The organism is Micromonospora jinlongensis, assembly GCF_013410645.1.
Lineage (GTDB): Bacteria > Actinomycetota > Actinomycetes > Mycobacteriales > Micromonosporaceae > Micromonospora > Micromonospora zamorensis.
In genome coordinates this window covers 6,502,453-6,560,123 of sequence record NZ_JACCHK010000001.1, presented here as the reverse complement: position 1 = coordinate 6,560,123, position 57,671 = coordinate 6,502,453, and the positions used below count along the sequence as shown (strand labels likewise).

Here is a 57,671-nt window from a genome sequence, read left to right as displayed (position 1 = left end):
GCGCTCTGCGCCAGGAAGCTGAGCCAGGTGCGCAGCGCGTGGTGCTGGGACTCGCCGATCAGCTGGTCGAGCACGGTGTGCGCCAGCGCGTCAGCCGGCGGGCGGCGGTCGATGACGGTGACCCGGCCGTCGGAGACGGTGATGTGTCCATAGAGGAGCAACTCACCGAGCAGCCCGGCGGCCAGTCCGAGCCCGGTCGCCGCCGGATGCAGCTTGGCCTTGCCACGACTGTCGTTGTGTGCGATCAGGAAGAACTCGTCGGCGATGAGCAACGGTCCTCCCGCACAGATATGTCCACAGTGATCGCGACCGGGAAAGGATGCACCCAGCGCTACTGCAACGCAACTCCCAGATTTGAAAGTTGCACTCCGTGCATGCGCGACCTGCGGATCTTGTCTGTCAGACTCGGACGGTGACCGCCGCTCCCCCCACCCGATCCGCCACCAGCCCGACCGTGCGCCGCCGACGCATCGCCAGAGAGCTTCGCCAGCTCCGGGAACGCGCGGGTATGACCCTCGACGTGGCAGCCCGTCAGCTCGACATGTCGAAGAGCAACCTCTCCCGCATCGAGACCGCCCAGATCGGCATCAAACCGCGCGACGTCCGGGCGGCACTCGCGCTGTACCAGGTGACCGGCTCCGACGCTGAGGCGCTGATCGAGATCGCCCGAGGCGCGCAGCAACGCGGCTGGTGGCAGAACTACAGCGACGTGCTGCCCGAGTGGTTCGAGTTCTACGTCGGGCTGGAGGCCGAGGCGGCGACGCTGCGCACGTACGAGGCCGAGTCGGTGCCCGGGCTGCTGCAGACCGAGGCGTACGCGCGGGAGATCTTCCGGCGCACCGCCGGCGAGGACGGCCTGGAACGCAAGATCGCCGCCCGGCTGCGCCGACAGGAGGTGCTGCGTCACGAGGACCCGGTCCACCTCTCGGTGGTGCTCAACGAGGCGGTGCTGCTGCGCCCGGTCGGCGGCGCCGCGGTGATGGCCGAACAACTGGTCCACATGACACGCATCGCGCAGTTACCCAACGTGACAATTCAGGTACTTCCATTCGCGGCCGGCGGCCATCCCGCGATGAGCACCCCGTACGTGATCCTCAACTTCGCCGATGCCGCCGACGCCTCCGTGGTTTACCTGGATAACCTCACGATGGGACTGGCTCTGGAGGATGGCGATCATGTGCTCGGGTATAGCCTTCTGCACGAGGAGCTGTGCCGGATGGCGCTCGATCCGACGGCGTCGCTGACCCGTCTTGAGCATGCTTCTCGTAACTTTGCGTGACCGCTTCTGCGGCACGCCGACGCAGACGAGAGGTATCCCGGATGACGGCGCACGACCTGACCCGAGCGGACTGGCGCACCAGCACGCGCAGCAGTGGCAACGGCAACTGCGTGGAGGTCGCGACAGCCGACGGTCAGGTCGCCGTACGCGACAGCAAGGACCGCTCCGGCCCGGTGCTCGCCTTCGGCCCGTCGGCCTGGCGGGCCTTCCTGGTGGGCGTCGGCGAGGTCCGTCGCCGTTGAGGCACCCACGCCGGTGCGAGACTGGGCCGTGCTCTCCGACGTAACAGTGGACCTGCCGGTACGCCCGGTGCTGCCGGCGATGGTCGCGGCGCTCGACGCGGCCGGCGCCGGCGTGCTGGTGGCCCCGCCGGGCACCGGCAAGACCACCCTGGCGCCGCTGGCGGTGGCTGACCGGGTGACCGGCCGGGTGGTGATCGCCCAACCTCGTCGGGTGGCGGCCCGCGCCGCCGCCCGACGCATGGCCGAGCTGCTCGGCGAGCGGGTGGGCGAGCGCGTCGGCTACGCGGTCCGCGGTGAGCGCAAGGTGGGACCGGCCACCCGGATCGAGGTGGTCACCACCGGCCTGCTGGTCCGGCGGCTGCACCACGACCCGGAACTGCCCGGTACGGGCGCCGTGCTGCTCGACGAGTGCCACGAACGACAACTCGACGCCGACCTCGCGCTGGCCTTCACCGTGGAGGCGCGGGCCACCCTCCGGCCGGACCTGTGGCTGCTGGCGATATCCGCCACCCCGGACACCGACCGCTTCGCCGCGCTGCTCGGCGGATCCGCCCCGGCCCCGGTGGTACGGGCCGATTCCGCGCTGTACCCGGTGCAGCGCATCTGGGCGCCGCCGGCGCGCCCGATCGCCCCGTCCGGGGCCGGGCCGGTGGACCGGGCTCTGCTCGACCACGTGGCCGCCACCGTCCGGCGGGCGCTGTCCGAGCGCGACGGCGACGTCCTGGTCTTCCTGCCCGGGGCCGGTGAGATCGCGGGGGTCACCGGCCGCTTGGCCGACCTGCGGGACACCGTGGCACTGCTGCCGTTGCACGGGCGCCAACGCGGCGCCGAGCAGGACGCCGCCCTGCGTCCCGCCGACCGACGCCGGGTCGTGCTGGCCACCGCGCTGGCCGAGACCAGCCTGACCGTCCCGGGCGTACGGGTCGTGGTGGACGCGGGGCTGTCCCGGGTGCCGCGCATCGACCTGGCGCGCGGGCTGGGCGCTCTGGTCACCGTGCCGGTCTCCCGAGCCGCCGCCACCCAGCGGGCGGGCCGGGCCGGCCGGGAGGCCCCCGGGTACGTCTACCGGTGCTGGTCGGTGGCGACCCACGAACGGCTGCCCGCCCGGGCCGAGCCGGAGATCGCCACCGCCGACCTGACCGGCTTCGCGTTGGAGCTGGCCGCCTGGGGTCGGCCCGACGGCGTCGGGCTCGCGCTGCCCGACGCGCCACCGGCCGCCGCGATGACGGTGGCCCGGGAAACGCTGCACACCCTGGGCGCTGTCGACGTCGATGGCCGGATCACCGCGCGAGGGCGGGCGATCGCCGCTGCCGGCGCGCACCCCCGGCTGGCCCGGGCGCTGCTCGACGGCGCCGGGCGGGTCGGCACCGACCGGGCGGCCGAGGTCGTCGCCCTGCTCGCCGAGGAGAGCGCAGCGGGCCCCGGTGACGACCTGGTCGCCGGTTGGCGTCGACTGCGAACCGGTGTCGACGCGGGCGCGACAGCCCGGTGGCGCACCGAGGTACGACGGCTACGCGCCGCCCTGCCCGCCGGCCCCGCACCCGACGGCCGCGCCGACTCCGCGGGCCGGGGCGGCTCGGGTGGGCTGAGCGACGATCTCGCCGCCGGGCTGCTCGTCGGTCTGGCGTACCCGGAACGGTTGGCCCGGGTGCGGCGACCGGGCGGTTCGGCGTACCTGATGACCGGCGGGACCGCCGCGGAGCTGGCGGTCGGTTCGGGGCTGGCCGGTGCCGACTGGCTGGCGGTGGCCGTCGCGGACCGCACCCCCGGCGCGCCGTCGGCGCGGATCCGCCGGGCCTCGCCGGTGGACGAGGCGACGGCGCGGGAGGCGGCCGGCCCGCTGCTGCGTACGAGTCGGGAGGTCGGCTGGTCCGACGGCGACGTGGTGGCCCGGGAGGTGACCCGGCTCGGCGCGATCGAGCTGGTCCAGCGGCGGCTGGACCGACCGGACCGCGCGGAGGTGGCCGCGGCGTTGCTGACCGGCCTGCGTCAGGAGGGTCCGGGGTTGCTGCCCTGGACCCCGGCGGCCCGTGCGCTGCGGGAGCGGCTCGCGTTCCTCCGACACCATCTGGGCGCCCCGTGGCCGGACGTCAGCGACGAGGCGCTGCTCGACGCCGCCCCCACCTGGCTGGGGCCGGAGCTGGCCGCCGCCCGGCGCCGCGCCGACCTGGCGCGGGCGGACGTGACGTCGGCGCTGCGCCGGCTGCTGCCCTGGGCTCAGGCCGCCCGGTTGGACGAGCTGGCCCCGGAGCGGATCGAGGTGCCGAGCGGTTCGCGGATCCGGGTGGACTACACCGACCCGACCGCGCCCGTGCTCGCGGTGAAACTCCAGGAGACGTTCGGCTGGTCGGTGGCGCCGCGCGTCGGCGACGGGCGGGTGCCGGTGCTGCTGCACCTGCTCTCCCCCGCCGGCCGGCCGGTGGCGGTCACCGCCGACCTGCCGTCGTTCTGGCGTACCGGCTATCCGCAGGTCCGTTCCGAGTTGCGCGGGCGATATCCCCGGCACCCGTGGCCGGAGGATCCGGGAACGGCGACGCCCACCCGGCGCGCCACACCACGGCGGCGCTGAGCGCGCGCCTATTCCTCCACGACGTCGGCCACCACGACGGTGACGTTGTCCGGTGCGCCCGCGTGCAGCGCCAGGTCGATCAGCTTGCCGACGCACTCCGAGCGCTCCGGGTAACCGGTGAGCACCTCGGTGAGGGTGTCCGGCCGGACGACGTTGGACAGGCCGTCGCTGCACAGCAACCAGCGGTCGCCGGCACGGGGCACCATCGTCGCGTACGACGGGGAGACCTCGTCGCCCTGCAACGCCTGGGTGACCACCGCCCGTCGCGGGTGGCTGCTGGCCTGGTCCGCGGTGATCACGCCCTGGTCCACCAGCATCTGGACGAACGTGTCGTCCCGGGTGACCTGCTTGAGCACGCCCTCGCGGAACAGGTATGCCCGGGAGTCGCCGACGTGTGCGAGGGCCAGGCAGCTGCCGGTACGGGCGAAGAGCAGGGCGGTCAGCGTGGTGCCCATGCCCTGCCGCTCGGAATCCTCGGCGACCGCCTGCCGGATCCGGGAGGTGGCCAGCGCGATGCCACCCTCCAGCGCGGCCACCAGCGCGTCCTCGGGAGTCTCGACATCCAGCGGGGCGACCGCGTCGATGGTGAGGGCGCTGGCCAGGTCACCGGCGGCCATCCCGCCCATGCCGTCGGCGACGGCGACGAGCCAGGTGCCGGCGTGCAGGGCGTCCTGGTTCCCGCTGCGGATCAGCCCACGGTCGCTCGTTCCCACGGAACGCAGCTTCAGGGTCATGGGAGGCAGCCTGCCAGGCGAAGGGCGCAGTTGTCTCTAGGAGATCAGGACGACGGCGCGTGGCGCGGCCAATCTCACGTCCGGGTGGCGGCGCGTCGGGGATGCCAGTCGGGCTGACCGCCCTCGTCGGATGCCGAAACCCATCCAACCAGATCAATTGACATGACGTACCGGCACTGGAAACATCGAGCCGACACCTGGGAGCGCTCCCAGGTTCTCTCCGCACCACCGTGCCACCACCAATGTCCCACTTTCCGTCCCGGAAGGACTCCCCGTGACGCCATCCCGACGCCGCCTCCTGCTGGCCGCGGCGACCACCCTGGCCCTCACCGGCGCGGGCGCCGGCGCGGCCCACGCCGACCCACCACCGGACGCCCCCGAGCAGATCGACAACGGCGACTTCAGCGCCGGAGTGAGCCCCTGGTTCTCGTTCGGCACCGGCCCCCTCGCGGTCACCGACGGCCGGCTCTGCACCACCGTCGCGGGCGGGCTGGCCAACCCCTGGGACGCCGGCATCGGCCAGGACGGGGTGCCGCTGATCGCGGGCGCCGAATACACCCTCGGCTTCGCCGTCTCCGCCACCCCCGGCGCCGCGGTCAAGGCCGTGCTGCAACTCGGCAGTGCCCCCTACACCACGTACGCGGCCGTGGACGCCAGCGCGACAGGCACCGCCCAGCGGGTCGAGCAGACCTTCACCGTCCCGGACGACAACCCGAACGCACAACTGATCTTCCAGGTCGGCGGCTCCCCCGAGACGCAGACCATCTGCCTGGACGACGTCTCGCTGCGCGGCGGTGAGCCACCCGAGCCGTACGAGCCGGACACCGGGCCACGGGTACGGGTCAACCAGGTCGGCTACCTGCCGGGCGGCCCGAAGAACGCCACAGTCGTCACCGAGGCAACCGAGGCGCTGCCCTGGCAGCTTCGCTCGGCCGCCGGCGCCGTCGTGGCCAGCGGCAGCACCACCGCGCGTGGCGTCGACGCCGCCTCCGGGCAGAACGTGCAGACCGTCGACTTCTCCAGCTACCGCACCCCCGGCACCGGGCTGACCCTCACCGTCGACGGCGAGACCAGCCACCCGTTCGACATCTCCGGAACCCTCTACGACCAACTGCGCTCCGACTCGCTGCAGTTCTTCTACGCCCAGCGCAGCGGCATCGCCATCGACGGCGACCTGATCGGCGACGAGTACGCCCGCCCGGCCGGCCACCTCGGCGTGGCACCCAACCAGGGCGACACCAACGTGCCCTGCCAGCCGGGTGTCTGCGACTACTCCCTCGACGTGCGCGGCGGTTGGTACGACGCCGGCGACCACGGCAAGTACGTGGTCAACGGCGGCATCGCCACCTACCAGCTGCTGAACACCTTCGAGCGGACCAGGACGGCGGCCACCGCCAACGGCGGCGCCGCGCTGGGTGACAGCACCCTGCGCGTCCCGGAGCGCGGCAACGCCGTGCCGGACATCCTCGACGAGGCCCGCTGGGAGCTGGAGTTCCTGCTGCGCATGCAGGTGCCGGCCGGCAAGCCGCTCGCCGGGATGGTCCACCACAAGATCCACGACCAGAACTGGACCGGGCTGCCACTCGCCCCGCACGACGACCCGCAGCCGCGCGAGCTGCACCCGCCGTCGACCGCGGCCACCCTCAACCTGGCCGCCACCGCCGCCCAGTGCGCCCGGCTCTTCGCCCCCTACGACGCGGCGTTCGCGACCCGCTGCGGCACTGCCGCGAAGACCGCCTACGCCGCGGCCAAGGCCCACCCCGCGGTGTACGCGAGCCCGACCGACGGCACCGGCGGCGGCGCGTACGACGACAGCAACGTCACCGACGAGTTCTACTGGGCGGCGGCCGAGCTGTACCTCACCACCGGGGCGCAGACCTACCTGACCGACCTGACCGCGTCGCCGCACCACACCGGTGACGTGTTCGACCCGCGCGGCTTCGGCTGGCAGAGCGTCGCCGCGCTGGGCCGCCTCGACCTGGCCACCGTGCCGAACGGGCTGCCCGCCGCCGACCTGGCCCGCGTCCGCGCCTCGGTCACCGCCGCCGCCGACAGCTACCTCGCCGAGCTGCGCCGACAGGCGTACGGGCTGCCGATGCCCGGTGACGCCAACAGCTACTTCTGGGGCGGCAACAGCAACGTCATCAACAACGCCGTCGTGCTGGCCACCGCCTTCGACCTGACCCGCAACCCCGTCTACCGCGACGGCGCCGTGCAGGCGATGGACTACATCCTCGGTCGCAACGCCCTGAACATCTCCTACGTCACCGGGTGGGGCGAGCACGCGGCGCAGAACCAGCACAGCAGGATCTTCGGCCACCAGCTCGACCCGAACCTGCCCCGCCCGCCCGCCGGCTCCCTCGCCGGTGGTCCCAACGCCGCGCTCCAGGACCCGTTCGCGGCGCAACTGCTCGCCGGCTGCGCCCCGATGTTCTGCTACGTCGACGACATCAACTCGTACGCGACCAACGAGGTGGCGATCAACTGGAACTCGGCGCTGGCCTGGATCGCCTCGTTCCTGGCCGACCAGGGTGACGCCGGCGCGGTGCCGGCCACCACCTGCTCGGTGAACTACACCAACTACGGCGCCTGGCAGGGCGGCACCGGGTTCACCGCCCAGCTGACCATCCGCAACACCGGTGCCACGGCCGTCAACGGCTGGAGCGTGCGGTTCGCGTTCACCGGCGACCAGCGGGTCCGCGAGGCGTGGCTGGCGAAGGTCACCCAGGCCGGTTCGACGGTGACCGCGCGCAACGAGTCGCACAACGCCAAGATCGCACCCGGCGGCACTGTGACGTTCGGCTTCAACGCGACGACGGCCGGCGGCGCCAACCCCGCTCCCGGCCTGATCACGGTCAACGGCGGAGCCTGCAGCCTGTCCTGACCCACTGGTGGTGGCCGCCCTCCCCGGGCGGCCACCACGCTCGCATGATCGCGCGGCCGGCGGGCTAACCGCCGGCCGCGTTGTGCTTCGCGACCAGACTGGGGAGTTCGTCCAGCGAGTCGATCCGGAACAGGCACCGTTCGGACACGGCCGGGATGTCGAGGACGTGCCCCCACGGTGAGCGTCGGATCAGGCACGTCTTCATCCCGGCCTCCTGGGCCGGGCGGGCGTCGTTGTCGGGTCGGTCGCCGACGTACAGAATCGACGACGCGTCGCCGCCGCCCTCGCGAACGACCCGCTCGAAGAAGGCCGGTGACGGCTTCGCCACCCCCCAACCGTGCGACGTGCCGGCTGGCCGGCGGCCGCGCGGCGCTCCAACTCGACTGCGAGATCGAAGTCCGGCCGGAAGGCCCGGAAAGTCTCCTGATAGTCCAAGCCCCGAGCGATCACCGCGCCGAAGACCGCCGAGAACGTGCGCCGTGGAACGCCGAGCTAGTCGGCCCAGGCGGCGAACTCGTGGGACTCGTCGAGAATCGTCCCACCGACATCGAAGAAGATCGCATTGATCACTTACGTCCCCCGCCACTGTCGTGTTGTCGGTGGATCATAGGCAGCGGCACGACCGGCCACCAGGAGTCCATGATCGTTTGATTGTGTGCAGCTGGAACACCGCGACTTCCGCTACTGACCATCAAGTGATCGAGGGCAGGCGGCGGTGTGCCGCTCCAGGAGCGTTCGGGGCGAGCGGAGGACACCTTCCGCTGGCGCTGTCGAGCTGATGACGCAAACGATTCACCGGGCACGCAGCAAACCGGTGGATCGGACGCGCCGAGTGAGCCGTACGCCGCCGGCATGAGGGCCGCTCCGTCCGCCCGGCCCGTGCCGAACCGCGCGCCCTGAAACCGTCGTACACCTGTTCTACTCTCGTTCCATGTTGGAGGAGTTGACGCAGGCGGAGGCGGCAGTCGCCGACTGTCTCGACGCGCCGGCGTGGGCTCTTCCGGAGCACGACCTCGTCGCGGCACTCGACGCCGCGCACCGACTCGAGCAACGCCTGGCCGCGGTCAAGCTGGCCCTCGTGCGCGAGCTGGACGGTCGAGGCACCGGGGCCGCGCAGGGCGCGTCCTCGACGGTGGTGTGGCTGCGGGACCGGCTGCGGCTCAGCGTCTCCGCCGCTCGCCGGCTGGTCGATCTCGCCGGCGCGTTGGACGCCGGAGTGCCAGGCGTGCGCGCTGCTCTGGCCAGCGGGGATATCAGCCTGGAGCAGGCCCGGGTCATCGGCGACACGGTCAGCACGGTGCACACGGCCGCCGGTGCCGAGGCGGCCGAGAAGGCGGTCGGCGTCCTGGTCGAGTGGGCGGGGCAGTTCGAGCCGACCTTGCTGCGCAAACTGGGCACCCGCATCCTCGATCACGTCGCCCCGGAGGTCGCCGAAGCCGCCGCCCGGGCGGCGCTGGAGGCCGAGGCCCGCCGAGCCAGCCGGGATCGCCATGTCACCCTGTCCGAGCTGTCGGACGGCCGGCTGCGGCTGTCCGGCAGCCTGGACGCCGAGGCGGCCGGCCTGCTGCGCGCCGCGATCGACCCCCTGACCGCACCGTCCGGTCCGGACGATCCGCGTTGTCCCGGGCAACGCCGGCACGACGCGCTCGCCGACCTCTGCCGGCTTGCCCTGCGCGCCGGCGAGTTGCCCGAGCACGGTGGTGACCTCGCCCAGCTCGTCGTCACCACCAGCTTCGAGACGTTGGCCCGACAGCTCGGCGCCGGCACTCTCGACACCGACCTGCGGCTCACCCCGGAGACGGTTCGCCGGCTCGCCTGCGACGCGGCGATCCTGCCCGCCATCCTCGGCGGCGCCGGTCAGACGCTCGACGTGGGCAGGCAACGCCGGCTCGTCACCGGCCCCCTGCGACGCGCCCTGGTCCTGCGCGACCGCGGCTGCGCCTTCCCGGGCTGCGACCGCCCGCCCCGCTGGTGCGACGCCCACCACATCCACCACTGGGCCGACGGCGGCAGCACGAGCCTGACCAACGCCGTGCTGCTCTGCGCCCACCATCACCGACACGTGCACCGTGGCGAGTGGACCGTCCGGCTCGGTGGTGACGGTAGGCCCGAATTCGTCCCGCCGGCCTGGCTCGATCCCGACCGGCTCCCCCGCCGCAACCAGTACCACCGGCGAACGTGACCTCCTTAAGGCCGGCCACTTCCGCTCAGGCGGCCAGTGCTGCTCGGGTGGCCAGTGCTGCTCATGTGGCTGGGAAGGACGGCCGGGAAAGACGGCCGGCACCGATGACAGGAGCCAGGTGACGGCTGTGGTCAAGGCGAGGCGAGGCGAGGCGAGGCGAGGCGAGGCGAGGCGAGGCGAGGCGAGGCGGATCTTTGTGCTGAGCCCACCCGAGATCGGCCTGGAGGCGGGTTGTGACGGGCACCGCACTGCGCGGGGCATCGATGAGCAGGCGGCGGCTCTAGGGTCGGTGAATGGGCACCACGGGGGAGGCTGGCGGCCGCTGGCGGTCGCTGTCACCGCTGCCGCCGCCCGGTCGGTTGCGCACCCTGTCGCTGGCCACCCTCGCCAACACGGTCGGCACCGGGCTGTGGGTGACGGGTGCGGCGCTCTTCCTCACCCGCGCCGTGGGGCTGACCCCGACCGAGGTGGGGCTCGGGCTCACTCTCGCCGGCCTGGTCGGGCTCAGTGCCAGCGTGCCGCTCGGCGGGCTCGCCGACCGACGTGACCCGCGGAGCCTCCGTGCCGTCCTGCAACTGGCGCAGGCGGTTGTCGCCGCCGCGTACCTGATGGTCGGCTCCTTCCCGGTCTTTCTGCTGGTGGCCACACTGGACGCTCTGCTGATCTCCGGCAACCTCGCTGTCCGCGCCGCGCTGGTCGCGGCGGTGGGCGGCCCCGAGGGACGGGTGCACGCCTTCGCCACCCTGCGGGCGGTGGCCAACCTGGGCGTGGCGCTCGGTGCGGGGCTGGCCGCGTTCGCGCTGGTGGCGGACACCGGGTGGGCGTACCGACTCCTGGTGCTCGGCAACGTCGCCACCTATCTCGTCTCGGCGGCGCTGATCATGCGGCTCCCGGCGTACCCGCCGGACCGGCGACCCCTGCGCCAGAGAGCCGGCCGGGCGCTGCGCGACGGGCGGTTCCTCGCGGTCGCCGGCGCCTCGGCGGTGCTCTCCGTGCACCACGTGGCGTTGACGCTGGTGCTGCCGCTGTGGGTGGTGGCGCACACCGATGCGCCTCCGGTGACGGTCTCCGCCCTTCTGCTGGTCAACACGCTGCTCACCGTGCTGCTCGCCGTACGGCTCAGCGGGAGCGCCCGGCACGCGGTGCCGGCGGCGACGACGATGCGCCGGGCCGGGTTGGTGCTCGCGGCCGGGATGCTGCTCTGGGCCGCGACCGCCGTCGTGCCCACCGCGGCGGCGGTCGGCCTGCTGCTGGCCGCGACGGTGATCTACACCGTGGGCGACCTGTGGCACGCCGGGGCCGGGGCGGCGCTGGCCTACGACCTCGCCGCCCCGGACGCCCTCGGCGCCTACCAGGGGGTCGACGGACTGCTCGCCGGGCTGGTCCGCGCGGCCGGCCCGGCCCTGCTGACCTGGTTGATCATCGACGGCGGCCCGGTCGGCTGGCTGGCGCTGGCGGGGTTGCTCGCGCTCACCGGCCTCGCCGTGCCGCCGCTCACCCGACGCGCCCTGGCCAACCGCACCGAACGCGCTGACCGCGCCGAACGCGCCGACCGGTCACCGCAACCGGGCTGACCGTCAGCCGATCTCCTCGTCGACGAAGCACCATCGCCAGGCCTCGCCCGGCTGCGCCGAGCGGATCACCGGGTGGCCGGTGGACGCGAAGTGCTTGCTCGCGTGCTGGTTCGGCGACGAGTCGCAGCAGCCGACCTGCCCACAGCTCAGGCAGGTGCGCAGGTGCACCCAGTAGGTCTCGCCGATGGCGACGCAGTCCTCGCACTCGTCGGGGGTACGCGCCTCCGCGGCACCCGCCTCGGTCAGGTGCTGACAGCTCACTTCCCGGCCTCCCTCAGCAACGACTCCTCCAGGTCCAGGTCACGATAGGCCTGCACCAGCACCTCCTCAGGGATCCGACCGGAGTCCCGGGCAGCCCGGAACACATCCCGCTCGGCGTCGATCATCTCTTGTCGCAACCGACCGTACGCCTGCGACGGGGTCTCCCGCTCGGTGCCACCGAGCCGTTCCCACGCCATGTTGGTGCGGTCCTCCACCGCTCGGCGCAGCCGGTCCACCACCGCGTCCGGTGCGCTGTCGGCCAGCTCGTCGAGGCGCTCCTGCGCAGCGCGGCTGGCCTGCTGCTGCACACCGGCCGCGGACAGCGCGTCCTGCACCGGGTCGTCCTGCGGCAGCTTCAACCGACGGGCGACCAGCGGCAGCGTGGCGCCCTGGCCGACCAGCGTGAAAACGATCACGGCGAAGGCAAGCCAGATGAGCAACGCCCGGGGGTACGGCTCGCCGTCGGCCAGGGTCAGCGGCAGCGCGAGCGCGGCGGCCAGGGTCACCACGCCGCGCATCCCGGCCCAGCCGATGATGATCGGGACCTTCGGCGACGGCCTGGCGTCACGTCGGCGCACGCGGGGCACCAACCGGGCCAGGTAGGTGGCCGGGAAGAGCCAGACGAACCGGGTCAGGAAGACGGCGGCGAGCACCGCGAACGTGATCAGGATGAGCGAGCCGGCCGGCTCGTCGAGGTCGCGCAGCACCTCCCGCAGCTGGAGCCCGACCAGCAGGAAGACCAGGCCCTCCAAGAGGAAGCGGACCAGTCGCCAGAACGCGCCGACCTGCAACCGGGACGCCGCCGACAGCAGCTGCGGCAGCTTGTGCCCGAGCACGAGACCGGTGACGACCACCGCGACCACACCTGAGGCGTGCAGGTGCTCGGCGGTGAACACCACCGCGAACGGGATGATCAACGACAGCGCGTTGTCCAGCAGCGGGTCGGTGATCCGCCGGTGCAGGAAACCGAAGACCACCGCACCGAGCGCCCCGATCAGGATGCCCCCACCGGTGGAGCGCAGCACTTCGATGGCGACGTCGGCCGTGCCGACCGCCGAGCCGACGGTCGCCAGCGTCGCGACCCGCAGCAGCACCAGCGCGGTGGCGTCGTTGACCAGGCTCTCCCCCTCAAGGATGGTGACGACCCGGCGGGGCAGGCCGACCCGCCGGGCCACCGCCGTGGCGGCCACGGCGTCCGGCGGCGCGACCACCGCGCCGAGGGCCAGGCAGATCGCGAACGGCAACTGCGGCAGCAGCAGGTGCAGCACCAACCCGACCACGAACGCGGTGAACAACACCAGGCCGACCGCGAGCAGCAGGATCGGCCGGATGTTGTTCTTGAACGCCGGCACCGAGGTCTCCAGCGCGGCCACGTAGAGCAGCGGCGGCAGGATGCCGATCAGCACCAGTTCGGGGTCGAGTTCCACCTGGGGGAAGCCCGGTACGAACGAGAGCGCCAGACCGAGCACGACCAGCACGATCGGCGCGAGCAGGCCGAGCCGGCGGGCCAGCGCGGCACCCAGGGTGGCGATCGCCAGGAAGACGACGACCGGAAACAGGCTTTCCATGGGGTACGAGCCTAGGGGTCCGTTGGTTGAGCCCTCGATCAGCCAGCCGGGCGCAACTTCGGCAGCACCTCCGCGCCGAACGCGTCGATGAAGCCGCGCTGCTCCTGCCCGACGTGGTGCAGGGCGATCTGGTCGAAGCCGAGTTCGACGTACTCCTCCAACCAGCCGACATGCCGACCCAGGTCCGCGGACACGTTCACCACCTCGGCGACCCGCTGCGCCGGCACGTCGGCGCTGACCACGTCGAAGTGCTCGACGGTCTCCAGGTCCCAGCAGACCGGCGGGGCGAAGACGTTGCTGCGCCACTGGTCGTACGCGATGGCCTCGGCCTGCGCCTGCTCCGGCGCCCAGGAGACGTGCACCTGAAGGTGCAGCGGCCCGCGCCCACCGGCGTCCCGGTACGCGTCGATCATCTCGCGCAGGTGTGCCGTCGGCGCGTTCACGGTGATCAGCCCGTCCGCCCACTCGGCGCACCAGCGGGCGGTTGCCACGCTGACGGCGGCGCCGACCAACGCGGGCGGCTGCTCCGGGCGGGTCCACAGCCGGGCCCGGTCCACCCGGACCAGGCCGTCGTGGCTGACCTCCTCGCCGGCCAACAGCGCGCGGATCACGTCCACGCACTCGCGCAGCCGGGCGGCGCGGACGTCCTTGCGCGGCCACGGGTCGCCGGTGATGTGCTCGTTGCTGGCCTCGCCGGTGCCGAGCGCAGCCCAGAACCGGCCCGGGTACATCGCGCCGAGCGTGCCGATCGCCTGCGCGATGATCGCCGGGTGGTACCGCTGGCCGGGCGCGTTGACCACGCCGAACGGCATGCCGGTGGCCTGCAACGCGGAACCCAGCCAGGACCAGGCGAAGCCGGACTCGCCCTGCCGCGTGCTCCACGGGGAGAAGTGGTCGGAGCACATGGCCGCGTCGAAGCCGGCCCGCTCGGCGTGCATCACCGCTTCCAGGAGGGCGCGTGGACCGATCTGCTCATGCGAGGCGTGAAACCCGAACGACGTCATGAGCACACTTCCTACCCACGACGGCACCGGCTGACGCGTGCCGCGCCCCGAACTACTCGGCGTGCGCCCCGGCGCCGGCCGACGCGGCGCCCTCACCCACCCAGACCGTCTTGGTGTTGCAGAACTCCCGCATGCCCAGCGCGGACAGCTCGCGCCCGTAGCCGGAGTTCTTCACACCACCGAACGGCAACTCCGGGTAGGACGTGGTCATGCCGTTGATGAAGACGTTGCCCGCGTCCAGGTCGGTGGCGAAGCGCTCCTGCTCGGCCGGGTCCCGCGTCCAGGCGTTCGAGCCGAGCCCGAAGCTGGTGCCGTTGGCGACCTCGATCGCCTCGGAGTACGACGAGACCCGGTACAGGCCGGCGACCGGGCCGAAGACCTCCTCGGACCACATCCGCATCTGCGGGGTGAGGTCGGTGACCACGGTGGGCGGGTAGAACCAGCCGTCGCCGGGTGGCAGCTCGCCGCCGCAGAGCACTGTCGCGCCGTTGTCAACGGCGTCCTGGACCTGGGCGTGCACCTCGTCGCGGCCCCGCTCGCTGGCCAGCGGCCCCACGTCGGTGTCCTTTTCCATCGGGTCGCCGACCCGCAGCGCGGCCATGTTCGCGGCGAACTTCTCGGCGAAGGCGTCGAACACGTCGGTGTGCACGATGAACCGCTTCGCGGCGATGCAGGACTGGCCGTTGTTCTGGCAGCGGGCCGTGGTGGCCACCTCGGCGGCCCGGTCCACGTCGGCCGAGGGCATCACCACGAAGGGATCGCTGCCGCCGAGTTCGAGGACGGTCTTCTTCAGCTCCCGTCCGGCGATCTGCGCGATGGACCGGCCGGCCGGCTCACTGCCGGTGAGCGTGGCGGCGCGCACCCGCGGGTCGCTGAGGATCCTTTCGACGGCGTCGGAGCCGACCAGCACGGTGGTGAAGGCCCCCTCGGGGAAGCCGGCCCGCCGGAACACGTCCTCCAGCAGCAGCGCGGTCTGCGGCACGTTCGAGGCGTGCTTGAGCAGGCCGGTGTTGCCGGCCATCAGCGCCGGCGCGGCGAAGCGCATCACCTGCCAGAGCGGGAAGTTCCACGGCATCACCGCGAGCACCACACCGATCGGCTGGTAGCGGATGAACGCCCGGGTCGCCTTCACGGCGTCGGCGTCGGCCGGCTCGTCGGCGAGGAACGCCGGGGCCTTGTCGGCGTAGAAGCGGGCGGCCGTGGCGCACTTCGTCACCTCGGCCTGCGCCGACGCGTACGTCTTGCCCATCTCCGTGGTCATGATCCTGGCGATCTCGTCGCGCTCGGCGTCGAGCAGGTCGGCGGCGGCGTTCATCCACTGCGCGCGCTGGTCGACGGTCGTCTGCCGCAACTGCTGGTACGCGAGGTCGGCGCGCTCGATGGCACCGTCGAGTTGCTCGGTGGACATCGCCTCATAGGTCTTGAGCACCTGGCCGGTGGCGGGGTTGGTGGTGGCGATGTGGGGCATCTCGTCCTCCTGTCACTCGAACAACGAGTGTCGTACGCCCGGCTCCTCGCGGCGGCGGGCGGCGCGGCGGCGCTGGATCACGACCAGGTCGACCACGGCGACCACAGCGAAGATCGCACAGACCACGCCCAGCCAGGCGATGCCGGCCCAGAACGCCAGCACCGCGAAGAGCACCATGATCACCAGCCCGAAGCTGGCGAGGGTGAGACGGAGGTTCAGCGCGCTGTTCGCGTGGCCGACCGTGCCACGGGCGCGCCGGGGCTGCGATCTCGTCATGTTCAGGGACCTACCCCCGATCGCCAGCGTTAACCGGCCTCGGACACCTCGGTCAGTCGCGAACGACCACCGACAGGTTCCGGCCGATGGCCGGCACGGCGGGGCGGCACCGGAGTGCGCCGGTGTGCTCGATTACATCCGTTCGCGTCATGGCCCCTGCCGACCGCAGGATGGACGCATGTCATTGACCCTCGCCGTGCCGGTGACCGTCGCCATCGCCCGCCGTGTCGACCCGGCCCGGTCCAGCGAGATGGTGGCCTGGATGCGGGCCGGCACCGCGCTGGCCGAGGCGTTCCCCGGGTTCCTCGGCGCCGGCTGGGTGCAGAGCGGCCCCGGTTCGCCGGAGTGGCACATGCTCTACCGCTTCGCCGACGCCGAGACGCTGCGCCGGTGGGAGGAGTCCCCGCAGCGACACTGGTGGCTCAGCTCGGCGCAGGGCATCGTCGAGCACACCCGGGTCGAGCGGCGTACCGGGATCGAGGGCTGGTTCGACCCTCCGCTTGAGCACTCGGTGGACCCGGTGGAACCGGTCGGGCCGACGTCGCCGCCGAGGTGGAAGCAGGCAGTGACGATCTGGCTGGCGTTCTTTCCGCTGAGCCTCAGCGCCACCCTGCTGACCAGTCGTTTCCTCGACGCGGTGCCGCTGGCGGCGCGCGTGCTGCTGATGACCCTCTGTCTGACCCCGCTGATGACCTATCTCGTGCTGCCCCGGATCACTCGGGCGCTGCACTGGTGGCTGCACGATCAGCCGGCGCCCTGGCGGGCCTTATAGCACCCCGCCGGCACCAGTGTCGGCGCTCTGCCGCATACCCGACAGCACCTCCCCGGCAAACCAGGTCCTACGCATAGAGTTACCGCGCTGTCGCTCTGTGCTGCGGGAGGGGATGTCATGCCTCGACGGGGGGTCACCGCCCTGGCCTGTCTCGCGGCGCTGGTGGCGCTGGCCTGCGAGGGCGGCACCTCCGCGACACCCCGCCCCACCAGGAGCGCGCCGCCGTCGAGCGGGCCGGGCGGCATCGCCGCGCTCGGAGACTCGATCACCACCGGCTTCGCCTCCTGCCTGGTGCTCACCTCCTGCGAGCGCAACTCCTGGTCGACGGGGGACGGCCTGCGGGTGCAGAGCCACTACCGGCGACTGCTGGAACAGGATTCGGCGATCCGCGACCGGACGTACAACCACGCCCGTCCCGGCGCCCGCGCGGACGCGCTGGAGGGCCAGGCCCAGGCAGCGGTACGCGACCGCGCCGACTACGTCACCGTGCTGATCGGCGCCAACGACGTCTGCCGGGGCGGGGTGGACGCGATGACCCCGGTGGCGCAGTTCCGGGCCGACGTCGACCGGGGCCTACGGGTGCTGCGGACCGGCCGGCCGAAGGCCCGGGTGCTGGTGGTGAGCATCCCCGACCTGTACCGGCTGTGGGAGGTCGGGCACGACGACGCCCGGGCCGTACGGGCGTGGCGGCGGGGCATCTGCCCGTCCCTCTTGGCCGAGGCGACCTCGACCGCGCCCGCCGACCGGGCGCGCCGGGCCGCCGTCCGGGACCGGATCAACGCGTACAACACCGAGTTGGTGGCGGCCTGCCGGGCGTACGGCTCCCGCTGCCGGCACGACGGTGGCGCGGTGCACAAGGTCCGGTTCACGCTGGACCTGCTCAACCCGCTGGACTGGTTCCACCCCAACGCCACCGGCCAGGGCCGGCTCGCCGAGGTCACCTGGCGCTCCTCCGGCCTGGCCAACTGACCAGGCTGGCCAACTGACCCGGCTGACGGCCGTCAGCGGTGGCGCGGATCCGGGACGGCGACGCTGCGGGAGCGGTACAGGGCCCGGGATCGCTGCGCCAGGTCCTTCGTGGCCGACGAGTTGGCCCAGGTGCCCAGGACGATCGCCGCACCCGGGATGATCTTGGCGACCATCCGCTTGGCGGCCCGGACGCCGGCCATCTGGGCCAGCCGGACGCCGAGTTGCAGCATGACCCGACCGAGCGGGCGCCGGCCGCCGGAGCCGAAGAGCGCGTCGGCGCGCTCCCGGCCGGCGGCCACACCGAGGGCCAGCCGGGCGCTCTCGGCGACTTTGTGCACGCGCTGGAGCACCAACAGATCGGTGGCCCGGTCGCCGTGCAGCGGGTCGACGTCGTACGCGGCGGCGATGTGCAGCACCATCCGCGCCTGAGTCCAGGCCAGCACACCCACGTCGATCACGGCCCCGGGCAGCCCGGCCGCTCCGGAGACCGCGCCCGACAGCCGGGCCAGGTTGACGAACTTGCGGGCCGCCTGGTCGGCAAGGACGTCGGCCGACACCCCGGGCTGTTCCGCTCGGGCCCGGACGGCCCACTGCGCGGCCTCCGGCCCGAGCCGGCGCACCGCCTCAAGGGCCAGGTGCTCCGGGGCGTACTGCGGATCGTCGCGCATCCGGTCCCAGAGACGGGCCGGCGGACCCTCGGGGGCGTCCACCGGCCCGGCCGGCAGGCCGACGGACGGCTGGGGGGCAGGGGCGGCAGGTTGGCCGCCGACGGGTGGGGTGTCGGTCACCGGGTCTCCCGAGGGGTGGGAAAGGCGGACAGGGCGGCCGATGGAGCGGTCAGCGGCGGCGGTTGGAGAACTTGGCCGCCAGCCCCTTGAGCTTCTGCTGGTTGCCCGGCTTGGCCATCTCCCGACGGCCTCGCTCCACCAACTGCTGCCCCTTCGGCGATCTCAGGAACGTGGTGATTCGCTGCATCAGTGACATGGCGTCCTCCTGTCGATGGTCCCGCTGTCATGTGTACCCCTAACCCGCAACACATGTACCCAGGATGCGACAGCCTCAACCCTGACCGTCCACAGTGGGCGGTAGGTTACCGCCCCGTCGGCACGATGGCGTCGACGACCCGGGTGGCCCGCCACTCGTGCTGCTGGTAGTGCTCGGGGTACGCGGAGACCTGCACCGCCTGAGCGGCGTCGGTGAGCCGCATCCGCTGCCAGCCGGGCACCTGCTCCAGCGCGGCGAGGAACTGCCGGGTGGCGAACTCGGGGTCCATCAGCCGACCCACCGGGCCCCAACCGCTGCTCGAACGCTGCTGGAACAACCCGACCGAGTCGTGGTCCCAGCCGACGCCCTGATGCGGGTAGTCCTGCGACTCGGGCAGCACACCGCTGGCCACGTTGTAGAGGTTGCTCTCCTGCATGGCGGTGGCCACCGCGATCACCAGCCCGCGCCGGGGCACCCCCATCTTGCGGCCGGCACGGACGATCGCCTCCGCGTTCTCCATCTGGTCCTCGTCCAGCCCGGCGACGGGCGCCGGGTCGGTCGGGCGAGCCGGTGCGGCCTTCCGGGCCGGCGCGCTGGTGTCCGGGTCGGCGGGGGTCGCCGCGGCGGACGGAACAGCGGCGGAGGTGCTCGGGGCAGGCACTCGGTCGAGGCCACGGGACGCACTCTGCTGCTCGGCGCGCTGCGCCAACTCGGAGTTGGAGATCGCCCCCTCCCGCGTCGCCGCGTCGGCGGACTCGTCGCGGACCTGCGCGACGGCGGCCAGGCCGAGGCAGCACACCACACCCGTCGCCAGCGCCACCTGCGCCCGGCGTCGACCGGTCAGGTCCCGGGCGTACGCCCGAAGCCGACTCGCGGCGGTTGTCCGTTCGGTTGAGGTGCCATCCTCCGTATCGGCAGTGGGGGTACTCGGGGCATACGGGTCGTCGAGGGTGCCGTCGTCACGCATCAACCGAGGCTAGGCAGGGGGAAACCCTGACCACGCACGGTGATCACGTGGCGCTCCCCACACATTCGGCCCCTCCTGGTGGACGACCTGGGCGGCTCGGCCCGCCCGGGGAACGTACCTCGCGTACCGGACCAACCAGGCGGCAGACGCAGGCCGGCCCGACCCGTGACAGGCCGGGACATCGACCGCGCCACCCGACATGATCGACAAACTCGGCCTTTGGGCCGAACCGGGCTCGTCCGATCGGTCGACCGGACTCGCCTCGTGGCGTAAACAGGTGATTGGTCCGATCGCGCCCACCCCCCGGGCGGCGGATCGCCCGAAGCAGGAATGCACCAGGATGGCGGGTACGTTGCCCGAACGGGTGCCCTCCGTCGCGTCGGCACCCCGCAGGCACATTTCAGGGAGGTCCGCACCGGTGCTCGACCCACACGAGCTCTACCAGCTCACCGACGATCTGCCCGACCTCGGGCAACCGGTCCTCATCCAGGCCCTCACCGGGTTCGTGGACGCCGGCAACGCCAGCCGGCTGGCGCGCGAGCAGCTGCTCACCTCGCTGGAGGGTCGGCCGATCGCCACCTTCGACGTCGACCAGCTCTTCGACTACCGGTCCCGACGACCGGTGATGACCTTCGTCGAGGACCACTGGGAGAGCGTCGACGCTCCCAAGCTGGAGCTGCACCTGCTGCACGACGACGACGAAACGCCGTTCCTGCTGCTCACCGGCCCCGAGCCGGACCTGCAGTGGGAGCGGTTCGTGGCCGCCGTCGCGGGCCTCGCCGCCCGGTTGGACGTCCGGCTCACCGTCGGGCTCAACTCGATCCCGATGGCGGTGCCGCACACCCGGCCGACCGGCGTGACAGCGCACGCCACCCGCCCTGAGCTGATCGCCGGCTACGAGCCCTGGCTGCAGCGCGTCCAGGTGCCCGGCAGTGTCGGCCACCTGCTGGAGTTCCGGCTCGGCCAGCAGGGGCGGGACGCGCTGGGCTTCGCCGCCCACGTGCCGCACTACGTGGCGCAGACCGAATACCCGGCAGCCGCCGAGGTGCTGCTCACCTCGGTGTCCCGCAGCACCGGCCTGCTGCTGCCCGGTGACGGGCTGCGCTCGGCCGCCGAGGTGGTCCGGGTGGAGATCGACCGGCAGGTCGCCCAGACCGACGACGCCGCTGCCCTGGTCCAGGCCCTGGAGGAGCAGTACGACGCGTTCGCCCGGGGTCGGGGCGAGAAGAACCTGCTCGCCCCGGACGCCGGACCGCTGCCCACGGCCGACGAACTCGGCGCGGAACTGGAGCGGTTCCTGGCCGAACAGACCCGTCCCGGCGACACCCCGGGTAGCTGACCGGGCGTCGCGGGGGCGGATGCGGCAGGCTGGGGGCATGCGCCTGGCGACCTGGAACGTCAACTCGGTGAAGGCCCGCCTGCCCCGACTGCTGGAGTGGCTGGCCGACACCGGCCCCGACGTCGTCTGCCTGCAGGAGACCAAGTGTCCGGACGGCGCCTTCCCGGCGCCCGAGGTGGGCGAGCTCGGCTACACCGTGGCCAGCCACAGCGACGGCCGGTGGAACGGGGTCGCCATCCTGTCCCGGGTCGGGCTTGACGACGTCCGGGTCGGGTTCGCCGGTGAGCCCGGCTTTCCCGACCCGGAGGCCCGGGCCATCTCCGCCACCTGCGACGGGGTGCGGGTCTGGTCGGTGTACGTGCCCAACGGCCGGACGCCGGACGACCCGCACTACGCGTACAAGTTGGCCTGGTTCGCGGCACTGCGCGACGCGCTGGCCGCGGAGCTGGCCGGTGGACTCCCGCTGGCGGTCTGCGGCGACTTCAACGTCGCCCCGACCGACGCCGACGTCTGGGACCCGGCGGTCTTCACCCACTCCACGCACGTCACCCCGGCCGAGCGGGCGGCCCTCGCCGCGCTGCGCGACCTGGGCCTCAGCGACGTCGTGCCCACCCCGATGAAGGGACCACACCCCTTCACCTACTGGGACTACCGGGCCGGGATGTTCCACCAGAACAAGGGCATGAGAATCGACCTGGTGTACGCGTCCGCCCCGTTCGCACGAGCGGTCCGCTCCGCGTACGTGGACCGGGAGGCCCGCAAGGGCAAGGGCCCGTCGGACCACGCGCCGATCGTGGTCGACGCGGACCTGGTCCCGGTGGTCGAGGCGTTCTGAGTGGCTAGGGTGGGCAGATGGCAGTCGTGAAGATCAACGCAATCGAGGTCCCACCCGGCGGCGGCACGGAGTTGGAGAAGCGGTTCGCCGCCCGAGCCGGCACGGTGGAGAACTCCCCCGGCTTCCTCGGCTTCGAGCTCCTCCGTCCGGTCGCTGGCGAGACCCGCTACTTCGTCTACACCCGGTGGGAGACCGAGGAGGCCTACCAGGCCTGGGCCGCCGGCCCGTCCCGCGCCGCTCACGCCGCCGCGCCCGGTGAGAAGCCACGTCCCCCGGTCGCCACCGGCGCCAGCCTCCTGGAGTTCGAGGTGGCCCTGCACGTCCCGCAGCCGTAGCCGGCGCCCCCGCAGCGTCGGGGATACCCACCGGGGCCAGTGGCTGGAATCCGTTCGAGTCGGACTTTACCGCTGATAACGTCGAAGCGGCCCGAGCGGTAGCCGGCCATCGGTCACCCTGTCCCGACGAGCCGTCGGCACGGGTCCCACGAGGTTGCGGGGGAATTCCGGCCATGTTCGAGGGATTCGACGAGTTCGACGTCGACACGACCGGCGCGACGATCCACGGACGTCGCGGCGGGAGTGGGCCTCCGGTCCTGCTCCTGCACGGCATCCCCGAGACGCATCTCATGTGGCATCGGATCGCGGCACGGCTCGCCGAGAACTTCACCGTCGTCGCCACCGACCTGCGCGGCTGGGGCGACAGCGGCACACCGCCGAGCACCGCGGATCACGAGCCGTACGGCATGCGAGCCATCGCCCGCGACCAGATCGAGGTGATGCGGAGCCTCGGCCACGAGCAGTTCCGACTCGTCGGCCACGATCGCGGGGCCCGCTGCGCGTACCGTCTCGCGTTGGACGAGCCGGACGCCGTCACGCGGCTGGCCGTCATGGACGTCGTTCCCATCGGAGATGTCTACAACCGCGCCGACAAGGCGTTCAGCCTCTCCTACTGGGTCTGGTCCTTCCTGGCGGCACCGGCTCCGGTGCCCGAGCAGTTCATCGACGCGGCGCCCGCCGTGCTCGTCGACTTCATGCTCGACACCTGGCCCGAGGTGAAGGACTCCTTCCCGGCCGAGGTGCGGGCGGCGTACGTCAGGCAGTTCAGCGATCCCGCCCGGGCCCACGCGATCTGCGAGGAGTTCCGCGCAGCCGCGACGCTGGACTACCAGCAGGACGAGGCGGACCGGGGAAACCGGAAGATCGCCTGCCCGGTGCTGTTTCTCTGGAGCCAACGCGGTCAGGTCGCGAAGCTCTACGACGATCCGCTCGCGATCTGGCGGGAGTGGGCCGACGACGTACGCGGCGAGCCCGTCCCGGTCGGGCACTTCATCCCGGAGGAGGCCCCCGAGGAGACCACGCGCCAACTCCTGGACTTCCTGCGTTGACCCCGGCCCGGCCAGCGCGCGCCGACGGTTGATCGACTCGGGTTTGGTGAAGTCGGGGTGTCCGGCGCGGCGCGATACCCCGACATCATGAAAACCGAGTCGATCTTGGGGCAGCGGCGGGCGAACCGCAGTCGGCGGCGGCGGGCTGGCGTCGGATCAGGACTTGCGGGAGGACTGCAGGGTGGCGAAGGCGATCACGTTGTCGGCGTAGCCGGTGCGGCCGCCGATGAACTGGCCGCCGCAGGTGATCAGCCGCAGGCCGGGGGGCCCGTCGTGACCGTAGATCCGTTCGGCGGGCAGTTGGTCCTTCGGGAAGTGCTCGACGGTGTCGACCCGGAACACCACCACCGATTCGTCCGCCCGGGCCACCTCGATCAGGTCGCCGGGGTGCAGCTTGCCCAGGTCGTAGAAGACCGACGGGCCGGTCTTGGTGTCCACGTGCCCGACGATCACCGCCGGGCCGGACTCGCCGGGTGTGGGCCCGCGGTCGTACCAGCCGGTCTCGTTGTGGCGTTCCAGCGGCGGTACGGCGATCGAGCCGTCCCGTGCCTGCCCGACGGGTGCCACCGGCGCGGCTACCTTGATCGCCGGGACCGTGAGGCGCACCGGACGGCTGGCCGCCAACCCGACCGACTCGCTGCGGGCCGGCTGGTCGCCACCGGCCGGGGCGAAGTCGAACGGGCCGACCGAGCGGCCCAGCCCTGCCCCGGTGGCGAAGACCCCGGCCAGCACCAGCACCACTGCCAGCGGCACCGACCAGGGGCTACGACCGGGAGGACGGCTACGCCGAGGCGTGACGGCGGTCGGCGGGCGAGCAGCCACCGCCGGGCGGTCGACAACCAGCGGGCGGTCGTCCCGCGGTAGGCGGTCGTCCTCCGGCCACGGGTCGTCCAGCGGTAGGCGGTCATCCTCCGGCCAGCGATCGTCCCGCGAGCGGCGAGCACCGGGAGACGGACGCGCGCCCGAGGACGGACCGGCACCCGAAGACGGCCGCCCACCGGAAGACGGGCCGGCACCAGGAGACGGGCGCGGACCGGGCGACGGGCGCGGACCAGACGGCGAGCCGGAAGCGCCGGGCTGGCGGGGACCGGCCGGCGGCGACGGGGGGCGGAAGATCGCCATGGCAGGCTCAGCGCCGTGTAGTGCCGTGGACCGGGCGCGGCCGGCGCAGCGCCGTCACGGCGAGGATCAACCCGGTGATGGTCAGGGCCGCGCCGCCGGGCAGCAGCAGCTTGCCGGTCATCCCGCCGGCGCCCCCGCCGAAGCCGGTGGCCGGGCCGCGACTGGGCTGGGACGGCACCTTCTTGACCACTTGGAGCATGGTCGAGGCGGTTTCGCCGTCGCGGCACTCCAACTTGACCCGGTAGTTGCCGGGGCGAGTGCGATCACGCACCATCGGCGCGGCGGTCAGCACCCCGCGCTGCGGCTGCACGCCGACCGCGCCGAAGGCGTCGGAGACGACCGTGGCGCCCACCGAGTTGTCCCGACAACTGGCGCGGATGCCGACCAGGTAGCCGGGCTGCACCGTGCTGGGGCTCACCTCGACGAAGATGTCCACCGGCGATGGCTGGGAGGTGCCACCTGGCGGGCCTTCGGGCTGCGGCGCGGGAGCCGCGAGCACCCGAGCGAGGGGCGCAGGAGCGGCAGGCACCGAGGCGAGGGGCGCAGGAGCGGCGAGCGCGGGAGCGGCGGCCAGCAGGGGCCCGACGAGCACGGCCAGCACCGACAGGGTCACGCCGCCACGGGTCGCTGTCACGATGCCCCCTCTCGACGCCGCGCGGCCGTGTCGGGCAGCGGAGCACCCGACCTGCCGTACCAGTTGGATCCTCTCATTTCCGGTCGCACATCACACCCGATCCGTCGACGGCGTCGCGTACGCTCGGGTCGCTGTGACCGCCACCGACCATGACCCCGCCGTCCCGCCCGCGAGCCGGACGATCCGCACGTTCCACCCCCGTCGGGGTCGGATGAGCGACCGGCAGACCGATGCGCTGGGCCGGCTCTGGCCCGCGTACGGCCTGGATGTGCCGGACGGACCGGTCGTGCCCGTCGACCTGGCCGACCTGTTCGGTCGCCGGGCACCGGTGGTGCTGGAGATCGGCTCGGGCATGGGCGACAGCACCGCCGCGATGGCTGCCGCCGACCCGGATCGAGATTATCTGGCGGTCGAGGTGCACACGCCGGGAATCGCCAACCTGCTCGACCTGGTGGAGCGCGGTGGCCTGCGCAACGTACGGGTGGCGCAGGGCGACGCGCTGTCCCTGGTCAACGGCTTGCCCGAGGGCGTGCTGGACGCCGTACACATCTTCTTTCCCGACCCGTGGCCGAAGACCCGCCACCACAAGCGGCGGATCATCCAGCCGGCGCACGTGGCGCTGCTGCGGTCCCGGCTGCGGCCGGGCGGCACGCTGCACTGTGCGACCGACTGGGCCGAGTACGCCGAGTCGATGCGGGAGACCCTGGAGGCGGACCCGGCGCTGGTGGACACGTACGGCGGGTTCGCGCCGCGTCCGGCGCACCGGCCGGTGACGAAGTTCGAGCGGCGGGCGATCACGGCCGGCCGGCCGGTCGCCGACCTGATCTACCGCCGACGGTGACGCTCCGGCCCGGCCCGGCGGCCCGGGCCCACCGCCCCGGACGGGGGTCCGGCGGACACCGGGTTGGCGTAGCGGGGCATGATCCAGGCACCATGGACAGGCTATGACGCTCACCGCCGCGCTTCCGAGAAGCGCCGACCCCGACACCCTCTTCGACGCGTTCGCCGGTTGGGCGAAGGAGCGCGGCCTCGACCTCTACCCCCATCAGGAGGAGGCGGTCATCGAGATCGTCTCCGGCGCCAACCTGATCATGAACACCCCGACCGGCTCGGGTAAGAGCCTGGTGGCCATCGCCGCGCACTTCGCGGCGCTCGCCGACAGCCGGACGACCTTCTACACCGCGCCGATCAAGGCACTGGTGTCGGAGAAGTTCTTCGCGCTCTGCGAGGTCTTCGGCGCCGAGAACGTCGGCATGCTGACCGGCGACGCCAGCGTCAACGCCGATGCCCCGATCATCTGCTGCACGGCGGAGATCCTGGCGAACCTGGCGCTGCGCGAGGGCACGAAGGCCGACGTCGGCCAGGTGGTCATGGACGAGTTCCACTTCTACGCCGAGCCCGACCGGGGTTGGGCGTGGCAGGTGCCGATCATCGAATTGCCGCAGGCCCAGTTCATCCTGATGTCCGCCACCCTGGGGGACACCACCCGCTTCGTCGACGACCTGACCCGGCGCACCGGGCGGCCGACCGCCGTCGTCCGCTCGGCGGAGCGGCCGGTCCCGCTCATCTTCTCGTACGCGATGACGCCGCTGCACGAGACGCTTGAGGAGCTGCTGGAGACCAAGCAGGCCCCGGTGTACGTGGTGCACTTCACCCAGGCCGCCGCACTGGAACGCGCCCAGGCGCTGACCAGCGTCAACGTCTGCACCCGCGCCGAGAAGGACATGATCGCCGAGGCGATCGGTGGTTTCCGGTTCACCGCCGGCTTCGGCAAGACGCTCTCCCGGTTGGTCCGGCACGGCATCGGCGTCCACCACGCCGGCATGCTGCCGAAGTACCGCCGACTGGTGGAGACCCTCGCCCAGGCCGGCCTGCTCAAGGTCATCTGCGGCACCGACACCCTCGGCGTCGGCATCAACGTGCCGATCCGCACCGTGCTGTTCACCGGCCTGTCGAAGTACGACGGGGTCCGTACCCGGCTGCTCAAGAACCGGGAGTTCCACCAGATCGCCGGGCGGGCCGGCCGGGCCGGCTACGACACCATCGGCCGGGTCGTGGTGCAGGCCCCCGAGCACGTCATCGACAACGAGAAGGCCCTCGCCAAGGCCGGCGACGACCCGAAGAAGCGGCGCAAGGTGGTCCGCAAGAAGCCGCCGGAGGGCTCGATCGGCTGGGGCCAGCCCACCTTCGACCGGCTGGTGGACGCCGAGCCGGAGCCGCTGACCTCCAGCTTCCAGGTCAGCCACTCGATGCTGCTCAACGTCATCGGCCGGCCCGGGGACGCGTTCACCGCGATGCGGCACCTGCTCACCGACAACCACGAGGAGCCTGCCGCCCAGCGCCGGCACATCCGCCGGGCCATCGCCATCTACCGGGCGCTGCGCGCCGGTGGCGTGGTCGAGGAGCTGCCCGAGCCGGACGAGACCGGCCGGCGGATCCGTCTCACCGTGGACCTCCAGCTCGACTTCGCCCTCAACCAGCCGCTCTCGCCCCTGGCCCTGGCCACGATCGAGCTGCTCGACGCCGAGTCCCCGTCGTACGCGCTCGACGTGCTGAGCGTGATCGAGTCGATCCTCGACGACCCCCGGCAGATCCTGTCCGCGCAGCAGTTCAAGGCGCGCGGCGAGGCGGTCGCCGCGATGAAGGCCGAGGGCATCGAGTACGAGGCCCGCCTCGAACTGCTCGACGAGGTGACCCACCCGAAGCCCCTCGCGGAGCTGCTGGAGGCCGCGTACGAGATGTATCGGCAGGGGCACCCCTGGGTCGCCGACCACCAGCTCTCCCCCAAGGCCGTCGTCCGCGACATGTACGAGCGGGCCATGACCTTCACCGAGTACGTGCAGTTCTACGGGCTGACCCGCTCGGAAGGCCTGGTCCTGCGCTACCTGGCCGACGCGTACAAGACGTTGCGGCAGACCGTGCCTGAGGACGCCAAGACCGAGGAGCTGATCGATCTCATCGAGTGGTTGGGTGAGCTGGTCCGCCAGGTCGACTCCAGCCTCATCGACGAGTGGGAGCGGCTGCGCAACCCGTCCGACGTGGCCGAGGTGGCGCTGGCGCACGCCGCGCTGGCCGACCGACCGCCGGCGGTGACCCGCAACGCGCGCGCGTTCCGGGTGCTGGTGCGCAACGCGCTGTTCCGCCGCGTCGAGCTGGCCGCGCTGCGCCGCTGGGACCTGCTCGCTGAGTTGGACGCCGAGGACGGCTGGGACTACGACGCGTGGGCCGACGCGCTCGCTCCGTACTTCGAGGAGTACGACTCGATCGGCGTCGGTCCGGACGCCCGAGGGCCGGCACTGCTCATGATCGAGCAGGGACGGGAGCGGTGGACCGTCCGGCAGAGCTTCGACGACCCCAACGGCGACCACGACTGGGGCATCAGCGCCGAGATCGACCTGGTGGCCTCCGACGAGGTCGGTGCCGCGGTCGTCCGGATCACGGACGTCGGCCAGCTCTGACGCCCGCCGTCACCCGGCCTGGGCGGCAGCCTTGGTCCGGCGCACCGCCTCGACGGCACCCTCGTTCCAGGGGGTGCCGTGGCCGGGGAGAATCCACGTCGCCCGCAGGTCCTCGATGCGGGCCAGCGAGGCGAGTGCCAGGGCCGGGTCGTCGGTGAACGGCGCCGGCTGCGGGCCCGGCCGGCCGGTCAGCACGTGTCGGGTGGTGAGCGCGTCGCCGACGAACACGGCGTCGGCGACCGGCACGTGCACGGCGATGCTGCCTGGCGAGTGGCCGGGCATCCCGATGACGCGCGGGGCGCCGGGCAGGTCGAGCACCTGACCGTCCCGCACGGTGATCACCTCGCTGAGGTACGTCGTGCGCAGCCCACCCTTGCGGCCCGCGTACATCAGGAAGCTGGCCACGGCACCCACCTTGAAGGTCCCGAAGGGCGACTTGGACTTGACCTCGCCGCGGGCTCGGGCGGCGTCCGCCTCGTGCACGTAGACCGGTACGCCGTGGTCGCGCCGGAGCCGCTCGGCGAAGCCGATGTGGTCGGTGTCGCCGTGGGTGAGGATCAGACCTCGGACGTCGGCGAGCGAACGACCCATGGCGGACAACTCCGCCAGCAGCTCCGGCCAGTGACCGGCGAGGCCGGCGTCCACGACGGTCACGCCCTCGTCGGTCTCGACGAGGTACGCGGCGACGATGTCGTTGCCGATGCGGTGCAGGTGCGGCCCGAGCTTCATGGCTTCCTCCGAGGTGATGTCGTTGTCTGATAGCTACGATACATAGCCATGATGCCTAAGGGCCATAGCTATGATGGGTGACGAGCGTCGCCCACCCCGGAAGGAACACCGCATGCCGACTCCCGATCGGACGTCCCTCGCCGACATCGTCGCGGCCGCCCGCCAGATCCTGGAGTCCGAAGGGCTTCCGGGCCTGACCATGCAGGCGGTCGCCCAGCGGGTCGGCGTCCGCGCCCCCTCGTTGTACAAACGGGTCCGCAATCGCGACGACCTCATCCGGCTCGTCACCGAAGCAGCCGTGCACGACCTCGGCGAGCAACTCAGCGCCGTAGCCGGCAGCGGCGATCCGGGCCGAGATCTCGCCGAGTTGGCCCACGCCTTCCGCGCGTTCGCCCACGCCCAACCCGCGGGCTACCACCTGATCTTCGCCACCGGCCCCGCGGACACCAGGCCCAGCCTCGAGATCCTCACCCGAGCGAGCGCCCCCGCCATGCGCCTCGCCGCGGAACTCGCCGGACCCGAGCACGCCCTGTCGGCCGCGCGCATGTTCACCGCCTGGGCAAACGGCTTCATCAGCATGGAGCTGGCGGGTGCCTTCAACCTCGGCGGCGACCTCGACGAGGCCTTCGCGTTCGGCATCGACCGCCTGACCGCCGCCCTGACGACCATGGACCCGCCCCGACCGTCGCCCGACACCGGCCGTACGCCCGGGACGCCGCCGCCGAGGCACGGACGACAACCTCGACCGGCCGAGTGATTGCTGACCGCACTCCCAGGTCCTCCGGAAACCGCACGTCTCCGGGCCCCAGATTCGCTGGGCGATGTCAGACCCGTCGATTAGAATGTATGTACTAATCGAGTTCCTGACCTGGGAGGACGCTCGTGACAGTGCCCGCCTCCACGCCCCTCACCCCCTACGCCACACTGCTCGGTTTCACCCGCTACGTCGACCGCACCGGCCCCACCAAGGCGACCTTCGTGGGCGGCCTGCGCAAGCAGCGCGCCAGCAGGTCCGGCTTCAACCCGCACGGCCAGTTCGTCAAGGCGCTCAAGGCCGACATCGCCTTCCACACCGGCGGCACGCACCTGACCGGGGTGGTCGACGTGGTCAAGCCACGATGGCGCCCGCTCTACCAGGCGCTCGTCCCCGGCGCCACGGCCTGGCTGCACTCCCTCGGCGATCCGGCAGCCGTCGACCTCGCCCAGACCCGCGATGCCCTGGCGATGCTGGGTGACCTACCCGTCAAGATCAACCCTCACTTCGGCGTACGCCACGCCGACGGCCGCGCCGAAGCGGTCCGCCTGCACTTCGACGAGGCCCCACCGAGTGAGGAGTCGGTGCTCGCCACCCTGCACCTGATGGCCCGACACATGGACGCGGTCCTCCCCCACGCCGAGCCGATCCTGGTCGACATCCGTCGCGGCCAGGCACACCGCATGCCCAGCGACGCCAAGCCCGACCAGATCGAACGCTGGCTGTCCGGCGAAGCCGCCGCCTTCCGCGCCATCTGGTCCACCGCCGCCTAACCCCCACCCCCACCACACCCCGCTTCCCGCCCCGCTCGCCCGCCGCGCTCCATCCGCCCAAGATCCGCGCAACTTCGGCGATGCTGCTGTCTCACGTCGTGAGGAGGCAGCAAGAACAGCGAAGTTGCGCGGATCTTGGTGTTCAGGACCTACCCCGGGGGTTATCCACAGGGGCTGCAGGCGCAGACCTCCGCCGGTCAAGGTGTCTCATGCCTGTTTCCCCACGACCGGCCGGCGAGCCTCCAGGGGCGCGTTTTTCGCGGCTCCCGTGTCGTTGCCCAAGGCCTGCTCACCCGAACGGAGCTGCGCAGCAAGGCATGGCGCCCACTGTTCCGCGACGTCTACGCGGATGCCCGACTGGAGGTCACCCATCGCACTCGTTGCGCCGCCGCGGTGCGCTGGGTCCTGCCACCGGGTGTGGCGATCGCTGGTCGCAGTGCGGCGGCTCTCTACGGCGCGGCATCGGTTGCCGACCACGAGCCCCTCGACGTGCTCGTGCCCGCCGCTCAGCGGTTCGGTCCCGTTTCGGGGCTCGTCGTGCACGCCAGCGGATTCGCCCCGACCGACGTCGCGATACGTCAGGGCATTCCGCTGACCACGCCGACGCGCACATGTTGGGACCTGGCCCAGTGGCTGCCAACGGAGGAGGCTGTCGCCATCGTGGACCGCCTCGCCAGCCAACGGCTGGTGGTGATCTCTGAGCTTCGCGCAGGCTCCCGGTTGAGAGCCGGCAACCGAGGCTGGAGACGGATGATGCGGGTAGCCGAGCTGGCCGACGCGGGCGCCGAATCAGCCCCGGAGTCGCGGCTCCGGGTGCGGATCGTGCTCGCCGGGGTGCCGGCGCCCGTGACCCAGTTCGTCGTCGAGCGAGACGGAAGGTTCGTGGCCCGCCTCGATCTTGCGTGGCCACATCTCAAGGTCGCCGTCGAGTACGACGGCTTGTGGCACGACGATCCCGAGCAGTTCCACCGGGACCGGCGCCGCCTCAACCGCCTGCTCGGTGAGGACTGGATCGTCCTTCACGTCACCGCGAAACGGTTCCGCGAGGACTTCGATGGCTTCCTCGCCGAACTCCGTCAAGCCCTTCGGTCCCGCTCCCGCTGACCCGTCCCAAAACCACACCCCCGCCCCCACCCACACCCACACCCACACCCACACGAGCCAAGATCCGCGCAGTTTCAGGGATCTTGCTGTCTCACCAGCTCGTGAGGCAGCACTTTCACCGAAGTTGCGCGGATCTTGGGGTGGGCGCGCGCGGAGCGCGGGCTCAACGTGGCGCGGGCGCCGAGGGCTTGTCAGGCGGCGGGGAGGTACTTGGTCAGGTCGTCGAGGATCTTGTTGGCGGCACCGACGCCGATGCCCGTCATCCAGACCTCGTCGGAGACGGGGTACGCCTTGCCGGCCTTGACGGCGTTGAGGCCCTTCCAGAGGGTCCCGCCCGCGACCTTGGTCTGCTCGGCGGCGGCCTTGTCGCCGTACGCGGTCACGAAGATGACGTCACCGTCGACCTCGTTGACCCGCTCGGGGCTGACCAGGTCGAAGCGCTTGTCCTCCTTGTTGGCGAGCAACTGCCGCTCGGGGCGGCCCAGACCCGTGTCGCCGATGACGATGCCGGAGAACGAGTCCGGGCCGTACACCCGGATGTTGCCGGGCAGGAACCGCACGATCGACACCTTGCGGGTGGCGGCGTCGCCGAGGGTCGCACCGAAGTCCTTGGCCCGCTTCTCGTACGCGCCGAGCAGGTCCTTGGCCTGCTGCTCGCGGCCGAGCGCCTTGCCGTCGAGGAGGAAGTTCTCCTTCCAGGTGATGCCCACCTTGTCGGTGAACACGGTCGGCGCGATGGCGGCCAGTTCGTCGTAGAACTTCTCCTGGCGGAACTTGCTGCCGAGGATGAGGTCCGGCTTCAGGGCGTTGATGGCCTCGAGGTCGGGCTCGGTGAGCACCCCGACCTCCTTGATGCCCGCGAGCTTGTCGGCGCCGAAGTAGGTCGGCCAGCTCTTGGCTTCGCCGGCCGTGGCGGCGCCGACGGGCGTGACGCCCAGCGAGAGCGCAGTGTCGATCTTGTCGGTGTCGAGCACGACGACGCGCTTGGGCTCGGCCGGGACCTTGGTGGTGCCCATGACGTGGGTGATCTCCCGGGTCTCCCCGGTGGTGGAGCCGGCGACCGGGTCGCTCTCACCGCAGGCGGTGAGGCCGACGCCGAGGGCGACGGCCGCGGCGAGAGCGGCGACGAGACGACGCATCAGAGTCCTTTCGAAGGGTGCGAACCGGCGAGCGGGGTGGCCGCGTCGCCGGTGGTGGGTCGGGCGTCCGGCACGGACGCCGTCGACGAATCAGGGTCTCCCGCGCCAGCGGACGCGACGACCGCGCCGCCCACGCTCGCGGACGCGGACCCGACGGAACCGCCAGCGGACGCGGACGCGACGCCACCGCCAGCGGACGCGTGCCCGGCGGAGTTGCCGCCGGTGTACGCGGGCACCACCAGCGGCGCACCGGTCACCGGGCAGGGCACGACCACGCAGGCCAGCCCGAAGACGTCGCGGACCAGGTCGGCGGTGAGGATCTCCCGGGGCGGCCCGGCGGCCACCACGGCACCGGCGCGCATCGCGACCAGGTGGTCGGCGTAGCGGGCGGCCTGGTTCAGGTCGTGCAGCACGGCGACCACGGTGCGGCCCCGCTCGACGCGCAGCCGGTGCAGGAGGTCCAGCACCTCCACCTGGTGGGCCAGGTCGAGGAAGGTGGTCGGCTCGTCCAGCAGCAGGGCGTCGGTGTCCTGGGCGAGCGTCATGGCGATCCACACCCGCTGCCGCTGACCACCGGAGAGGCTGTCCACGGGCCGGTCGGCCAGGTCGGTCACGTCGGCCAGGGTCATCGCCTGGTCGACGGCCGCGCCGTCCTCCGGCGACCACTGCCGCCACCAACGCTGGTAGGGCTGCCGGCCCCGCCCGACCAGGTCCGCGACGGTGACGCCCTCGGGCACCAGCGGGCTCTGCGGCAGGACGCCGAGGCGGCGGGCCACCTCCCGGGTCGGCAGCTCACGGATCGCGGTGCCGTCCAGCAGCACCGTGCCCCGGCGCGGGGTGAGCAGCCGGGCCATGGTGCGCAGCAGGGTGGACTTGCCGCACGCGTTCGGGCCGACGATCACGGTGAACGCGTCGGTGGGCAGGTCCAGGTCGAGCCCGTCGAGCACGGTCCGCTCGTCGTAGCCGGCGACCAGGTCGCGGGTGGAGAGCATCACACGACTCCTTGAGGCGTCACGACGACCGCCGCCGTCCGCGCAGCAGCAGGAAGATCAGGTACGGGCCGCCGATGGCGGCGGTCAGCACACCGGCGGGCAGTTGGGTGGGTGCGAGCAGGCGTCGGCCGGCCAGGTCCGCCAGCACCAGCAGCAGCGCGCCGAGCAGCGCGGCGCAGACCAGCGGTGGCCGTTCGGCGCGTACCAGTCGACGGGCCACCTGGGGCGCGACCAGCGCGACGAAGTCGACGGCGCCGACCTGGGCGGTGACCATCGCGGCGACGAGGACGCCGGTGCCGGCCAGGCCGATCCGGCGGGCCACCGGGCGCAGCCCGACGCCGCGGGCGGTGTCGTCGTCCAGGGCGGTGCTGTTCAGCGCCCAGCCGGCCCAGGCCAGCACCGGCAGCAGCACCAGCAGGGTGCCGGCGATCCAGGCCGCCTCGGTCCAGCCCCTGCCGGCCAGGGTGCCGATCAGCCAGATCTGCGCGCGGAGGCCGTCGATCGGGTCGGCGGTGAGCATGACCACCTCGGTCAGCGCCCGGAAGCCGAAGGCGACCGCCACACCGGCGAGCACGAACCGCTGCGCGGCCAGCCCGTGCCGGGCGCCGAGGGCGAACAGCAGCACCGCCGCGAGCAGCCCGCCCACCAGCGCGGTGGGTGCCACCAGCACGGCGGCCATGCCGCTGGTCAGGGCCACCGTCGCGGCGAGACCGGCGCCCTGGGTGATGCCGATGACGTCCGGGCTGGCGAGCGGGTTGCGGGCCACGCTTTGGATCAGGGTGCCGGCGATGCCGAAGGCGGCGCCGGCCGTCGCCGCCAGCACGACCCGCGGCAACCGAAGATCAAAGACCACGAGGTCGTACGGGGTGCCGGCGCCGGAGAGGGCGCGCAGCACGTCGGCCGGGGCGACGTACGGGGTGCCCAGCGAGAGGCTGAGCACGACGGCCAGCAGGAGCAGCACGGTCAGCACGGCGGCCACCAGCACCGCGCGGCGGCGGATGACCAGGCTGACCGGGCCGATCCGCAGCAGCGACCGACCGGGCAGCCGGGCAGAACCGCCAGCGGGTGACGCGGTGGGTGACAGGCCGGTCGGGGCGGGCGAACCTGCGGGGCGCTGGGTGGTGGTCACGCGGTCACCACCCGGGCGCGGCGGACCAGCACGGCCAGCAGTGGCGCGCCGATCAGCGCGGTGACGATCCCGGCCGGGATCTCGCCGGGCGGGGCGACGACCCGGCCGACGATGTCGGCGGCCAGCAGCAGCGCCGGCCCGAGCAGGGCGGAGACGGCGAGGGTCCAGCGGTGGTCCGCGCCGACCAGGGCACGGGCCAGGTGCGGAACGGCCAGCCCGACGAACGCGACAGGTCCGGCGGCGGCCACCGCGGCACCGGTCAGCAGCACGGCGGCCAGGCCACCACCGAGGCGGACCAGGCCGATTCGGTGGCCGAGGCCGCGTGCCACGTCGTCGCCGAGGGCCAACGCGTCCAGACCTCGGGCGACCAGGGTGGCAAGCACCAGCCCGGCGAGGACGAAGGGCAGCACCTGCGCGGCGACCGAGAGGTCCCGGCCGGCCAGGCCGCCGACCACCCAGAACCGGTACTCCTCGAAGGTGCGGGCGTCGATGCTGAGCAGCGCGTACACCCCGGAGGCCAGGCTGGCGTCGAGGGCCGCGCCGACCAGCGCGAGGGTGACCGGGCTGGCGCCCTCGCGGGCCCGGGTGGCGATGGCGAAGACCAGCAGCCCGGCGATGAGGGCTCCGGCGATGCCGAACCAGACGTACCCGGCGAGCGTGCTGATGCCGAAGACGGAGATAGCGAGCACCACGCCGAACGACGCGCCGGCGCTGATGCCGAGGATGCGGGGCTCGGCGAGGGGGTTGCGGGTGAGCGCCTGGAACAACACGCCAGCCACCGCGAGGGCGAGCCCGACGGTGAGGCCGAGCGCGGTGCGGGGCATCCGCAGCTCACGGACGATGGTGCTGGCGTCGCCGCCATCCGGTGCGACGAGAGCGTGCCAGACCTGGTCGATGCCGAGTTGCCGGCTGCCGAGCGCGAAGCTGGCCAGGACGGCGAGCAGTAGCACCAACGCGGACCCGACGGTGACGGCCACCCGACGGCCGGTGCGGGTGCCGGACCGGCTACGAGCCGGGGCCGCCCGGGTGGCGAGGATGGTCACGAGTCTCCTGCACGTTCACGCTTAGGTACGCCTTACCTTAACCGACCTGCTGAGGGTCGCCTAACTGGCGCTCATCGATCCGCGGCAGGCTGACCAGGGCAGACGCCCGCGCGACGGCGGCTACACACCTAGGGTGTGGGCATGCGATTCGACCAGCACACGGTCGTCCTCCTGGCCCGACCGTCGCACCCGCCGGAGCTGCCGCAGGACGCGATCGACCGGTTGCAGGACGCGCACCTGGCTCACCAGGCGGGGCTCGTGGAGCAGGGGCTGGTGCTCGCGACCGGGCCGTTCCTGGACGCCGACGACGACCGGCTGCGGGGCTTCGTCGTGCTCTCCATCGCCCCGGACGAGGCGCGTGACCTCTACGCCAACGACCCGGCCGTGCGGGCCGGACGACTGGAGGTGCGGGTGATGAGCTGGATGGTGCCGGAAGGCAACGTGCGGTTCGAGGGCGTGCCGATCCCCCGGTCGATGCTGGAGGCGGCGGCGGGCGACTGACTCAGCCGGGCAGCGAACCGATCTCGACCACCCGCAGCGCGTCCAGCTCTCCGGTGATCACGCGCAGCGCCGGAAAGTAGTCGGCCAGCACCTGCCGACAATCGCCGCACGGCTCGCTGACGTCGCGACCCCGGTCGGCGACGATGACGATCGTCTCCAGGTCGGTGACGCCCTGCGTGGCGGCCGTGCCGATCACGACCAGTTCGGCGCAGCACCCTCCGGTGGCGTGCTGGACGTTCACGCCCGTGAAGACCCGCCCGTCGGCGGTCCGGGCGGCCGACGCGACCGTGTGGTGCTGGCTGCGGCAGCGCAGCTTGGCGACCGCGGTGGCGGCCTGCACCAACGCACGGTCGGTGTCCCGCAGCTCCATCTCGGCCCCCCAGCGCTCGACGTCGAGCGCCCACTCTAGGTGCCGCCCGCGGACGTCGACGGACCGGCCGCGCGGTAACCCAGGGGCGGTACGCCGCCGGGCTGCCTATCCTTGGGCACGACATGCAGAATCCAACCGCCTCCGTCGCGACCGACCCGGTTCGCGAGCTGCACAGCCGCCTGACCCCTCTGATGTTCCGCGACCAGCGCCGGCTCCAGCGGCGGCTGGACGGTGCCCGCAAGCTGCGCGACCCGCAGCGCCGGGAGGCGGCGCTGGCCGAGATCACCGCCGACCTGGTCCGGGCCGAGCAACGGCTCGCCAACCGCCGGGCGGCGGTGCCCGTGATCACGTACCCGGCGGGGTTGCCGGTCAGCGAACGCAAGGACGACATCGCCAACGCCATCCGTGATCACCAGGTGGTGATCGTGGCGGGCGAGACCGGCTCCGGCAAGACCACCCAGATCCCCAAGATCTGCCTGGAGCTGGGGCGCGGGGTGCACGGCCTGATCGGGCACACCCAGCCCCGACGGTTGGCCGCCCGCACGGTGGCCGACCGGATCGCCGACGAGCTGGGCACCGAGCTGGGTGACGTGGTCGGCTACAAGGTGCGTTTCACCGACCAGGTCAGCGAGCGCAGCCTGGTCAAGCTGATGACCGACGGCATCCTGCTCGCCGAGTTGCAGACCGACCGGATGCTGCGCCAGTACGACACGTTGATCATCGATGAGGCGCACGAGCGCAGCCTCAACATCGACTTCATCCTCGGGTACCTGCGGGAGCTGCTGCCCCGCCGACCCGACCTCAAGGTGATCATCACCTCGGCGACCATCGAGACCGATCGGTTCGCCCGGCACTTCGCCGGGCCACCCACGGCCGACGAGCCCGACGGCGTGCCCGCCCCTGTGGTCGAGGTCTCCGGGCGTACCTATCCGGTGGAGGTGCGCTACCGGCCGCTCGTCGAACTCGCCGAGGGCGAGGAGGACGGCGACGGCGACGAGGAGAACGTCCGCGACCAGATCCAGGCGATCGGCGACGCCGTCGAGGAGCTGGCCGCCGAGGGCCCCGGCGACATCCTGGTCTTCCTCAGCGGTGAACGGGAGATCCGGGACACCGCCGACGCGCTGGGCAAGCTGGTGCAGAAGAAGCGCACGCTGCTCGGCACCGAGATCCTGCCGCTGTACGCCCGGCTCTCCTCCGCCGAGCAGCACCGCGTCTTCGCCGCGCACAGCTCACGCCGGGTGGTGCTCGCCACCAACGTCGCGGAGACCTCGCTGACCGTGCCCGGCATCAAGTACGTGGTGGATCCGGGCACCGCCCGCATCTCCCGCTACTCCAGTCGCCTGAAGGTGCAGCGGCTGCCGATCGAGCCGGTCTCCCAGGCGTCGGCCAACCAGCGCAAGGGCCGCTGCGGCCGCACCTCGGACGGCATCTGCATCCGCCTCTACGACGAGCAGGACTTCGGATCCCGCCCCGAGTTCACCGACCCGGAGATCCTGCGCACCAACCTGGCGTCGGTCATCCTCCAGATGACGGCGATCGGGCTCGGCGACCTCGCCGCGTTCCCGTTCATCGACCCGCCGGACAAGCGCAACATCACCGACGGCGTCAACCTGCTGCACGAGCTGGGCGCGTTGGACCCGACCGAGGCGGACCCGGCGAAGCGGCTCACCGCGCTGGGCCGGCGCCTGGCCCAGTTGCCTGTCGACCCGCGCCTGGCCCGGATGGTGGTCGAGGGCGAACGCAACGGTTGCGCCACCGAGGTGTTGGTGATCGCCGCCGCGCTCTCCATCCAGGACCCGCGCGAGCGGCCGGCGGAGAAGCAGGCCCAGGCCGACCAGGCGCACGCCCGGTTCGCCGACAAGGAGTCCGACTTCGTCGCCTACCTCAACCTGTGGCGCTACCTGCGCGAGCAGCAGCGGGAGTTGTCCTCCAGCGCGTTCCGCCGGATGTGCAAGGCGGAGTACCTGAACTACCTGCGGATCCGCGAGTGGCAGGACATCGTCAGCCAACTGCGTCAGGTGCTGCGTACCCCGTCCGAGGGTGACCGGCGCGGTGGGCGACCGGCGCGCGACACCGCCGACGGCGCGGACGCCGGCCGGGGTGCGGGCCGCGCGGGTGCCGACCTGCCGGAGGAGATCGACACCCCGAAGGTGCACCAGTCGCTGCTGCCCGGCCTGCTGTCGCACATCGGCCTCAAGGACGCCCAGAAGCACGAGTACCTGGGGGCGCGGGGAGCGAAGTTCGCGCTCTTCCCCGGCTCGGCGCTGTTCAAGAAACCGCCGCGCTGGGTGATGGCCGCCGAGTTGGTGGAGACGTCCCGGCTGTGGGGCCGCATCGCCGGCCGGGTCGAGCCGGAGTGGGTCGAGCCGCTGGCGCAGCACCTGGTCAAGCGCAGCTACAGCGAGCCGCACTGGGAGAAGAAGCAGGCCGCGGTGATGGCCTACGAGAAGGTCACCCTGTACGGCGTCCCGCTGGTCAGCTCGCGCAAGGTCAACTTTGGGCGGATCGACCCGACGCTGAGCCGGGAGCTGTTCATCCGGCACGCCCTCGTCGAGGGTGACTGGCAGACCCACCACCAGTTCTGGGCGGACAACAAGCGGCTGCTCGCCGACATCGAGGAGTTGGAGAGCCGGGCCCGTCGCCGGGACATCCTGGTCGACGACGAGACCATCTTCGGCTTCTACGACCAGCGGATCCCGGCCGACGTGTCCTCCGGGCGGCACTTCGACAGCTGGTGGAAGAAGACCCGCCGGGAGCAACCCGACCTGCTCACCTTCACCCGTGACCTACTGGTCAACGACGGGCGGCCGGGGGTGGACGAGGACGACTACCCGGACGAGTGGCAGACCCAGGGGGTGACGCTGCCGCTGACCTACCGGTTCGAGCCGGGCACACCTACCGACGGCGTCACCGTCGACATCCCGCTGCCGCTGCTCAACCAGGTGCCGGCGGAGAGCTTCGACTGGCAGGTGCCGGGGCTGCGCGAGGAGACGGTGATCGCGCTGATCCGTACGCTGCCCAAGGCGGTGCGCCGCAACTTCGTCCCGGTCCCGGACTATGCCCGCGCCGCCCTCGCGGCCATCACCCCGGGCGAGGAGCCGTTGCTGGACGCGCTCACCCGCCAACTGCGGCGGATGACCGGCGTGACCGTCCCCCGCGACGCCTGGGAGCCGGGCAAGCTCCCCGCCCACCTGCGGGTCACCTTCCGGGTGCTCGACGCCGACGAGAAGCCGGTCGCCGAGGGCAAGGACCTGCCGGCTCTGCAACGTCAACTGCGCCAGGAGGTACGCCAGGTGGTGGCCGCCGCCGCGCCGGAGGTGGCCCGGACCGGGCTGCGCGAGTGGAGCATCGGCACCCTGCCCCGCAGCATCGAGCAGGTCCGCGCCGGCTACGCGGTGACCGCGTACCCGGCGCTGGTCGACGAGGGCGCCACGGTCGGGGTGAAGGTGTTCGACTCCCCCGCCGAGGCGGAGGCGTCGCACTGGGCCGGCACCCGCCGGCTGCTGCGGCTCACCGTGCCGTCCCCGGCGCGGTTCCTCCAGGGGCGGCTGAACAACGAGGCGAAGCTGGCGCTGAGCCGCAACCCGCACGGCGGCGTGCAGGAGCTGATCGAGGACGCGGCGGGCGCGGCCATCGACCGGCTGATCGGCGCGGCGGGCGGGCCGGCGTGGGACGCCGACGGGTTCGCGGCCCTGCGCGAGAAGGTCCGCGCCGACCTGGTCGACACCGTGGTCGAGGTGATGGACCGGGTCCGCAAGGTCCTCGCCGCCGCGTACGCGGTCGAGCAGCGCCTCGGCGCGACGAGGAACCTCGCCGTGGTGGCGGCGTTGGCGGACATCCGCGGCCAGCTCGCCGGGCTGGTGCACGCCGGGTTCATCACCGAGACCGGGTACGCGCGCCTGCCCGACCTGCTGCGCTACCTCACCGGCATCGAACGTCGGCTGGACCGCCTCGGTGGCAACCCGCAGCGGGACCGCCAGCAGCAGGACCGGATCGCGGCGGTGCAGAAGGAGTACGCGGACCTGCTCGCCGCCCTTCCGCCGGCCCGCCGGCAGGAGGCCGCCGTCCGGCAGATCCGCTGGATGATCGAGGAGTTGCGGGTGAACGTCTTCGCCCAGGCGCTGGGCACCCCGTACCCCGTCTCGGAGCAACGGATCTACCGGGCGATGGACGACGCCGAAGGCCGCTGACCCGACCGGGCCGTTCTCAGGCCGGCTGGGCCGCTCTGGCCCGGCCGGGCTGCTCGGACCCGGGCGGGCCGGTCAGGTCAGGGGCTCCACGCCGGGCGGCAGCTCACCCCGGTCGATCGCCGCCTGGATGTAGTCGAGCAGGATCCGCCGCAACTCCCGCCCCGCGTGGGTGGGCACGATGTCGCGGCGGCGGGCCACCGCGATGGTCCGCCGCACCCCGGGCGGGGCGAGGGGGGTGATCCGCACGCCGGGGCGGCGGGCCAGCACGATGCCCGGCACCAGCGCGATGCCCAGCCCCGCCTCGACGAAGCTGAGGACGGCGTCCATCTCGCCGCCGTCCACCGCGAAGCTCGGTTCGAAGCCCGCCTCCCGGCAGGCCTGGATGGTCGCGTCCCGCAGGTCGTAGCCCTCCCGGAACATGACCATCGGCTGGTCCCGCAGGTCGGTGATCCGCAGCTCCCCGGTCAGCGACGCGGTCGGCACCTCCCCCACCGAGGCCACCACCAGGCTCTCGCGCAGGATCGGATCGACTCGCAGCCCGGGGTCAGCACCCTGGGCCGGCATGATGATGAGGGCCAGATCGAGGTCGCCGCGGAGCAGGTCGCGCACCAGATCCTGGGAGCCACCCTCCTCGACCTTGAGGTCGACGGTGGGGTGCGCGTCGCGAAACCGGCGCAGCACCGGCGGGGCGAGCGAGGTGGCCAGGCTCGGGGTGGCGCCGAGCCGGACCCGACCGCGGCGCAGCCCCACCAGCTCCTGTACCTCGCGGGTGGCGGTGTCCACGTCGGCGAGGATCCGGGTGGCCAACGGCAGCAGCACCTCACCGGCGGCGGTGAGGGCGATGTTGCCCCGTACCCGCTCGAACAACGGCGCCCCGAGGTCGGTCTCCAGAGCGTGAATTTGCTTACTGAGAGAAGGCTGAGTGATGCCTACGAGATCGGCGGCTTGGGTGAAATGTCGTACTTCGGCCACCGCGACGAAGTACCGAAGCTGATGGAGCTGCATCTACATAGCCTACGGCTATCAACACTACGAGTTTGATGCATTGGACGACTGATCGAAGTGCTCCTAGCGTCGGTTGCGTGGTAATGACGAAAACTCGGTCGCCCATCCGCTCGAACGTCGGCCTCAAGGCCGTCATGGCGGTGACGGGCATCCTGCTGGCGCTGTTCCTGATCGCCCACATGCTCGGGAACCTCAAGGTGTTCACGGGGGAAACCTCGTTCGACCACTACGCGCACTGGCTGCGCGACATCGGCAAGCCGCTGCTGCCCGGCGTCTGGTTCCTCTGGATCCTGCGCACCGTGCTGGTGGTCGCGGTCGTCGCCCACATCGTCGCCGCCACCGTGCTGGCCATGCGTGCCCGCGCCGCCCGCCCGGTCAAGTACGCCCACCGCAAAAAGGTCAACGGCAGCTACGCGGCCCGCACGATGCGCTGGGGTGGAGTGATCATCCTGCTCTTCGTGATCTACCACATCCTGGACCTGACCACCGGCACGCTGAACCCGGTTGGCGACGCCAGCAAGCCGTACGGCAACGTCGTCGCCGACTTCGCGCCCGAGCGCTGGTACGTCACGCTCTTCTACACGCTCGCCATCGTCGCGGTGGGCTTCCACCTGCGCCACGGCGCGTTCAGCGCGTTCCGCAGCCTCGGCCAGCAGACGCCGCGCGGCGAGCGTCGGGCGCGTACCGCAGCTCTGGTCTTCGCCGTGCTGCTCTGCGCCGGGTACCTGGTGGTCCCGTTCGCCGTACTCACCGGATTGGTGTCCTGACATGGAACTCTTCACCGAGGGCGACCCGATCGCCGACACCAAGGCTCCCGCCGGCCCGGTCGAGAAGCGCTGGGAGACCCGGCGCTTCGAGGCCAAGCTGGTCAACCCCGCCAACCGCCGCAAGATGACGGTGATCGTGGTCGGCACCGGGCTGGCCGGCGGCTCGGCCGCGGCGACCCTGGCCGAGCAGGGCTACCACGTCAAGTCCTACTGCTACCAGGACAGCCCGCGCCGGGCGCACTCCATCGCGGCGCAGGGCGGCATCAACGCGGCGAAGAACTACCGCAACGACGGCGACTCCGTACACCGGCTGTTCTACGACACCGTCAAGGGCGGCGACTTCCGCTCCCGCGAGTCGAACGTGCACCGGCTCGCCGAGGTGTCCGTCAACATCATCGACCAGTGCGTCGCCCAGGGCGTGCCGTTCGCCCGCGAGTACGGCGGCCTGCTGGACACCCGTTCCTTCGGCGGCGCCCAGGTGCAGCGCACCTTCTACGCCCGGGGCCAGACGGGTCAGCAGCTGCTGCTCGGCGCGTACCAGGCGCTCGAACGGCAGATCGGCCTGGGCAACGTCGAGATGAACACCCGGCACGAGATGCTGGAGCTGGTCCTCGTCGACGGCAAGGCCCGCGGCATCGTCGTCCGGGACATGGTCACCGGCGAGATCAGCACCGAGATGGCCGACGCCGTGGTGCTCGCCTCCGGCGGCTACGGCAACGTCTTCTACCTCTCCACCAACGCCAAGGGCTGCAACGTCACCGCCACCTGGCGGGCACACCGCAAGGGCGCGTACTTCGCCAACCCCTGCTACACGCAGATCCACCCGACCTGCATCCCGGTCTCCGGCGACCACCAGTCGAAGCTGACCCTGATGAGCGAGTCGCTGCGCAACGACGGCCGGGTCTGGGTGCCGAAGGCCAAGGGCGACGACCGCAACCCCCGGGACATCCCCGAGGCCGAACGGGACTACTACCTGGAGCGGATCTACCCCTCCTTCGGCAACCTGGTCCCCCGCGACATCGCCTCCCGCGCCGCGAAGAACGTCTGCGACGAGGGCCGGGGCGTCGGCCCGACCAAGCTCGGCGTCTACCTCGACTTCGCCGACGCGATCAACCGGCTGGGCCGCAAGGCCATCGAGGCCAAGTACGGCAACCTCTTCGAGATGTACGAGCGGATCACCGGCGAGGACCCGTACGAGGTGCCGATGCGGATCTACCCCGCCGTGCACTACACGATGGGCGGCCTGTGGGTCGACTACGACCTCCAGTCGAACATCCCCGGCCTGTTCGTGATCGGTGAGGCCAACTTCTCCGACCACGGCGCGAACCGCCTCGGCGCCTCGGCGCTGATGCAGGGCCTCGCCGACGGTTACTTCGTGCTGCCCACCACCATCGCCAACTACCTGGCCTCCGGCCCGCTGGAGAAGGTCGACGCCAGCCACCCGGCGGCGGTCGAGGCCCGCACCGACGTCGAGGACCGCGTCCAGCGGCTGCTCGCGGTCAATGGTGACCGGACCGTGGACTCGTTCCACCGGGAACTGGGCCAGATCATGTGGGAACACTGCGGCATGGAACGCAGCGAGGCCGGCCTGCGCAAGGCGATCGACGAGATCCGCTCCCTGCGCGAGCAGTTCTGGCAGCGGGTCAAGGTGTCCGGCACCGGCGAGGAACTCAACCAGTCGCTGGAGAAGGCCGGCCGGGTGGCCGACTTCTTCGAACTGGCCGAGCTGATGTGCATCGACGCCCTGCACCGCGAGGAGTCCTGCGGCGGCCACTTCCGGGCCGAGCACCAGACGCCCGACGGTGAGGCGCAGCGCGACGACGACCGGTTCGCGTACGTGGCGGCCTGGGAGTTCACCGCCGACGGCGAGCCCTCGGTGCTGCACAAGGAAGACCTGAAGTTCGAATACGTCCACCCCACGCAGCGGAGTTACAAGTGAACCTGACCCTGCGCATCTGGCGCCAGAAGGGCCCTGAGGACAAGGGTCGGATGGTGACCTACCCGGTCGACGACGTGTCCCCGGACATGTCGTTCCTGGAGATGCTCGACGTACTCAACGAGCGGCTGATCCTCGCCGGCGAGGACCCGGTGGCGTTCGACCACGACTGCCGCGAGGGCATCTGCGGCATGTGCGGCCTGATGATCAACGGTGACGCGCACGGGCCGCAGCGCGGCACCACGGCGTGCCAGCTGCACATGCGCCAGTTCACCGACGGCGAGACGATCGACATCGAGCCGTGGCGGGCCAGCGCCTTCCCGGTCATCAAGGACCTGGTGGTCAACCGGGGTGCCCTCGACAAGATCATCGCGGCCGGTGGATACGTCACCGCACCAACCGGCAGCGCGCCCGAGGCGCACTCCACCCCGGTCGCCAAGGCCAACGCGGACGCCGCCTTCGAGTCGGCGGCCTGCATCGGCTGCGGCGCGTGCGTGGCAGCCTGCCCGAACGGCTCCGGCATGCTCTTCACCGCCGCCAAGCTCACCCAGCTCTCACTGCTGCCGCAGGGCCAGCCGGAGCGGTACACCCGGGTGATCGGCATGGTCGACGCGCACGACGAGGCCGGCTTCGGCGGCTGCACCAACGCCGGCGAATGCACCCCGGCCTGCCCGAAGGGCATCCCGCTGAACACCATCGGCCGGCTCAACCGCGACTACCTCGCGGCCACCGCGAAGGGCGCCGGCAACACCCCCGGCTCCTGAGGCCACCGCACGACGCCGGACCGCCGTACCCCTGCGCTGTTTTCGGGGTACGGCGGTCCGGCGTTCGTCCTTGGCTCGGCGTTCGGTTTTTGGTTGCGGTGGGGCTGGGGCGACCGTCCCCGGCTCCGGGCGGTCAGGCTTGATCCCTCCGCCGGGGACGGTCGCCCCAGCCCTGACCCTGGTCACGGTTGGTCCGTGAGTTGCTGTTTCGCTGCGGTACGCCGGTCGCTCCGATCGCGGACACTTCGTGAACCTCGTCCCGCGCCGTCGCGCGCCTCGCCGTCCCACCCGTGTCGATCTGCGCCACGCCACGCCGCACCGCACCGCCCCACACCACGCCGCACCGCCCCACCGCCCCGCACCGCCCCACCGCCCCACCGCCCCGCACCGCCCCGCCTGACCTGCCTGCCTGCCCACACCGCGCCGCGCTGCCCCGACCCGCGCCGCCGCACTGGCCGCGACTGCGTGATCCACTCGGATTTCATGAAGGCGGGCTGTCAGAGCGCCTCCGATACCGCGACTTCAAGGAACACGAGTCGATCAACTCGATCTCGGCCTGCGGAGGTCACACAGCAGCACGACAGAAGGGGCAATCCGGGCACATCGCGGCGTGATTCCCGGAACCTGCAGACCGCGCTCGGAGCACGCAAGCAGCGGTCACCTCACGGGTCGGAGTTCACGGGTCGGAGTTCACGGGTCGGAGTTCACGGGTCGGAGTTCACGGGTCGGAGTCACGGGTCGGAGTTCACGGGTCGGAGTCACGGGTCGGAGTTCACGGGTCGGAGTCACGGGTTGGGGCACGGAGCGCCCCACCGGCCGGGGCGAACTGACCAGCCCACCGAGCCACAGACAGCACCAACCACCGGCCGGGGCGAACTGACCAGCGCACCGAGCCACAGACAGCGCCTCCATCGGTCGGGGCTCGGGGCGACGCACGGAGCGGACGGACAGCGGCCACCCACGGGGCTGGGGGCGACCGTTCCCGGCGGAGGGATCAAGCCTGACCGCCCGGAGCCGGGGACGGTCGCCCCCAGCCCCGACCGCAACCACCCACCTGGCCGCCCAGCCAGCCAGCCAGCCAGCCGGAAGAACGGTTGCCCTCAGCCCCGACCACACCCACCCACCGACAGGCAGAGCCGAGAACAACCCGGACATCGGAGAGCGCCGCAGGTTCAAGTGCCCGAGCCCGGGTAGCAGTCTTCGGAGACGGCGTGAGAAGGGACGAGGGACATGAAGGCACTGACCTGGCAGGGCAAGCGGGACGTACGGGTCGAGGAGGTGCCGGACCCTCGGATCGAGGAGCCGACCGACGCGATCGTGAAGATCACCTCGACTGCGATCTGCGGCTCTGACCTGCACCTGTACGAGGTTCTCGGGCCGTACCTGAAGCCGGGTGACGTCCTGGGCCACGAGCCGATGGGGATCGTGGAGGAGGTCGGGTCGGGCGTGACCGGGCTCAAGCCCGGCGACCGGGTGGTGATCCCGTTCAACATCTCCTGCGGGAGTTGCTGGATGTGCCAGCGTCAGCTCTACGCGCAGTGCGAGACCACCCAGGTCACCGGCGAGGGCAAGGGCGCGGCGTTGTTCGGTTACACCTCGCTCTACGGTTCGGTGCCGGGCGGGCAGGCCGAGTACCTGCGCGTCCCGCAGGCCCACTTCGGGCCGATCAAGATCCCGCAGACCGGCGCTGACGAGCGTTACCTCTACCTGTCCGACATTCTGCCCACCGCCTGGCAGGCGGTGAAGTACGCGGACACCCCGCCGGGCGGCACCCTGGCCGTCTTCGGGCTGGGCCCGGTCGGGCAGTTCTGCGCGCGGATCGGCCGCCACCTCGGCGCGGGCCGGGTGATCGGGCTGGACCTGGTGCCGGAGCGGCTTGAGCTGGCCCGCCGGCACGGCATCGAGGTGCTCGATGTGAGCGAACTGTCCGACGTGCCGGGCGCGTTGATCGACCTGGTCGACGGGCGCGGCCCGGACGCGGTGATCGATGCGGTCGGGATGGAGGCGCACGGTTCGCCGGCGGGGAAGTTGGCTCAGACCGCCGCCGGGCTGTTGCCGGACAAGCTGGCCCAGACGATGACCGACCGGGTGGGCGTGGACCGGCTGTCCGTCCTGCACGCCGCGCTCAAGGCGGTTCGCCGTGGCGGCACCGTGTCGCTGTCCGGCGTGTACGGCGGTGAGGCGGACCCGATGCCGCTGATGGAGATGTTCGATCGGGGCATCCAGCTGCGGATGGGGCAGTGCCACGTGCGCCGGTGGACCGACGAGATCCTGCCGTTGCTCTCCGGTGACGACGACCCGCTGGGTGTGGAGGACCTGCGTACCCACCGGGTGCCGCTGGCCCGGGCGCCGCAGGCGTACGAGATGTTCCAGAAGAAGGAGGACGGCTGCATCAAGGTCGTGCTCGAACCGTGAGTGCGGGGAGCGAGCCGTGAGCCGGGTCGTGGTGGTCGTGGGTGCGAGCAGCGGGATCGGCCGGGCGACAGCCCGGGAGTTCGCCGAGCGCGGCGACCGTCTGGTCCTCGCCGCTCGCGCCACCACGACCCTGGCCGAGGTACGCGCGGAGTGCGCCGACGTCGATGTGTTGACCGTGCCGACCGACGTCACCGAGCCGGGCGCTCTGGATGCGCTCGCCGACGCGGCGATCGAGCGGTTCGGCCGCATCGACGTCTGGGTGCACACGGCGGCGGTGATGGCCTACGGTCGCTTCGACGAGCTGCCTGGGCGGGTCTTCGACCAGGTGGTACGGACCGACCTGCTCGGCGCGGCCGGCTCGGTGCGGGTGGCGCTGCGGCACTTCCGGGCCACCGGGGCCGGCACTGTCGTCCTCACCGGCTCGGTGCTCGGCCACATCACCGCTCCGAACATGAGCGCGTACGTGGCGAGCAAATGGGGGTTGCAGGGTCTGGTCCGCACGGTGCAGCAGGAGTTGCGCGACAGCCCGGAGATCCGGCTGTGTCTGGTCAACCCGGGCAGCGTGGACACACCGGTGTACCAGCAGGCGGCCAACTACCTGGGCAGGGTCGGGCGACCTCCGCCGCCGGTCGCCAGCCCGCATCGGGTTGCCCGGGCCATCGTGAACTGTGTGGACCGTCCCCGTCGGGAGGTGTCCGTGGGCCGGCTCAACGTGGTGATGCGGGTCGGGTTCACCGTGCTGCCGGGCGTCTACGACATCCTCGTCGGGCCGTTGATGCGCCTGGCCGGCCTCAGTGGACGGCCGGTCGCCGCGCACGACGGCTCGGTTTTCGCCCCGAACCCAGCCGGTGAGGCGGTACGCGGCGGTCACCTGCCCGACCTGCGGCAACTCGTGTCCGGGCCGGCGGGCGCGGTCGGTGCGGCACTGCGCCGACGGTTCGGCTGACCTGTTCGGGACTGTTCGGGACTGGTCGGGGGGCATTGTGGATCGATCAACTCGCCTAGGGTGGTGGGCCAGCAAGCGCTCTGGCGCACCACGATGGGGGAGACGATCGACAATGCGACTGAACCGCAGAACGGCACTCGGGTTGGGCACGGTGGCCACCGCCGGCACGGTGCTGGGCGCCGCCTCCTCGGCGAGCGCCGCCGAGAGCACCGAGGTCACCCCGACCACCCCGGCCCGGGCAGCCCGCCGGGTGGCCGCCGTCTTCGCCAAGCACAGCGTTGAGGCCGGCGGCAACTGGCAGGCGTACGTCAGCGTCGCCGACCCGGCTGGCACGCCGGTGGTCGCGGTGGAGGCCGACGCGGACCGGCGGATCGAGGCGTACAGCGTCAACAAGATCGCGGTCGCCACGGCGGTGCTCGACAAGGTCGACCGGGGGCTGCTCACCCTGGACCAGCAGGTCGAGGTGAGCGCGGCGATCGTCGTGCCGGGAGGCGACGGCATCTTCAGCCTGGACGGCGCGTACCCGAGCATGGTGACCCTCGGGCACGTGCTGGCCAATCTGCTGACCGTCTCGGACGACACGGCGGTGCGGCTGTGCGGGCTGGTCGCCCCGGCTGCCGAGATCAACTCGATCCTGGTCGCCAAGGGTTTCCCGAACACCCAGGTCGAGCCGGTGGCCAACCCGAACCGGTTCTTCCTCGGCACCAGCACGCCGCGCGAGACGCACGACCTGCTGCGCGCCCTGGTCGGCGGCACGCTGCTCTCCCCTGCCTCGACGACGTACCTGTTGGGCCTCCTGCGTTCCCCGGTCGCGTTCACCGACGGCATCCGGCGCACCATGTCCTCCGACGAGCGGGCCCGGATCGCCACCAAGGCCGGCTGGTACGCCGACGCCCGGCACGAGGCCGGCGTGATCTTCGACCGCTCCGGTGCGGCAGTGCTCACGTACGCGCTCTTCGCCGACGGGCAGGCCAACCCGGAGGACTTCGGCGCCACTCACCCGGCGGTCCAGGCCCGGGCCGCCATGGGCCCCAAGTTCCTGGCCGCGGTGGACCGGATCGCGGGCGTGGGCCGGACGTTCCGGGTCACCGCCCGACGCCCCAGCAACGGCGGCTAGAGCACGTCCCGGGTCGGTCGCCGCTGCCGGCGACCGACCCGGCGTGGCGACCGCCGAGGCACGGGCCGGTCCGGGTGACTACCGTGTAGGGCGGACACGTCGGAGGGACGGCAATGGCACGAGCGCAGAGCACGGACGTCGAACGGTCGCTCGGGCGGCGGATGCGGGGCGCCGCCGGGCTGGCGGCGCTGGCCGGGCTGGCCTGGGTCGCCCGGGATGTGCCGGCGGCGCTCGGCGGCCGGCTCAGCGGTGCCCGGGCCGAACGGGCGGCCCGCTCGCCCCAGTTCCGCGAGGGCACCTTCCACAACCAGGCCGGCATCCGCACGATGGTCGCCGAGCCGGGCCGCAACCTGCTCCGCGAGCTGATCTTCGGCAAGCAGAAGCGGCGCCCGACCGCACCCGTGCCGCTCCTGCGCTCCAGCGCACAACACGACGTCGACACCGCCGACGAGCTGAACATCGTCTGGTACGGCCACGCCTCGACGCTGATCGAGATCGAGGGCCGGCGGGTGCTGCTCGACCCGGTGTGGAGCGAGCGGTGCTCCCCCTCCGGGCTGGTCGGTCCTCGCCGGCTGCACGAACCACCGGTACGCCTCGACGAGCTGCCGCCGCTGGACGCCATCCTGATCTCGCACGACCACTACGACCACCTCGACATGCCGACCGTGCGGGCGCTGCTGGCCGGGCAGTCCGCGCCGTTCCTGGTGCCGCTCGGCGTGGGCGCGCACCTGGACCGCTGGGGCGTACCCGCCGAACGGATCATCGAGCTGGACTGGTCCGAGTCCCACCGGGTCGCCGGGCTGGAGATCACCGCCACCGCCGCCCAGCACTTCTCCGGGCGAGGGCTGCGCCGCGACGGCACGCTCTGGAGTTCGTGGGTGGTGGCCGGGACACGCCGCAAGGTCTTCTACACCGGCGACTCCGGTTACTTCGACGGGTACGCGGCGATCGGCGCCGAGCACGGGCCGTTCGACGTGACGCTGATGCAGATCGGCGCGTACGACCGGGCGTGGCCGACGATCCACATGTTCCCCGAGGAGGCGGTCGACGCCCACCTCGACCTGCGTGGCGGGCTGTTCGTCCCGGTGCACTGGGCGACGTTCAACCTGGCCCTGCACGACTGGTCCGAGCCGGTCGACCGGCTGTGGGCCGAGGCGAAGGCCCGCGACGTGCGCCTTGCCGTGCCCCGCCCCGGCGAGCGGGTGGTGGTCGACGAGCCGCCCGCCGTCGACGGCTGGTGGCAGTCAGTGGCCTGAGCCGGGTCAGAGCACGAAGGCGTCGGTCCAGAGCGCGCCGGACCGGCCGGAGAGCGCATCCAGCATGGCCACCGCCTGACCGTCGGTGAGCTGCGCGACGAAGTCCACGATGGCCCGCCCCCGGGCGCGACCGATCCGGTCCGGGATCCGTGGGTGCAGTTCCGCCTCGGCCAACTCGACCAGGTCGTGCAGCCGGCGGGGCAGCCGCGACTCCTCCTCCGGGTCGAGCAGCCACTCCCAGAGCGCCTCGACCAGGGTGCCCAGCAGCCGGGCCTGGCCGCGCTGGTGCAGGGCGAGATCCGGTCGGGCCAGCACAAACCGGTGGTGGACGAACTTGAGCACCTGCACCTCGTGCCACTGCGCGCAGCCCAGCAGCACGTGACCGGAGCGCACCGACGGCTGGTCGGTCACCGTGATCGCCTCGACGAAGCGGGTGGACCATCGGGCGGAGAACCGCGCCACGTACTGCTCGGCCTCGATCGAGCCGTCGAACGGCATCGCCAGCAGGCCGTCGACCAACTCCTCGCGGACGTGCTCGACGGCGGCCGCGAACGCGTCGTCGTCGGCGATCCAGGCGTCCTTGCGGTGCAGCTGGCGACGCAACCGCTCGATCGCCGCCCCGGGACGCCGGGCCGCGGTGGCCAGCGCCGCGTCGGTGATCGCCCGGAAGTGCCCACTCTCGCGCTGCCACGCCATCAACTCGGCGGACACCGACCCCTGTTGGAGCACACCGACCCGGTAGAAGTCCTCCACGTCGTGGATGGCGTACGCGATGTCGTCGGCGGTGTCCATCACCGACGCCTCCACGGTCTGCTGCCAGTCCGGGATGCGGCCGGCAAACGGCTCGCGGGCTTGGCGCAGGTCGTCGAGTTCGGTCCGGTACGCGCCGAACTTCGACGAGCCGCTCTCCGGGTCGTCCGGCGGCGGGGTGGCCCCGCGCGGCGGCGGGTCCATCGTGCGCGGGTGCGGGTCGGGGTGGTCCAGTCGGGTCCACGGGTACTTCAGCATCGCCGCGCGGACCGCGGCGGTCAGGTCCAGCCCGGTGGTGGCCGCGCCGCGGATCTCGGTGCTGGTGACGATCCGGTACGACTGGGCGTTGCCCTCGAACCCGTCGGCGAGGCCGAGGCGCTGGCGGGCCAGCCGGTCCAGCACCCGCTCCCCCAGGTGCCCGAACGGCGGGTGGCCAAGGTCGTGGGCGAGCGCCGCGGCCTCCACCACGTCGGGGTCGCAGCCGCCGAGCTTGTCCAGCAGGTCACGCCACCGCTCGTCGGCGTTCAGCCGCTCGGCGACCGCCCGGGCCACCTGGGCCACCTTGAGGCTGTGGGTGAGCCGGTTGTGCACCAGCAGCCCGGAGCCGACCGGGCTGATCACCTGGGTGACACCGCCGAGGCGGGCGAAGAACGGCGAGCCGACGATCCGGTCCCGGTCGGCGCGGAACGGGTTGGCCGTCAGGTCGCCGAGGGCCCGGGCGCTGCCGCCGAAGAGCCGCCGGGCGCGCGGCTCCGCAGGTGTTTCCATGATCGCCACGCTAGCGCAGGGCCGCTGACACCGCCGCCGGTCACCCCGGCCGGGCGCGGCGACAGCGTCGGGGGCCGCCCGGCAGAATGCAGGCGGTACCCGCTCTTTGAAGGCGGATCGAGTCGAAGGCGGATCGAGATCGTGACCCAGTCTGTTCATCAGCGGATCGCCGACGAGCTCGGCGTGGCCGAGCGTCAGGTGCGGGCGGCCGTGGAGCTGCTCGACGGCGGCGCCACCGTGCCGTTCATCGCCCGTTACCGCAAGGAGGCCACCGGCCTGCTCGACGACACCCAGCTGCGCACCCTGGAGGAGCGGCTGCGCTACCTGCGCGAGCTGGACGAGCGGCGGGCCGCCGTGCTGGAGTCGATCCGCGGTCAGGGCAAGCTCGACGAGGCCCTGGAAGCGCAGATCATGGCCGCCGACTCGAAGTCCCGGCTGGAGGACATCTACCTGCCGTACAAGCCGAAGCGGCGGACCCGGGCGCAGATCGCCCGCGAGGCCGGGTTGGCGCCGTTGGCCGAGACACTGCTGGCCGACCCGACCCAGGACCCACGGGCCACCGCCGCCGGGTTCGTCGATGAGGAGAAGGGCGTCGCCGACGCCGCCGCCGCGCTGGAGGGCGCGCGGGCGATCCTCATCGAGACCTTCGCGGAGGACGCCGACCTGATCGGCACGCTGCGCGAGCAGATGTGGTCGCGAGGCCGCCTGGCTTCCCGGGTACGCGAGGGACAGGAGACCACGGGCGCCAAGTTCTCCGACTACTTCGACTTCTCCGAGCCGTACCCGAAGCTGCCCTCGCACCGGATCCTGGCCATGTTCCGGGGCGAGAAGGAGGGCGTGCTCGACCTGACCATGGAACCGGAGGAGGCCGGCGAGTCCGACGCCGCGCCGACCGGCCCGACCCGGTACGAGGCGGCCATCGCCGGCCGTTTCGGGGTGTCCGACGCCGGTCGCCCGGCCGACCGCTGGTTGACCGACACGGTCCGCTGGGCCTGGCGTACCCGGATCCTCATCCACCTCGGCGCGGACCTGCGGATGCGGCTGTGGCAGGCGGCCGAGGAGGAGGCGGTGCGGGTCTTCGCGACCAACCTGCGCGACCTGCTGCTGGCCGCGCCGGCCGGCACCCGGCCCACGATGGGCCTGGACCCGGGCCTGCGGACCGGTGTGAAGGTGGCCGTGGTGGACGCCACCGGCAAGGTGCTCGCCACCGACACGATCTATCCGCACGAGCCACGCCGGCAGTGGGACGCGTCGGTCGAGACCCTCGCCCGGCTCGCCGGGGCACACGGGGTGGAGTTGATCGCGATCGGCAACGGCACCGCCTCCCGGGAGACCGACAAGCTGGCCGGTGACCTGATCAAGCGGCACCCGCAGCTCAACCTGACCAAGGTGATGGTCTCCGAGGCCGGCGCGTCGGTCTACTCCGCCTCCGCGTACGCCTCGCAGGAGCTGCCCGGGATGGACGTGTCGCTGCGCGGCGCGGTCTCCATCGCCCGACGACTCCAGGACCCGCTCGCCGAGCTGGTCAAGATCGACCCACGGTCGATCGGGGTCGGCCAGTACCAGCACGACCTGTCCGAGGTGAAGTTGTCCCGGTCGCTGGACGCGGTGGTGGAGGACTGCGTCAACGCGGTCGGGGTGGACGTCAACACCGCCTCGGCGCCGCTGCTGACCCGGGTCTCCGGGATCGGCGCCGGGCTGGCCGAGAACATCGTGCTGCACCGGGACACCAACGGGCCGTTCCGGTCGCGTACCGAGCTGAAGAAGGTGGCGCGGCTCGGTCCGAAGGCGTTCGAGCAGTGCGCCGGTTTCCTGCGCATCCCCGACGGCGACGACCCACTCGATTCCTCCAGCGTGCACCCCGAGGCGTACCCGGTGGTGCGCCGGATCCTCTCCAGCACAGGTCAGGACCTGCGCTCGGTGATCGGTAAGAGCACCATCCTGCGGGGGCTGCGGGCCACCGACTTCGTCGACGACCGGTTCGGTCTGCCCACCGTCACGGACATCCTCGCCGAGCTGGAGAAGCCGGGCCGGGACCCGCGCCCGGAGTTCCGCACCGCCACCTTCGTCGAAGGGGTGGAGAAGATCGGCGACCTGACGCCGGGCATGGTGCTCGAAGGGGTGGTCACCAACGTGGCCGCGTTCGGCGCGTTCGTCGACGTCGGGGTGCACCAGGACGGTCTCGTGCACGTCTCGGCGCTGTCCCGGACCTTCGTGAAGGACCCCCGCGACGTGGTGAAGTCCGGTGACGTGGTCAAGGTCAGGGTGCTCGACGTGGACGTACCCCGCAAGCGCATCTCGCTGACCCTGCGCCTGGAGGACGAGCCGGGAGCCGCAGGTGGTGGTGGCCGGACGAGCCAGGAGGGGCGTGGCGGCCCGGCGCAGCGCGGGCCGCAGGGTGGTCCTGCCGGTCAGGGTGGTCGCGGCGCACAGGGTTCCCGGGGCGGGCAGGGTGGCGGTCAGGGCGGCCGCGGCGGTCAGGGCGGCCGCGGAGGGCAGGGTGGCGGTCAGGGTGGCCGCGGCGGTCAGCAGCGGCAGGGTGCGCCGGCACCGGCCAACGACGCGATGGCGGAGGCCCTGCGCCGCGCCGGCCTGGCCTGATCAACCAGCGGGGCGCGCAGCCCTCGCTCGACCAGCTCGGGATGTCGCCCCATGCGGGCGGCATCCCGAGCTGGTCGAGATTCTGTCGACCTCGATCGCCGGCCTGCCCGGTGCTCCACGGCACGGCGTCGTGGTGGAGGCCGAGGAGGACAGGCGGGGCCGTCCCTGCCTGGTCGTCAGCGAGCTGCCCCACGGGAGCCTGTTGGTGAGCCCTGCCCCGAGCCGACCGCACCAGCGCGACCGGTTCCTCACGGCACCTGTCGAGCTGCCCCACTCGTGGGGCGAGTCCGTGTGACGGCGGTCCAGATCTGGGGCAGCTCGACAGGGGCCGCATGAATGGGCCTGCATCCGCCGTCGGAGCGAGGGAAGCCACGGAGGAAGGATGCGGACCCGGGAGAAATACGGGTCGCCGGGCAGCGCGGCGATGCGTGATGATCTCGCGGTGAAGATGCACGCCGATCAGCTCGACGTCAGCGCCGAGGTGGTGGCCGCCCTGGTCGCCGAGCAGTTTCCCGAGTGGCGGGCGCTCCCCGTTCGTCCGCTCCCCTCGACCGGCACGGTGAACGCCCTCTTCCGGCTCGGTGCGGAGATCGTCCTGCGGTTTCCCCTGCAACCGAGGGCCGACCCCGAGCTGCGGGCCGAGCTGCTGCGGGAGCAGGAGCACGCTCGGCTGCTCGGCCGGCACCTGCCGATCGCGGTGCCCGAACCGCTCGGCCTCGGCGAGCCGGGCGAGGGGTACCCCGGGCCGTGGACGGCGTACCGCTGGATCCCCGGCGAGCCGATCCACCCCGACCGCTTCGGCGACCTGGACGCCTTCGCCCGGGACCTGGCCGGCGTCGTCACCGCCCTGCACGCCATCGACACCGGCGGCCGGGCCTGGTCCGGGTCCGGCCGGGGCGGCCCGCTGGCCGACCAGGACGGCGGGGTGCGGTCGGCCCTGGCCAGCAGCGTCCAGCTCACCGACACCGCCCGACTCGCCGAGGTGTGGGACCGCTGCCGGGCCATCCCCCGGCACGAGGTGGCCGACGTGTGGATCCACGCCGACCTGATGCCGGGCAACCTGCTGGTTCGCGACGGCCGGCTGGCCGCGGTCATCGACCTGGGCGCCGTCGACGTGGGCGACCCGGCGGTGGACCTGATGCCGGCGTGGAACCTGTTCGACGCCGGGTCGCGGGAGACATACCGGCGGGCGCTCGGCGTGGACGATGCGACGTGGGAGCGCGGACGCGGATGGGCGCTGGAGCAGGCGATCAACGCGCTGCCGTACTACGTCGAGACCAACCTGGTGATGGCCGCGATCGCTCGACGCACCCTGCGGGCCGTCCTCGACTGAGCCGCGTCGCGTACCGTCGGCGTCGTGACTGAGCCGGACGGCCGGACGTGGCGGGATCAGCGGCAGCAGGCGGTGCGGGCGCACGCCGACGCGGACGCGCGGCGGCGGGCCGCCGAGCAGGCCGAGGCGGCGAAGCTGGTGGCCTGGTTCGTGGCCGAGGCGACTCGGCGGGGGCTGCGCACCACCCGGCTGGTTGCCCGGGGTTACGACGGGCGCGGGCGCTACCGGACCAGGCTGACCGGCTGGTACGTCGACCGGGCCGAGACCCGGGCGGTGGACGTGGACGGCCGGTTCCACCTGCTGACCGTGCCCGGCGGTCTGCGGGCCCGGCTGTTCGGCGTCGACCCGGAGCCCAGCCCGGCGCCGTTGGTGGTCGGGGCCGGTGGCCGCGACGGTGAGTCGATCCCGTTGCGGACGCTGCTCACCCGGTTGCTGGACGACGGGACCGGCGAGCCAGACCCCACCACCAGACCTGCTGCACCACGAGGGTGAGCAGCCCGGCCAGGACGATCGCAGACAGGTTGATCACCAGTTGGAGGGCCGAGCCGCCCGCTTCGTCCCACGCTCCGTAGGCGGCGGCCACCGCCACGTTCGCGGCGGCCGGGACCGTGGTCACCGAGATCAGCACCCCGACCAGGCTGCCGGACTTCTTCGATGTCAACGAGAGCATCCCGGCCACGCCGGCGAGTAGACCGACCACCCAGGACAGCGCGTCCGGCCGCCAGATGAAGTCGGTGAGCGGGCGTTCGGCGAGCAGCATCTCCCGACTGACCAGGCCAGCTGC

The 57,671-nt window shown here is 72.2% G+C and carries 49 protein-coding genes and 2 pseudogenes (2 of these 51 only partly in view); 29 read left to right on the top strand and 22 right to left on the bottom strand.

Going from position 1 to position 57,671, the window contains the following annotated elements:
- Positions 1-272, bottom strand: partial view of a GOLPH3/VPS74 family protein gene (locus HNR22_RS29525; RefSeq protein WP_179783122.1) — the beginning only. The gene continues 355 nt to the left of window position 1, outside the view; the window shows 272 of its 627 coding nt (coding positions 1-272); its start codon is at positions 270-272; its stop codon lies off the left edge, out of view.
- 182 nt (positions 273-454) lie between these two features.
- Between HNR22_RS29525 and HNR22_RS29520 the strand changes: the two genes are divergently transcribed.
- From HNR22_RS29520 to hrpB, 3 genes are read left to right on the top strand one after another with little or no spacing between them, the layout of a single operon-like run.
- Complete coding sequence (locus tag HNR22_RS29520) at positions 455-1,279, top strand: helix-turn-helix domain-containing protein (RefSeq protein ID WP_255509115.1); 825 nt, start codon at positions 455-457, stop codon at positions 1,277-1,279.
- A 41-nt stretch (positions 1,280-1,320) separates the two neighbouring features.
- Positions 1,321-1,521 carry a DUF397 domain-containing protein gene (locus HNR22_RS29515; RefSeq protein ID WP_179783120.1) on the top strand — a complete coding sequence of 67 codons (201 nt, stop codon included), beginning with the start codon at positions 1,321-1,323 and terminating at the stop codon, positions 1,519-1,521.
- A gap of 28 nt (positions 1,522-1,549) precedes the next feature.
- A complete protein-coding gene (gene hrpB, locus HNR22_RS29510; protein ID WP_179783774.1) occupies positions 1,550-4,090 on the top strand; it encodes an ATP-dependent helicase HrpB in 2,541 nt (846 codons plus the stop codon).
- Between the two features lie 8 nt (positions 4,091-4,098).
- Here the strand turns inward: hrpB and HNR22_RS29505 are convergent, their stop codons facing one another.
- Positions 4,099-4,824, bottom strand: a complete 726-nt coding sequence (locus HNR22_RS29505; protein WP_088947294.1) for a PP2C family protein-serine/threonine phosphatase — start codon at positions 4,822-4,824, stop codon at positions 4,099-4,101.
- 274 nt (positions 4,825-5,098) lie between these two features.
- Here HNR22_RS29505 and HNR22_RS29500 point away from each other — a divergent pair, with 274 nt between their 5' ends.
- The gene (locus HNR22_RS29500; protein ID WP_179783119.1) at positions 5,099-7,708 is read left to right on the top strand and encodes a glycoside hydrolase family 9 protein; all 2,610 of its coding nucleotides are present in this window, start codon (positions 5,099-5,101) and stop codon (positions 7,706-7,708) included.
- A gap of 64 nt (positions 7,709-7,772) precedes the next feature.
- On the opposite strand, the pseudogene HNR22_RS29495 reads toward HNR22_RS29500, so the two are convergent.
- A pseudogene (locus HNR22_RS29495) lies at positions 7,773-8,278 on the bottom strand (HAD family hydrolase).
- 361 nt (positions 8,279-8,639) lie between these two features.
- On the opposite strand from HNR22_RS29495, the gene HNR22_RS29490 reads away from it, so the two are divergent.
- Positions 8,640-9,890, top strand: coding sequence for an HNH endonuclease signature motif containing protein (locus tag HNR22_RS29490; protein ID WP_179783118.1), 1,251 nt, complete (start codon positions 8,640-8,642; stop codon positions 9,888-9,890).
- Between the two features lie 293 nt (positions 9,891-10,183).
- Positions 10,184-11,464 carry an MFS transporter gene (locus tag HNR22_RS29485; RefSeq protein ID WP_179783117.1) on the top strand — a complete coding sequence of 427 codons (1,281 nt, stop codon included), beginning with the start codon at positions 10,184-10,186 and terminating at the stop codon, positions 11,462-11,464.
- A 3-nt stretch (positions 11,465-11,467) separates the two neighbouring features.
- Here the strand turns inward: HNR22_RS29485 and HNR22_RS29480 are convergent, their stop codons facing one another.
- The 5 genes from HNR22_RS29480 to HNR22_RS29460 are packed head-to-tail and all read right to left on the bottom strand — an operon-like array spanning position 11,468 to position 16,041.
- Complete coding sequence (locus tag HNR22_RS29480) at positions 11,468-11,725, bottom strand: UBP-type zinc finger domain-containing protein (protein ID WP_088947289.1); 258 nt, start codon at positions 11,723-11,725, stop codon at positions 11,468-11,470.
- Complete coding sequence (locus HNR22_RS29475; protein WP_179783116.1) at positions 11,722-13,293, bottom strand: Na+/H+ antiporter; 1,572 nt, start codon at positions 13,291-13,293, stop codon at positions 11,722-11,724. The genes HNR22_RS29480 and HNR22_RS29475 overlap by 4 nt, the downstream gene beginning before the upstream one ends.
- A gap of 38 nt (positions 13,294-13,331) precedes the next feature.
- Positions 13,332-14,297 (bottom strand): TIGR03885 family FMN-dependent LLM class oxidoreductase, encoded by a 966-nt coding sequence (locus HNR22_RS29470; protein ID WP_179783115.1) that lies wholly within the window; start codon positions 14,295-14,297, stop codon positions 13,332-13,334.
- Positions 14,298-14,349: 52 nt separating this feature from the next.
- The gene (locus HNR22_RS29465) at positions 14,350-15,765 is read right to left on the bottom strand and encodes an NADP-dependent succinic semialdehyde dehydrogenase (RefSeq protein ID WP_179783114.1); all 1,416 of its coding nucleotides are present in this window, start codon (positions 15,763-15,765) and stop codon (positions 14,350-14,352) included.
- A 12-nt stretch (positions 15,766-15,777) separates the two neighbouring features.
- Positions 15,778-16,041: a DUF6343 family protein gene (locus HNR22_RS29460; protein ID WP_088947285.1), complete on the bottom strand. Its 264-nt coding sequence runs from the start codon at positions 16,039-16,041 to the stop codon at positions 15,778-15,780.
- Positions 16,042-16,219: 178 nt separating this feature from the next.
- Here HNR22_RS29460 and HNR22_RS29455 point away from each other — a divergent pair, with 178 nt between their 5' ends.
- Both HNR22_RS29455 and HNR22_RS29450 read left to right on the top strand, forming a co-directional pair.
- Entirely contained in the window at positions 16,220-16,813 is a 594-nt protein-coding gene (locus HNR22_RS29455) for an antibiotic biosynthesis monooxygenase (protein ID WP_179783113.1), read from the top strand.
- A 117-nt stretch (positions 16,814-16,930) separates the two neighbouring features.
- Positions 16,931-17,782 (top strand): GDSL-type esterase/lipase family protein, encoded by an 852-nt coding sequence (locus HNR22_RS29450; RefSeq protein WP_179783112.1) that lies wholly within the window; start codon positions 16,931-16,933, stop codon positions 17,780-17,782.
- Between the two features lie 32 nt (positions 17,783-17,814).
- Here HNR22_RS29450 and HNR22_RS29445 read toward each other — a convergent pair whose 3' ends face one another.
- The 3 genes from HNR22_RS29445 to HNR22_RS29435 form a co-directional block, all read right to left on the bottom strand.
- Positions 17,815-18,570 (bottom strand): EcsC family protein, encoded by a 756-nt coding sequence (locus HNR22_RS29445; RefSeq protein WP_179783111.1) that lies wholly within the window; start codon positions 18,568-18,570, stop codon positions 17,815-17,817.
- Positions 18,571-18,619: 49 nt separating this feature from the next.
- On the bottom strand, positions 18,620-18,766 hold the full coding sequence (locus HNR22_RS29440; RefSeq protein WP_179783110.1) for a hypothetical protein: 147 nt from the start codon (positions 18,764-18,766) through the stop codon (positions 18,620-18,622).
- 106 nt (positions 18,767-18,872) lie between these two features.
- The gene (locus HNR22_RS29435; protein ID WP_179783109.1) at positions 18,873-19,733 is read right to left on the bottom strand and encodes a peptidase M23; all 861 of its coding nucleotides are present in this window, start codon (positions 19,731-19,733) and stop codon (positions 18,873-18,875) included.
- 418 nt (positions 19,734-20,151) lie between these two features.
- Here HNR22_RS29435 and HNR22_RS29430 point away from each other — a divergent pair, with 418 nt between their 5' ends.
- The 4 genes from HNR22_RS29430 (at position 20,152) to HNR22_RS29415 (ending at position 23,291) form a co-directional block, all read left to right on the top strand.
- A complete protein-coding gene (locus HNR22_RS29430; RefSeq protein ID WP_179783108.1) occupies positions 20,152-21,072 on the top strand; it encodes a PAC2 family protein in 921 nt (306 codons plus the stop codon).
- Positions 21,073-21,109: 37 nt separating this feature from the next.
- A complete protein-coding gene (locus HNR22_RS29425) occupies positions 21,110-21,907 on the top strand; it encodes an exodeoxyribonuclease III (protein ID WP_088951605.1) in 798 nt (265 codons plus the stop codon).
- 17 nt (positions 21,908-21,924) lie between these two features.
- On the top strand, positions 21,925-22,242 hold the full coding sequence (locus HNR22_RS29420; protein ID WP_179783107.1) for an antibiotic biosynthesis monooxygenase family protein: 318 nt from the start codon (positions 21,925-21,927) through the stop codon (positions 22,240-22,242).
- 173 nt (positions 22,243-22,415) lie between these two features.
- On the top strand, positions 22,416-23,291 hold the full coding sequence (locus HNR22_RS29415) for an alpha/beta fold hydrolase (RefSeq protein WP_179783106.1): 876 nt from the start codon (positions 22,416-22,418) through the stop codon (positions 23,289-23,291).
- Positions 23,292-23,447: 156 nt separating this feature from the next.
- On the opposite strand, the gene HNR22_RS29410 is transcribed toward HNR22_RS29415, so the two are convergent.
- On the bottom strand, positions 23,448-24,113 hold the full coding sequence (locus tag HNR22_RS29410; protein ID WP_231927311.1) for a class F sortase: 666 nt from the start codon (positions 24,111-24,113) through the stop codon (positions 23,448-23,450).
- A 307-nt stretch (positions 24,114-24,420) separates the two neighbouring features.
- A complete protein-coding gene (locus HNR22_RS29405) occupies positions 24,421-25,050 on the bottom strand; it encodes a hypothetical protein (protein WP_179783773.1) in 630 nt (209 codons plus the stop codon).
- A gap of 130 nt (positions 25,051-25,180) precedes the next feature.
- Between HNR22_RS29405 and trmB the strand changes: the two genes are divergently transcribed.
- Together trmB and HNR22_RS29395 are read left to right on the top strand one after the other, a co-directional pair.
- Entirely contained in the window at positions 25,181-25,888 is a 708-nt protein-coding gene (gene trmB, locus HNR22_RS29400; protein WP_425488083.1) for a tRNA (guanosine(46)-N7)-methyltransferase TrmB, read from the top strand.
- 103 nt (positions 25,889-25,991) lie between these two features.
- The gene (locus HNR22_RS29395) at positions 25,992-28,505 is read left to right on the top strand and encodes a DEAD/DEAH box helicase (RefSeq protein WP_179783103.1); all 2,514 of its coding nucleotides are present in this window, start codon (positions 25,992-25,994) and stop codon (positions 28,503-28,505) included.
- Between the two features lie 9 nt (positions 28,506-28,514).
- Here the strand turns inward: HNR22_RS29395 and HNR22_RS29390 are convergent, their stop codons facing one another.
- Positions 28,515-29,234 (bottom strand): MBL fold metallo-hydrolase, encoded by a 720-nt coding sequence (locus tag HNR22_RS29390; protein ID WP_179783102.1) that lies wholly within the window; start codon positions 29,232-29,234, stop codon positions 28,515-28,517.
- 112 nt (positions 29,235-29,346) lie between these two features.
- Here HNR22_RS29390 and HNR22_RS29385 point away from each other — a divergent pair, with 112 nt between their 5' ends.
- The 3 genes from HNR22_RS29385 (at position 29,347) to HNR22_RS29375 (ending at position 31,865) form a co-directional block, all read left to right on the top strand.
- Positions 29,347-29,991: a TetR/AcrR family transcriptional regulator gene (locus HNR22_RS29385; protein ID WP_179783101.1), complete on the top strand. Its 645-nt coding sequence runs from the start codon at positions 29,347-29,349 to the stop codon at positions 29,989-29,991.
- Positions 29,992-30,116: 125 nt separating this feature from the next.
- A complete protein-coding gene (locus HNR22_RS29380) occupies positions 30,117-30,761 on the top strand; it encodes a hypothetical protein (protein WP_088947271.1) in 645 nt (214 codons plus the stop codon).
- 135 nt (positions 30,762-30,896) lie between these two features.
- Positions 30,897-31,865 (top strand): hypothetical protein, encoded by a 969-nt coding sequence (locus HNR22_RS29375; protein WP_179783100.1) that lies wholly within the window; start codon positions 30,897-30,899, stop codon positions 31,863-31,865.
- Positions 31,866-32,056: 191 nt separating this feature from the next.
- On the opposite strand, the gene HNR22_RS29370 is transcribed toward HNR22_RS29375, so the two are convergent.
- The 4 genes and pseudogenes from HNR22_RS29370 to HNR22_RS29355 form a co-directional block, all read right to left on the bottom strand.
- Positions 32,057-33,004: an ABC transporter substrate-binding protein gene (locus HNR22_RS29370; protein WP_179783099.1), complete on the bottom strand. Its 948-nt coding sequence runs from the start codon at positions 33,002-33,004 to the stop codon at positions 32,057-32,059.
- Positions 33,005-33,225: 221 nt separating this feature from the next.
- Positions 33,226-33,996 (bottom strand): annotated as a pseudogene (locus tag HNR22_RS29365) (ABC transporter ATP-binding protein); the annotation flags it as partial.
- A gap of 19 nt (positions 33,997-34,015) precedes the next feature.
- Positions 34,016-35,125 carry a FecCD family ABC transporter permease gene (locus tag HNR22_RS29360; protein WP_343060012.1) on the bottom strand — a complete coding sequence of 370 codons (1,110 nt, stop codon included), beginning with the start codon at positions 35,123-35,125 and terminating at the stop codon, positions 34,016-34,018.
- Positions 35,122-36,168: an iron chelate uptake ABC transporter family permease subunit gene (locus HNR22_RS29355; protein ID WP_179783098.1), complete on the bottom strand. Its 1,047-nt coding sequence runs from the start codon at positions 36,166-36,168 to the stop codon at positions 35,122-35,124. Before HNR22_RS29355 ends, HNR22_RS29360 begins: the two co-directional genes overlap by 4 nt.
- Positions 36,169-36,309: 141 nt before the next feature.
- Here HNR22_RS29355 and HNR22_RS29350 point away from each other — a divergent pair, with 141 nt between their 5' ends.
- Entirely contained in the window at positions 36,310-36,669 is a 360-nt protein-coding gene (locus HNR22_RS29350) for a YciI family protein (protein ID WP_179783097.1), read from the top strand.
- A 1-nt stretch (position 36,670) separates the two neighbouring features.
- Here HNR22_RS29350 and HNR22_RS29345 read toward each other — a convergent pair whose 3' ends face one another.
- Positions 36,671-37,039, bottom strand: a complete 369-nt coding sequence (locus HNR22_RS29345) for a cytidine deaminase family protein (protein ID WP_179783096.1) — start codon at positions 37,037-37,039, stop codon at positions 36,671-36,673.
- Positions 37,040-37,161: 122 nt separating this feature from the next.
- On the opposite strand from HNR22_RS29345, the gene hrpA reads away from it, so the two are divergent.
- A complete protein-coding gene (hrpA, locus tag HNR22_RS29340; RefSeq protein WP_179783095.1) occupies positions 37,162-41,229 on the top strand; it encodes an ATP-dependent RNA helicase HrpA in 4,068 nt (1,355 codons plus the stop codon).
- Positions 41,230-41,301: 72 nt separating this feature from the next.
- On the opposite strand, the gene HNR22_RS29335 is transcribed toward hrpA, so the two are convergent.
- Positions 41,302-42,234, bottom strand: a complete 933-nt coding sequence (locus HNR22_RS29335) for a LysR family transcriptional regulator (protein WP_179783094.1) — start codon at positions 42,232-42,234, stop codon at positions 41,302-41,304.
- Between the two features lie 83 nt (positions 42,235-42,317).
- Between HNR22_RS29335 and HNR22_RS29330 the strand changes: the two genes are divergently transcribed.
- From HNR22_RS29330 to HNR22_RS29300, 7 genes are all read left to right on the top strand, one after another.
- Positions 42,318-43,001: a succinate dehydrogenase cytochrome b subunit gene (locus HNR22_RS29330; RefSeq protein WP_088947262.1), complete on the top strand. Its 684-nt coding sequence runs from the start codon at positions 42,318-42,320 to the stop codon at positions 42,999-43,001.
- Between the two features lies 1 nt (position 43,002).
- Positions 43,003-44,940: a fumarate reductase/succinate dehydrogenase flavoprotein subunit gene (locus HNR22_RS29325; RefSeq protein WP_179783093.1), complete on the top strand. Its 1,938-nt coding sequence runs from the start codon at positions 43,003-43,005 to the stop codon at positions 44,938-44,940.
- On the top strand, positions 44,937-45,701 hold the full coding sequence (locus tag HNR22_RS29320; RefSeq protein WP_179783092.1) for a succinate dehydrogenase/fumarate reductase iron-sulfur subunit: 765 nt from the start codon (positions 44,937-44,939) through the stop codon (positions 45,699-45,701). Before HNR22_RS29325 ends, HNR22_RS29320 begins: the two co-directional genes overlap by 4 nt.
- A gap of 1,230 nt (positions 45,702-46,931) precedes the next feature.
- Entirely contained in the window at positions 46,932-48,116 is a 1,185-nt protein-coding gene (locus tag HNR22_RS29315) for a zinc-dependent alcohol dehydrogenase (RefSeq protein WP_179783091.1), read from the top strand.
- Positions 48,117-48,132: 16 nt separating this feature from the next.
- Positions 48,133-49,062 (top strand): SDR family NAD(P)-dependent oxidoreductase, encoded by a 930-nt coding sequence (locus HNR22_RS29310; protein ID WP_179783090.1) that lies wholly within the window; start codon positions 48,133-48,135, stop codon positions 49,060-49,062.
- A 112-nt stretch (positions 49,063-49,174) separates the two neighbouring features.
- Positions 49,175-50,179: a serine hydrolase gene (locus HNR22_RS29305; RefSeq protein WP_179783089.1), complete on the top strand. Its 1,005-nt coding sequence runs from the start codon at positions 49,175-49,177 to the stop codon at positions 50,177-50,179.
- A 113-nt stretch (positions 50,180-50,292) separates the two neighbouring features.
- Positions 50,293-51,435, top strand: coding sequence for an MBL fold metallo-hydrolase (locus HNR22_RS29300; protein ID WP_179783088.1), 1,143 nt, complete (start codon positions 50,293-50,295; stop codon positions 51,433-51,435).
- Between the two features lie 6 nt (positions 51,436-51,441).
- Here HNR22_RS29300 and HNR22_RS29295 read toward each other — a convergent pair whose 3' ends face one another.
- A complete protein-coding gene (locus tag HNR22_RS29295; protein ID WP_088951603.1) occupies positions 51,442-52,953 on the bottom strand; it encodes a deoxyguanosinetriphosphate triphosphohydrolase family protein in 1,512 nt (503 codons plus the stop codon).
- Positions 52,954-53,094: 141 nt separating this feature from the next.
- Here HNR22_RS29295 and HNR22_RS29290 point away from each other — a divergent pair, with 141 nt between their 5' ends.
- The 3 genes from HNR22_RS29290 to HNR22_RS29280 all read left to right on the top strand — a co-directional run bounded on the left by HNR22_RS29290 (position 53,095) and on the right by HNR22_RS29280 (position 57,379).
- Positions 53,095-55,554 carry a Tex-like N-terminal domain-containing protein gene (locus HNR22_RS29290; RefSeq protein ID WP_179783087.1) on the top strand — a complete coding sequence of 820 codons (2,460 nt, stop codon included), beginning with the start codon at positions 53,095-53,097 and terminating at the stop codon, positions 55,552-55,554.
- A gap of 382 nt (positions 55,555-55,936) precedes the next feature.
- Positions 55,937-56,887 carry an aminoglycoside phosphotransferase family protein gene (locus HNR22_RS29285; RefSeq protein WP_246381019.1) on the top strand — a complete coding sequence of 317 codons (951 nt, stop codon included), beginning with the start codon at positions 55,937-55,939 and terminating at the stop codon, positions 56,885-56,887.
- Between the two features lie 24 nt (positions 56,888-56,911).
- Positions 56,912-57,379, top strand: a complete 468-nt coding sequence (locus HNR22_RS29280; RefSeq protein ID WP_179783086.1) for a hypothetical protein — start codon at positions 56,912-56,914, stop codon at positions 57,377-57,379.
- On the opposite strand, the gene HNR22_RS29275 is transcribed toward HNR22_RS29280, so the two are convergent.
- A protein-coding gene (locus HNR22_RS29275) for a DUF389 domain-containing protein (RefSeq protein WP_179783085.1) crosses the window boundary here: on the bottom strand, positions 57,309-57,671 show its final stretch. 585 nt of this gene lie beyond the right edge of the window; the window shows 363 of its 948 coding nt (coding positions 586-948); its start codon lies off the right edge, out of view; it ends in the stop codon at positions 57,309-57,311. The genes HNR22_RS29280 and HNR22_RS29275 overlap by 71 nt on opposite strands.

Excerpts from the sequence above, each read along its gene's own strand:
- HNR22_RS29515 (WP_179783120.1), top strand. The coding sequence starts at position 1,321 with ATGACGGCGCACGACCTGACCCGAGCGGACTGGCGCACCAGCACGCGC.
- HNR22_RS29505 (WP_088947294.1), bottom strand. The coding sequence starts at position 4,824 with ATGACCCTGAAGCTGCGTTCCGTGGGAACGAGCGACCGTGGGCTGATC.
- HNR22_RS29490 (WP_179783118.1), top strand. The coding sequence starts at position 8,640 with ATGTTGGAGGAGTTGACGCAGGCGGAGGCGGCAGTCGCCGACTGTCTC.
- HNR22_RS29485 (WP_179783117.1), top strand. The coding sequence starts at position 10,184 with ATGGGCACCACGGGGGAGGCTGGCGGCCGCTGGCGGTCGCTGTCACCG.
- HNR22_RS29475 (WP_179783116.1), bottom strand. The coding sequence starts at position 13,293 with ATGGAAAGCCTGTTTCCGGTCGTCGTCTTCCTGGCGATCGCCACCCTG.
- HNR22_RS29470 (WP_179783115.1), bottom strand. The coding sequence starts at position 14,297 with ATGACGTCGTTCGGGTTTCACGCCTCGCATGAGCAGATCGGTCCACGC.
- HNR22_RS29465 (WP_179783114.1), bottom strand. The coding sequence starts at position 15,765 with ATGCCCCACATCGCCACCACCAACCCCGCCACCGGCCAGGTGCTCAAG.
- HNR22_RS29460 (WP_088947285.1), bottom strand. The coding sequence starts at position 16,041 with ATGACGAGATCGCAGCCCCGGCGCGCCCGTGGCACGGTCGGCCACGCG.
- HNR22_RS29455 (WP_179783113.1), top strand. The coding sequence starts at position 16,220 with ATGTCATTGACCCTCGCCGTGCCGGTGACCGTCGCCATCGCCCGCCGT.
- HNR22_RS29450 (WP_179783112.1), top strand. The coding sequence starts at position 16,931 with ATGCCTCGACGGGGGGTCACCGCCCTGGCCTGTCTCGCGGCGCTGGTG.
- HNR22_RS29440 (WP_179783110.1), bottom strand. The coding sequence starts at position 18,766 with ATGTCACTGATGCAGCGAATCACCACGTTCCTGAGATCGCCGAAGGGG.
- HNR22_RS29435 (WP_179783109.1), bottom strand. The coding sequence starts at position 19,733 with ATGCGTGACGACGGCACCCTCGACGACCCGTATGCCCCGAGTACCCCC.
- HNR22_RS29425 (WP_088951605.1), top strand. The coding sequence starts at position 21,110 with ATGCGCCTGGCGACCTGGAACGTCAACTCGGTGAAGGCCCGCCTGCCC.
- HNR22_RS29420 (WP_179783107.1), top strand. The coding sequence starts at position 21,925 with ATGGCAGTCGTGAAGATCAACGCAATCGAGGTCCCACCCGGCGGCGGC.
- HNR22_RS29415 (WP_179783106.1), top strand. The coding sequence starts at position 22,416 with ATGTTCGAGGGATTCGACGAGTTCGACGTCGACACGACCGGCGCGACG.
- HNR22_RS29395 (WP_179783103.1), top strand. The coding sequence starts at position 25,992 with ATGACGCTCACCGCCGCGCTTCCGAGAAGCGCCGACCCCGACACCCTC.
- HNR22_RS29390 (WP_179783102.1), bottom strand. The coding sequence starts at position 29,234 with ATGAAGCTCGGGCCGCACCTGCACCGCATCGGCAACGACATCGTCGCC.
- HNR22_RS29385 (WP_179783101.1), top strand. The coding sequence starts at position 29,347 with ATGCCGACTCCCGATCGGACGTCCCTCGCCGACATCGTCGCGGCCGCC.
- HNR22_RS29370 (WP_179783099.1), bottom strand. The coding sequence starts at position 33,004 with ATGCGTCGTCTCGTCGCCGCTCTCGCCGCGGCCGTCGCCCTCGGCGTC.
- HNR22_RS29350 (WP_179783097.1), top strand. The coding sequence starts at position 36,310 with ATGCGATTCGACCAGCACACGGTCGTCCTCCTGGCCCGACCGTCGCAC.
- HNR22_RS29345 (WP_179783096.1), bottom strand. The coding sequence starts at position 37,039 with ATGGAGCTGCGGGACACCGACCGTGCGTTGGTGCAGGCCGCCACCGCG.
- hrpA (WP_179783095.1), top strand. The coding sequence starts at position 37,162 with ATGCAGAATCCAACCGCCTCCGTCGCGACCGACCCGGTTCGCGAGCTG.
- HNR22_RS29335 (WP_179783094.1), bottom strand. The coding sequence starts at position 42,234 with ATGCAGCTCCATCAGCTTCGGTACTTCGTCGCGGTGGCCGAAGTACGA.
- HNR22_RS29330 (WP_088947262.1), top strand. The coding sequence starts at position 42,318 with ATGACGAAAACTCGGTCGCCCATCCGCTCGAACGTCGGCCTCAAGGCC.
- HNR22_RS29325 (WP_179783093.1), top strand. The coding sequence starts at position 43,003 with ATGGAACTCTTCACCGAGGGCGACCCGATCGCCGACACCAAGGCTCCC.
- HNR22_RS29315 (WP_179783091.1), top strand. The coding sequence starts at position 46,932 with ATGAAGGCACTGACCTGGCAGGGCAAGCGGGACGTACGGGTCGAGGAG.
- HNR22_RS29305 (WP_179783089.1), top strand. The coding sequence starts at position 49,175 with ATGCGACTGAACCGCAGAACGGCACTCGGGTTGGGCACGGTGGCCACC.
- HNR22_RS29300 (WP_179783088.1), top strand. The coding sequence starts at position 50,293 with ATGGCACGAGCGCAGAGCACGGACGTCGAACGGTCGCTCGGGCGGCGG.
- HNR22_RS29295 (WP_088951603.1), bottom strand. The coding sequence starts at position 52,953 with ATGGAAACACCTGCGGAGCCGCGCGCCCGGCGGCTCTTCGGCGGCAGC.
- HNR22_RS29285 (WP_246381019.1), top strand. The coding sequence starts at position 55,937 with ATGCGGACCCGGGAGAAATACGGGTCGCCGGGCAGCGCGGCGATGCGT.